At 70.1% G+C, this 57,671-nt stretch carries 47 protein-coding genes and 1 pseudogene (1 of these 48 running past the window's edge); 13 read left to right on the forward strand and 35 right to left on the reverse strand.

Features of this window, described 5'->3' with window-relative positions; translation table 11 throughout:
• Positions 1-672: 672 nt before the first annotated feature.
• Both ACQ0O7_RS43950 and ACQ0O7_RS43955 read right to left on the reverse strand, forming a co-directional pair.
• A pseudogene (locus ACQ0O7_RS43950) lies at positions 673-984 on the reverse strand (sacsin N-terminal ATP-binding-like domain-containing protein); the annotation flags it as partial.
• A gap of 233 nt (positions 985-1,217) precedes the next feature.
• Entirely contained in the window at positions 1,218-2,315 is a 1,098-nt protein-coding gene (locus ACQ0O7_RS43955; protein ID WP_430791881.1) for a DNA cytosine methyltransferase, read from the reverse strand.
• Positions 2,316-2,578: 263 nt separating this feature from the next.
• Between ACQ0O7_RS43955 and ACQ0O7_RS43960 the strand changes: the two genes are divergently transcribed.
• Entirely contained in the window at positions 2,579-3,289 is a 711-nt protein-coding gene (locus ACQ0O7_RS43960) for a DNA methylase (RefSeq protein ID WP_430791882.1), read from the forward strand.
• A gap of 256 nt (positions 3,290-3,545) precedes the next feature.
• Positions 3,546-4,031 (forward strand): very short patch repair endonuclease, encoded by a 486-nt coding sequence (locus tag ACQ0O7_RS43965; RefSeq protein WP_430791883.1) that lies wholly within the window; start codon positions 3,546-3,548, stop codon positions 4,029-4,031.
• Here the strand turns inward: ACQ0O7_RS43965 and ACQ0O7_RS43970 are convergent.
• From ACQ0O7_RS43970 to ACQ0O7_RS44000, 7 genes are all read right to left on the reverse strand, one after another.
• Positions 3,994-4,869: an NgoMIV family type II restriction endonuclease gene (locus tag ACQ0O7_RS43970; protein ID WP_430791884.1), complete on the reverse strand. Its 876-nt coding sequence runs from the start codon at positions 4,867-4,869 to the stop codon at positions 3,994-3,996. The genes ACQ0O7_RS43965 and ACQ0O7_RS43970 overlap by 38 nt on opposite strands.
• A 78-nt stretch (positions 4,870-4,947) precedes the next feature.
• The gene (locus ACQ0O7_RS43975) at positions 4,948-6,171 is read right to left on the reverse strand and encodes an MFS transporter (RefSeq protein ID WP_430791885.1); all 1,224 of its coding nucleotides are present in this window, start codon (positions 6,169-6,171) and stop codon (positions 4,948-4,950) included.
• A gap of 131 nt (positions 6,172-6,302) precedes the next feature.
• On the reverse strand, positions 6,303-7,472 hold the full coding sequence (locus tag ACQ0O7_RS43980; protein ID WP_430791886.1) for a PQQ-binding-like beta-propeller repeat protein: 1,170 nt from the start codon (positions 7,470-7,472) through the stop codon (positions 6,303-6,305).
• 53 nt (positions 7,473-7,525) lie between these two features.
• Positions 7,526-8,122, reverse strand: a complete 597-nt coding sequence (locus ACQ0O7_RS43985; RefSeq protein ID WP_430791887.1) for a DUF305 domain-containing protein — start codon at positions 8,120-8,122, stop codon at positions 7,526-7,528.
• The gene (locus tag ACQ0O7_RS43990; RefSeq protein WP_430791888.1) at positions 8,119-8,934 is read right to left on the reverse strand and encodes a lytic polysaccharide monooxygenase; all 816 of its coding nucleotides are present in this window, start codon (positions 8,932-8,934) and stop codon (positions 8,119-8,121) included. Before ACQ0O7_RS43990 ends, ACQ0O7_RS43985 begins: the two co-directional genes overlap by 4 nt.
• 87 nt (positions 8,935-9,021) lie before the next feature.
• Positions 9,022-10,296, reverse strand: coding sequence for a HAMP domain-containing protein (locus ACQ0O7_RS43995; protein WP_430791889.1), 1,275 nt, complete (start codon positions 10,294-10,296; stop codon positions 9,022-9,024).
• Positions 10,293-10,979, reverse strand: coding sequence for a response regulator transcription factor (locus tag ACQ0O7_RS44000; protein WP_430791890.1), 687 nt, complete (start codon positions 10,977-10,979; stop codon positions 10,293-10,295). The genes ACQ0O7_RS43995 and ACQ0O7_RS44000 overlap by 4 nt, the downstream gene beginning before the upstream one ends.
• Positions 10,980-11,015: 36 nt before the next feature.
• Here ACQ0O7_RS44000 and ACQ0O7_RS44005 point away from each other — a divergent pair, with 36 nt between their 5' ends.
• Positions 11,016-11,615, forward strand: coding sequence for a DNA mismatch repair protein MutL (locus ACQ0O7_RS44005; protein WP_430791891.1), 600 nt, complete (start codon positions 11,016-11,018; stop codon positions 11,613-11,615).
• On the opposite strand, the gene ACQ0O7_RS44010 is transcribed toward ACQ0O7_RS44005, so the two are convergent.
• Together ACQ0O7_RS44010 and ACQ0O7_RS44015 are read right to left on the reverse strand one after the other, a co-directional pair.
• Positions 11,596-11,910: a hypothetical protein gene (locus ACQ0O7_RS44010; RefSeq protein ID WP_430791892.1), complete on the reverse strand. Its 315-nt coding sequence runs from the start codon at positions 11,908-11,910 to the stop codon at positions 11,596-11,598. The genes ACQ0O7_RS44005 and ACQ0O7_RS44010 overlap by 20 nt on opposite strands.
• Positions 11,911-11,969: 59 nt before the next feature.
• A complete protein-coding gene (locus ACQ0O7_RS44015; RefSeq protein ID WP_203801975.1) occupies positions 11,970-12,341 on the reverse strand; it encodes a hypothetical protein in 372 nt (123 codons plus the stop codon).
• A gap of 283 nt (positions 12,342-12,624) precedes the next feature.
• Here ACQ0O7_RS44015 and ACQ0O7_RS44020 point away from each other — a divergent pair, with 283 nt between their 5' ends.
• A complete protein-coding gene (locus ACQ0O7_RS44020) occupies positions 12,625-12,963 on the forward strand; it encodes an ArsR/SmtB family transcription factor (RefSeq protein ID WP_430791893.1) in 339 nt (112 codons plus the stop codon).
• 130 nt (positions 12,964-13,093) lie between these two features.
• Here ACQ0O7_RS44020 and ACQ0O7_RS44025 read toward each other — a convergent pair whose 3' ends face one another.
• The 12 genes from ACQ0O7_RS44025 to ACQ0O7_RS44080 all read right to left on the reverse strand — a co-directional run bounded on the left by ACQ0O7_RS44025 (position 13,094) and on the right by ACQ0O7_RS44080 (position 29,657).
• Positions 13,094-14,860 (reverse strand): LamG-like jellyroll fold domain-containing protein, encoded by a 1,767-nt coding sequence (locus ACQ0O7_RS44025; protein ID WP_430791894.1) that lies wholly within the window; start codon positions 14,858-14,860, stop codon positions 13,094-13,096.
• A 334-nt stretch (positions 14,861-15,194) separates the two neighbouring features.
• Positions 15,195-16,607 carry a hypothetical protein gene (locus ACQ0O7_RS44030; RefSeq protein ID WP_430791895.1) on the reverse strand — a complete coding sequence of 471 codons (1,413 nt, stop codon included), beginning with the start codon at positions 16,605-16,607 and terminating at the stop codon, positions 15,195-15,197.
• Positions 16,608-16,696: 89 nt separating this feature from the next.
• Positions 16,697-18,061 carry a hypothetical protein gene (locus tag ACQ0O7_RS44035; RefSeq protein WP_430791896.1) on the reverse strand — a complete coding sequence of 455 codons (1,365 nt, stop codon included), beginning with the start codon at positions 18,059-18,061 and terminating at the stop codon, positions 16,697-16,699.
• A 32-nt stretch (positions 18,062-18,093) separates the two neighbouring features.
• Positions 18,094-19,035 (reverse strand): hypothetical protein, encoded by a 942-nt coding sequence (locus tag ACQ0O7_RS44040; RefSeq protein WP_430791897.1) that lies wholly within the window; start codon positions 19,033-19,035, stop codon positions 18,094-18,096.
• An 11-nt stretch (positions 19,036-19,046) separates the two neighbouring features.
• Positions 19,047-19,898, reverse strand: coding sequence for a heme ABC transporter ATP-binding protein (locus ACQ0O7_RS44045; protein ID WP_430791898.1), 852 nt, complete (start codon positions 19,896-19,898; stop codon positions 19,047-19,049).
• Complete coding sequence (locus ACQ0O7_RS44050) at positions 19,895-21,007, reverse strand: FecCD family ABC transporter permease (protein WP_430791899.1); 1,113 nt, start codon at positions 21,005-21,007, stop codon at positions 19,895-19,897. Before ACQ0O7_RS44050 ends, ACQ0O7_RS44045 begins: the two co-directional genes overlap by 4 nt.
• A complete protein-coding gene (locus ACQ0O7_RS44055; RefSeq protein ID WP_430791900.1) occupies positions 21,004-22,050 on the reverse strand; it encodes a heme/hemin ABC transporter substrate-binding protein in 1,047 nt (348 codons plus the stop codon). Before ACQ0O7_RS44055 ends, ACQ0O7_RS44050 begins: the two co-directional genes overlap by 4 nt.
• 122 nt (positions 22,051-22,172) lie before the next feature.
• Complete coding sequence (locus ACQ0O7_RS44060) at positions 22,173-25,133, reverse strand: hypothetical protein (protein WP_430791901.1); 2,961 nt, start codon at positions 25,131-25,133, stop codon at positions 22,173-22,175.
• 233 nt (positions 25,134-25,366) lie between these two features.
• Positions 25,367-26,158, reverse strand: coding sequence for a sugar phosphate isomerase/epimerase family protein (locus tag ACQ0O7_RS44065; protein ID WP_430791902.1), 792 nt, complete (start codon positions 26,156-26,158; stop codon positions 25,367-25,369).
• Positions 26,155-27,294, reverse strand: coding sequence for a dihydrodipicolinate synthase family protein (locus ACQ0O7_RS44070; protein WP_430791903.1), 1,140 nt, complete (start codon positions 27,292-27,294; stop codon positions 26,155-26,157). Before ACQ0O7_RS44070 ends, ACQ0O7_RS44065 begins: the two co-directional genes overlap by 4 nt.
• On the reverse strand, positions 27,291-28,433 hold the full coding sequence (locus tag ACQ0O7_RS44075) for a Gfo/Idh/MocA family protein (protein ID WP_430791904.1): 1,143 nt from the start codon (positions 28,431-28,433) through the stop codon (positions 27,291-27,293). Before ACQ0O7_RS44075 ends, ACQ0O7_RS44070 begins: the two co-directional genes overlap by 4 nt.
• Positions 28,434-28,562: 129 nt before the next feature.
• The gene (locus tag ACQ0O7_RS44080) at positions 28,563-29,657 is read right to left on the reverse strand and encodes a threonine aldolase family protein (RefSeq protein WP_430791905.1); all 1,095 of its coding nucleotides are present in this window, start codon (positions 29,655-29,657) and stop codon (positions 28,563-28,565) included.
• A 58-nt stretch (positions 29,658-29,715) separates the two neighbouring features.
• Between ACQ0O7_RS44080 and ACQ0O7_RS44085 the strand changes: the two genes are divergently transcribed.
• On the forward strand, positions 29,716-33,075 hold the full coding sequence (locus tag ACQ0O7_RS44085; protein WP_430791906.1) for a DUF4132 domain-containing protein: 3,360 nt from the start codon (positions 29,716-29,718) through the stop codon (positions 33,073-33,075).
• 196 nt (positions 33,076-33,271) lie between these two features.
• Here the strand turns inward: ACQ0O7_RS44085 and ACQ0O7_RS44090 are convergent, their stop codons facing one another.
• The 3 genes from ACQ0O7_RS44090 to ACQ0O7_RS44100 form a co-directional block, all read right to left on the reverse strand.
• Entirely contained in the window at positions 33,272-33,937 is a 666-nt protein-coding gene (locus ACQ0O7_RS44090) for a heme oxygenase (biliverdin-producing) (protein ID WP_430791907.1), read from the reverse strand.
• Positions 33,938-34,081: 144 nt separating this feature from the next.
• The gene (locus tag ACQ0O7_RS44095; protein ID WP_430791908.1) at positions 34,082-36,319 is read right to left on the reverse strand and encodes a DEAD/DEAH box helicase family protein; all 2,238 of its coding nucleotides are present in this window, start codon (positions 36,317-36,319) and stop codon (positions 34,082-34,084) included.
• Positions 36,320-36,322: 3 nt separating this feature from the next.
• The gene (locus ACQ0O7_RS44100; protein WP_430791909.1) at positions 36,323-38,143 is read right to left on the reverse strand and encodes a site-specific DNA-methyltransferase; all 1,821 of its coding nucleotides are present in this window, start codon (positions 38,141-38,143) and stop codon (positions 36,323-36,325) included.
• 289 nt (positions 38,144-38,432) lie between these two features.
• On the opposite strand from ACQ0O7_RS44100, the gene ACQ0O7_RS44105 reads away from it, so the two are divergent.
• On the forward strand, positions 38,433-40,028 hold the full coding sequence (locus ACQ0O7_RS44105) for a hypothetical protein (protein ID WP_430791910.1): 1,596 nt from the start codon (positions 38,433-38,435) through the stop codon (positions 40,026-40,028).
• Positions 40,029-40,068: 40 nt separating this feature from the next.
• Here the strand turns inward: ACQ0O7_RS44105 and ACQ0O7_RS44110 are convergent, their stop codons facing one another.
• From ACQ0O7_RS44110 to ACQ0O7_RS44125, 4 genes are all read right to left on the reverse strand, one after another.
• Positions 40,069-40,392, reverse strand: a complete 324-nt coding sequence (locus ACQ0O7_RS44110) for a MerR family transcriptional regulator (protein WP_430791911.1) — start codon at positions 40,390-40,392, stop codon at positions 40,069-40,071.
• 546 nt (positions 40,393-40,938) lie between these two features.
• Positions 40,939-41,133, reverse strand: coding sequence for a hypothetical protein (locus tag ACQ0O7_RS44115; protein WP_430791912.1), 195 nt, complete (start codon positions 41,131-41,133; stop codon positions 40,939-40,941).
• Between the two features lie 141 nt (positions 41,134-41,274).
• Positions 41,275-41,829 carry a hypothetical protein gene (locus tag ACQ0O7_RS44120; protein WP_430791913.1) on the reverse strand — a complete coding sequence of 185 codons (555 nt, stop codon included), beginning with the start codon at positions 41,827-41,829 and terminating at the stop codon, positions 41,275-41,277.
• A 166-nt stretch (positions 41,830-41,995) separates the two neighbouring features.
• Positions 41,996-44,065 carry a hypothetical protein gene (locus ACQ0O7_RS44125; RefSeq protein WP_430791914.1) on the reverse strand — a complete coding sequence of 690 codons (2,070 nt, stop codon included), beginning with the start codon at positions 44,063-44,065 and terminating at the stop codon, positions 41,996-41,998.
• A gap of 119 nt (positions 44,066-44,184) precedes the next feature.
• Here ACQ0O7_RS44125 and ACQ0O7_RS44130 point away from each other — a divergent pair, with 119 nt between their 5' ends.
• Positions 44,185-44,682, forward strand: coding sequence for a hypothetical protein (locus ACQ0O7_RS44130; protein ID WP_430791915.1), 498 nt, complete (start codon positions 44,185-44,187; stop codon positions 44,680-44,682).
• Here ACQ0O7_RS44130 and ACQ0O7_RS44135 read toward each other — a convergent pair.
• Genes ACQ0O7_RS44135 through ACQ0O7_RS44145 form a run of 3 tightly spaced genes read right to left on the reverse strand, consistent with a single transcriptional unit; the run spans position 44,647 to position 47,608 of the window.
• Entirely contained in the window at positions 44,647-45,219 is a 573-nt protein-coding gene (locus ACQ0O7_RS44135; protein WP_430791916.1) for an ECF transporter S component, read from the reverse strand. The two genes, ACQ0O7_RS44130 and ACQ0O7_RS44135, sit on opposite strands and share 36 nt — an antisense overlap.
• The gene (locus tag ACQ0O7_RS44140; RefSeq protein ID WP_430791917.1) at positions 45,216-45,950 is read right to left on the reverse strand and encodes an energy-coupling factor transporter transmembrane component T; all 735 of its coding nucleotides are present in this window, start codon (positions 45,948-45,950) and stop codon (positions 45,216-45,218) included. Before ACQ0O7_RS44140 ends, ACQ0O7_RS44135 begins: the two co-directional genes overlap by 4 nt.
• Complete coding sequence (locus ACQ0O7_RS44145) at positions 45,947-47,608, reverse strand: ABC transporter ATP-binding protein (RefSeq protein ID WP_430791918.1); 1,662 nt, start codon at positions 47,606-47,608, stop codon at positions 45,947-45,949. Before ACQ0O7_RS44145 ends, ACQ0O7_RS44140 begins: the two co-directional genes overlap by 4 nt.
• A 156-nt stretch (positions 47,609-47,764) precedes the next feature.
• Between ACQ0O7_RS44145 and ACQ0O7_RS44150 the strand changes: the two genes are divergently transcribed.
• From ACQ0O7_RS44150 to ACQ0O7_RS44170, 5 genes are all read left to right on the forward strand, one after another.
• A complete protein-coding gene (locus ACQ0O7_RS44150; protein ID WP_430791919.1) occupies positions 47,765-48,247 on the forward strand; it encodes a flavin reductase family protein in 483 nt (160 codons plus the stop codon).
• Complete coding sequence (gene sodN / locus ACQ0O7_RS44155; protein WP_430780964.1) at positions 48,247-48,651, forward strand: superoxide dismutase, Ni; 405 nt, start codon at positions 48,247-48,249, stop codon at positions 48,649-48,651. The genes ACQ0O7_RS44150 and sodN overlap by 1 nt, the downstream gene beginning before the upstream one ends.
• 247 nt (positions 48,652-48,898) lie before the next feature.
• Positions 48,899-50,032, forward strand: coding sequence for an LCP family protein (locus ACQ0O7_RS44160; protein WP_430791920.1), 1,134 nt, complete (start codon positions 48,899-48,901; stop codon positions 50,030-50,032).
• Positions 50,033-50,343: 311 nt separating this feature from the next.
• Positions 50,344-51,591 carry a chitinase gene (locus ACQ0O7_RS44165; protein WP_430791921.1) on the forward strand — a complete coding sequence of 416 codons (1,248 nt, stop codon included), beginning with the start codon at positions 50,344-50,346 and terminating at the stop codon, positions 51,589-51,591.
• Positions 51,592-51,635: 44 nt separating this feature from the next.
• On the forward strand, positions 51,636-52,805 hold the full coding sequence (locus tag ACQ0O7_RS44170) for a chitinase (protein WP_430791922.1): 1,170 nt from the start codon (positions 51,636-51,638) through the stop codon (positions 52,803-52,805).
• A 73-nt stretch (positions 52,806-52,878) separates the two neighbouring features.
• Here ACQ0O7_RS44170 and ACQ0O7_RS44175 read toward each other — a convergent pair whose 3' ends face one another.
• Complete coding sequence (locus ACQ0O7_RS44175; protein ID WP_430791923.1) at positions 52,879-55,350, reverse strand: hypothetical protein; 2,472 nt, start codon at positions 55,348-55,350, stop codon at positions 52,879-52,881.
• Positions 55,351-55,451: 101 nt separating this feature from the next.
• The gene (locus tag ACQ0O7_RS44180; protein WP_430791924.1) at positions 55,452-57,038 is read right to left on the reverse strand and encodes a chitinase; all 1,587 of its coding nucleotides are present in this window, start codon (positions 57,036-57,038) and stop codon (positions 55,452-55,454) included.
• 205 nt (positions 57,039-57,243) lie between these two features.
• Between ACQ0O7_RS44180 and ACQ0O7_RS44185 the strand changes: the two genes are divergently transcribed.
• On the forward strand, positions 57,244-57,671 hold the start of the coding sequence (locus ACQ0O7_RS44185) for an EAL domain-containing protein (protein ID WP_430791925.1). 2,596 nt of this gene lie beyond the right edge of the window; only the first 428 of its 3,024 coding nucleotides appear in the window; it begins with the start codon at positions 57,244-57,246; its stop codon lies beyond the right edge, outside the window.

Raw genomic sequence — 57,671 nt, forward strand, 5'->3', positions numbered from 1 at the left:
TACGCGGCGGTCGTCCACCGAGGTACTCCTGAGTCCACACAACCCAGGCGAACCCTCATCGGACGACCGCCGTTACGCATCGTCACCCAGACGCGGGACCATGAAAAACGACCGCCGCGTTCTGAATAGGGCTCCAGGATTCCAGCCCTCGGATGTCTAAATAGTAGATGCTCAGGCCGGGACAAATTGAAGAAGAAAATTTCGGTCCATCCATGAAGGTCAGCTAAGCAGCCCTGAACATCAAGGGCGACAGCGTCGATGCCCGATATTCGGGATAGCACCATGAGTTCGGCGCGAAAATTCAAGCAATCATGCTCCCGAGCGGCCTTCCGATATGGACCGCCGACGCGATGCCTGGCCTTCTGCATGACCTGACCTGTGCCAAGAAACTCGACATCGCTGCTGCCCTGAACTGGGCCGCGCCGAACTCAACCGTCACCGTCCCACCCCGGCCGACTCCGGCTACGAAGGCGCCGGTCACGGCATCAAGACCCCGGCCAGTCAACCAGCCGACGGCAGACCTCTCGCCAACGCCAACCGCAGCAGGAACCGGCTGCTCCGCGACCTTCGTCGGCAAGGAGAAACGCGGCTTCGCCTTACTGACCGGCCGCTGGAAAGCCTGCACCACAGCACGATCGGCTCCGAAAGATCGGTGACGTAATCGCGGCAGCCCTACACCTCACCTACTTCGGATACCGCTACCTCGGCGAATCTTGCTGAAATCACGTCAATGAATGAGAAGGACACCGTGCGGCTCAGCACCAGGGGCGCGTCGGGGACTCCCCGAATCGATTTGACCCCGAGCCCGAACCTACCGATGTCATCACCGCGTTTATCGCTGAGGTAGGCGTGTGTGACCGCCTCCAGCCCTTCCTGCGCGAACGGAGCCCCATCGTTCGCGCAGTACAGCGTGTCGCCGACGACCGCCGCCTTCACGCGGCCTTGTCGACCTGAGCGTCGTAGGGCGTCGGCCGTGTTCTGGACGAGTTCGAGTACCTACCTCTGCGAGTACCCGCCGGTTAGGAAGCTGTCCTCCTGCGCGGCATGTTCACGCACGAGCGCCGGGTTTGCTTCATACTCCGCCAACATCCTGGCTCGATGGGCCTCGATCCACCCCGGAGTATTGGATCCGGTTCATCCCACGAGCTGAAGGTTGCCACGGAAGCCGTTATCGCTTCGTCTGTCCCGTTGTACGTAGCCCCCGGTGTGGCCGGTATTCAGTTCAAGTAGCCCTTGAGGTGCTTGGCGATGGCGGCGGCAAGACCCGAGGGGACGGCGTTGCCGATCTGCTTGGCGATTTCCGTCTTGGAGCCGCACCACAGGTAGTCCTTCGGGAAGTCCTGCAGCAGCGAGGCTTCATAGTGGGTGATGACCCGGTTTACTCGATGATCCGGGCGGCCCTCCTCCCACTGTGGGTGCAGGTATTGGCCCTTCTCCGGCTTGAAGAACTCCGTACGGATCGTCAGAGATGGAGCGTCCCAGCGCATCCGGCCCATGACGTCGGTAGTACCGGTCTTCTTCTCCCGCCAGCACCGCGACAGCAGGTGGTCCGGAAGATTGAAACGTCCGCCGCCTGGCGGGATGTGGTCATAGCGTTCGAGAGACATAGCCGTCGGCTGGCGACCGAAGTGAATGTCGGTTCCCTTGAACTCTCCGCGAATCCGCTGGCCGAAGTATTCGGTCATCGACTCGGGCAATTCAGTCGTCGTCGGTCGGGGGTCGAGCCTCTCGATCCGGCTACGAACTGTCTCCCACGGCAGCAGGTCGCCGCTCGGCACCTTCGCATGGGTCGGATCCGGCAGTGGGATCTTGCCGATGCGCGATCCGATCACGATCGTTCGTGGCCGGCGCTGCGCCACTCCGTAGTCCGCCGCCAGGAGCACCCCATGCGAGAGCTCGTAATCCTTGATCATGCCGTGGTCGGCCTCTGCCAGGAGGAGTTCGAACTCGCTGGCGCGGGAAAAGCGCTCCACGTTCTCGATGACGAAGACCTCTGGGCGTGCCTTGACGACGAAACGCAGGTACTGCTTCCACAGCGTGTTCCGCGGGTCGTCGACGTCCTTGCTTCCGAGGTTGGAGAAACCCTGGCAGGGCGGCCCCCCGATGATCACCTGAGCCCCGGGGATCTCGCTGTCGGGTACCTTCTCGATGTCACCCCACCGGGTGTGCGACTCACCGAAGTTCGCAGCGTAGGTAGCAGCCGCCGCAAGATCCCATTCAACGGACATGACGGGATCGAAGCCCTCACGCTTGAATCCGACGGTCATGCCGCCGCATCCCGCGAACAAGTCGATCATGCTCAGGCGGTCACTCACCCGCGAAATATTAGCCGCAGATCTTCGCGAGAGGCGTGACGCCGAGCGCTCCTCAGCAGATCGAGAGCGAGATCTGCACCTCAACCCCACCAGAGGGTCTGCGCAACAAGTTCGTCACGGAGATCTCATAGTCGCCGTACCGCCCGAGGAAACCCTCCCCGCGAACGTGATCCAGGGGTTTAGATCACTGGACAGATGTTCTATCGTGTCATGACGTAAGCCGACCTTCATGTCATGACACAAAGCCACTTTGAGGTGCGATGATGCCCAAAGTTCTTGACTTGTACTGCTGCGCTGGCGGGGCAGCGCGTGGTTACCAGAGAGCCGGTTTCGAGGTGGTCGGAGTCGACATCGAGGACCGGCCGAACTACTGCGGTGACGAGTTCGCACGGCGGGACGCCCTGGCCGTACTGGAGGAACTGGTAAAGAACGACGGCGAACTTGCTCATTACGGTCGGTTCGACTTGGTCCACGCCTCGCCTCCCTGCCAGGCGGGCTGCACCATCACCAACGGCACGAACAAGGCGAAGGGCTGGGGCCGCCGACACGAGCAGTTGGTCCCCGCCACCCGCGAACTGCTGGACGCCACCGGGCTCCCCTATGTCATCGAGCAACCCACGGGGCACGGGGGCCTGATCCGAACCGATCTGCGGCTGTGCATGGACATGTTCCCCATCGAGGAACCGCCCTGGGTCCAGCGTCACCGCGACTTCGAGATCCACGGCTTCGCTGTCGATCAGCCGAGGCACTCGAAACACCGCGGCTATGTACGTGGAATGCGGCATGGCGTCTACCGCGACGGCCCATACGTGGCCGCGTACGGCAACGGCGGCGGCAAGGCCAGCATCACCGAGATGCAGCATGCGCTCGGCATCGACTGGACCTCGGAGCGCGAGGAACTGACCGAGGCCATTCCGCCCGCATATACCGAATGGATCGGCGTGCACCTGCGCACGAGTGTCGGCGTGTCATGACACCTGTCATACTGACTTCGTGCCGAATGCGCCAAGAACCCCCCGGCGTACCGTTCGCATTCCCGACAGCATCTGGGATGCGGCGAAGGCCACTGCGGAACGACGGGGTGACAATCTGTCGGAGGTGATCCGCCAGGGCCTGGAACGGTATGTGAGGCGCAACCCTCCACCAGCCGCCCATGCAGACGATGACGGGTGATCCGCACGCGCTCCCCTGGTCGCGAAGCAATCCCACCCAGCGGGTGAGATGAAGCACATGTCCGACAAATCTTGGGCGTCGTCCGCAGGGGTCCGGAGGTCGATGCAGGCCAACACCGGACGTGACACCAAACCCGAGCTCGCCCTACGTCGGGCCGTCCATGCACGAGGCCTGCGATACTTCGTGAATCGGCGCCCGATCAAGGCGGTTCGCCGTACGGCGGATCTGTTGTTTCCCCGCATCAGGCTGGCGGTCTTCCTCGATGGCTGCTTCTGGCACGGCTGTCCCGAGCATCACACCATTGCGAAGACGAACGCGGCATTCTGGGCGGAGAAGGTCGCCACGAATCGTCGCCGCGACATCAACACCAATGACCACCTCGCCGGCGCCGGGTGGACCGTATTGCGCGTATGGGAGCACGAACCCATCGATGAAGCCGCTGACAAGATCGCAGAGACGGTGTCGGCGCTCCGACGGATGGATCATCGATCGGAAGGAGCCGGCCTCACGGGGAGGGCACCGGTAGCCGTTCGACCTCGCTGACCAGAGCATCGTAGTCCCGTAGACGTCGCTGCTGCACCAACCGCCGGAACGTCTGCATAGGCGACCAAGTCTCCGGATGCCGTCTGCCCCGCACTGCGAGAGCCGACATCGCATGCTCGAGCGCTGGGAGGTTGAGATGGTAGACGCAATCCACAGCCCCAGAACCGTCCCCGAGGATCTTCAACATCGAGGGTCTCGGCTCCATGGTGACAACTCCGAAGTGAGGCATCCGCCCTCTTCGCTGCGCCACCAGTTTCGCACCCTGCGATACGCAGTCCTGAGCGCGGTCCGTGCGTAAGGACCACTTGGACGAAAGAGCGATCTGCAGTCGGGCGAGGGTATCGCGCTGAGGCTCGGCGATCGTCACGTCGATCTTCAGCAACGCCTCCTGAGGCATGTGTTCCATGAGCTCGAAAGCAAGATCGTCCTGCCTCTGAAAAGCTTCTGAGGCCGCATCGAGAAGTCGCAAGAACTTCTCCCTCTCGATCGAAGAGCTCAGATCTCGGCTGGCGGCGATCAGCGGAGCCAGCGTCAGCACCGCCCCTTGGTGGCCTCGCCGGTACCGAGGGAAGACCGCTAAGTGTTCGTACTGCTCGAACGACGCCGCCGAAGCGCTTATGGCCGTCCGAAGGTCGGGGCGCAGTTCAGCCAGATGAGCCCGCACCTGCTGCTCGAGTGCAGCACCGGGATCGTCCGGCCCCCTTTGCCCGTCAGGGACACCGACGATCCGAAACAACTCCTGGCCCAGTTCCTTGGAGAGGCCGTCGTTGTTGTCGGAGGTGTTCGGATTTCCACCGGAACGGTAGCCGCAGAGCAGGGGCATGAACGGCGCAGGCATCCGATCAGCTTGCCACTACTCTGAGCCACGACGAGGATGCCGGTCAGCCTTGAGGCTGACCGGCATCCTCGTCGTGTGTCAGGCGGGTTGGGGTGTGGAACGGCCGAGCAGCAACGACCGGTTCAGGGAGTGGCCCTTGAGGCGGATCAGGGCTGCTCCGCCGATCAGGGCTGTCAGGGTGGTGATCGTGCCGGCGGTCAGTAGGGCTCCTCGGGCGCCGAGGGTGTCGCAGAGCCATCCCGTTGCGGGGGCGCCGACTATCGCGGCCAGGGAGGAGACGATTCCGACCGTGGCCAGGACTCGGCCTCGCATCTCCTCGCGCGTGTCCAGCAGGATTCGGGTGGAGACTACGGTGTCGACGATGACCGCGCCGGCCGCGATCGGGAGGATCAGGGCGGCGAAGCTCAGGACGTTCGGGGCGAAAGATGACGCCAGCTGCAAGGCGCTGATCACCACGCCGGTGCCCACCAGGACCCGCAGCGTGGAGCGGCCGGTGGAGGCCAGCAGCAGGCCGCCGGCTACCGCGCCGACCGCGAAGACCGTGGACAGCAGGCCGTAGGCGCCGGAGGTGCCGGCCAGTGGGCCGGCCACCATCGCGGCCATCGACACCTGGTAGTTGCGGCCGAGCGAGCCCAGCACGAACGACAGGGCCAGCACCACCAGGATCACCGGCTGGCCGAGGAGGTAGCGGAAACCGGCCACCACACCACCCTCAGAGGCTGAGGGGGCGGCCAGGGTGCGCATCTCGCCGAGGCGCATCGCCATCAGGGACGCGATCACCGCCACGTAGGACGCCGCGTTGATCAGGAACAGGGCGGATGGGCCGGTGACGCCGATCAGGACGCCGCCGAGGGCCATGCCGCCGATCCGGCCGGCCGAGTTGAGCACCGAGCCCAGGGCCAGGGCCGAGCCCAGGGCGGAGGTGGGGACCAGCGCCGAGCCGAAGCGGCCGAGTACCGGGCCTTCGAAGGAGCTGATCACGCCGGAGAACAGGGCGATCGCGTAGATCGTCCAGTTGCCGCCGGGGAGCAGCAGGGCCAGGGCCAGGAGGGCGCGCAGCACCTGGAAGGCGATCAGGAGGGGACGGGCCGGGAGCCGGTCGGCGATGACCCCGCCCCAGCTGCCGAGCAGCAGCACCGGCAGGGACTGCAGCATGATGACCGCGCCCATGGCGGTGGCCGATCCGGTGGTGGTGAGGATCAGCCAGTTCAACGCCAGCACCTGCATCCACGTGCCGCTGACCGAGACCAGGTCGGCGGCCGCCCACAGACGGTAGTTGCGCTCTCGGAGCGGCGCGAACATCGGAGCCAAAGTGGCGGCACCCCCACAAGGAAAGTGGCGCCGTCCGTCGGCGCCACCATCCTCGTCGGCCGGGGTGTGGGCCGCGCTTCGCCGATGGTGTCAGGTACAACCTGACCGCAACCGGGGCGACCCTAGGGTGCCCAGGTGCGCAGTACGCCGTCGTCCACCTGGTGGATCCGGCCGCCGGCCACGGTGACGGTGCCGGGCCAGGACTGGCCGAGTGGGGTGCCGTCGTCGGGGCTCAGCACCGGGCCGCCGGCGTAGAGCAGGCCGCCGGCCCGGACCGGCTGGGTTCCGGGTTCGGTCTGGGTGATCGACCAGGCTCGCCGGCCGTCGCCGGTGTTCAGGGCTTCGACGGTCTTGCCGTCGACCCGGTAGATCCGCTGCCAGTCGGCGGCGATCCGGCTGCCAGCGGACAAAGAGGCGGACAAAGAGGCGGACGAAAAGGTGGGCGAGGAGGCGGACGGGGCGGCTGCGGTCCACACGGAGTGGCCGTCGACAACGCGGATCGCACTCAATTTGCCCGATTTGTCCGTGGCATAAAAGTACTCACTACGCGGCGATGCGGCCTGGGCGGTCCACGAACCGGACCGTTTCCACAACTCCGTGCCGTCGGTGACGGAGAGGGCCACGGTGCCGTCGGGTAGACGTACCACAATCGTGCCGTTGGCAGCGACTTCCGAGGTCAGCGCGTTCTTCCGGGTCCACAGCGCCCGGCCGTCGGTGACCGCGAAGGCGGCTACCAGGTCCTCGTCGGACGGGGAGCCGCCGGAGACCACGATCACGTGTTTGTCGACGACGATCGAATGGACCGGGTTGTCCAGGCGGAGTTTCCAACGGGGCAGGCCGGTGCGGGCGTCCAGGGCCAGCAGCCGGCCGTCCGGATCGCTCTGCGAGTTGCAGTCGCCGCCGGCCACGATCAGCAGGCCGTCGCTGAGGGCCAGGGTGGGGGTCTCGTTGTCGGCGGGGTCGTCCCAGTCGTACCGCCAGAGGGTTTTTCCGGTGGCCGCGTCGTAGGCGGAGACGCCGAGTTGGTCGCTGACGTGGACCCGGCCGGCGGCGAGTACCGGGCCGCCGAAGGTGGAGCAGCTTCGGGTGCTGGTCCGTAACGGGACGTGCCATTTCTGGGTGATCCGTCCGATGGTCAGGCCGGTGATCCCGGTCTCCAGCGGATTGAAGTGGCTGTCCTCGGCGTCATAGCCGGGATGGTCCCAGAGGGCTGCGGTGGTCGCGCTCGCCGGCGCGGTGCCGGCGAGCGCGAGGGACAACACGATTGCGGTGGTACGGCGCACAAAAGGCATGGTCCGAAGTTATGCGGGCCAACCATCAGGTATCGGATGAAACGGCGAACCGATCAGCCGGCGAGCAGTTTGAGCATCTGCTGGACCTGGTCGGTGCGGGACTGCTTGACCCGTTCGGCGAACGACTTGGTCAGCTCGTTGCCGCCCTTGTCCAGTTCCAGCTGGGCGAACTCGACCGCGTTGTGCTGGTGTGCCAGGAAGAGGTTGAGGAAGGCGGTCTCGAACTGGGCCTTCTTGACCGTCTTCAGCGAGGCGATCTCCTCCTCGCCGGTGCTGGGCATGCCACCGTGGTCGGCGTGCAGGCTGACCCGCTCGTCCAGGGTGGTGGGCTTGCCCCACTCGGTGAGCCAGCCCTTCATCAGCTTGATCTCGTCAGCCTGGGTGACCTGCACGGCCTCGGCCAGTTGGACGACATCCGCCCGGCCGGCCCGCTTCGCCGCGATCCTGGCCATCTCCTGGCCCTGCTCCTGGTTGTCGATCAGCATCTGCAGGAACATCACGTCGGTGTCGTTGAACGTGGCGCCCGCCGCGTCGATCTGCGAGACGTTGGTGACGCTGGGCGGAGGCGACGACACCGGGGCCTTGTCGGTGCCGCAGGCCCCGAGCAGGAACGGCAGGGCCGCGGCGACGGCGATCAGGCGGCGCTTCACAGCGGCAGCCAGAGGGCGAGCGTCCAGATGCCGGGCTCCCAGCTGCGGATCGAGTTGTGGCCCTGGCGGCACTCGTAGGTGACGCCCTCGTAGGTCACCTTGTCGCCGGCCTGGTAGGAGACGCCCGGCGCCCAGGCCTGGCCGCCGCCACCCGAGGTGGGAGCCGTGGTGGGCGCCCCGGTGCTCGGCGGGGTGGTGGTGGGGGCAGTGGTCGGGGCCTTGGTGGGGGCCGTAGTGGGGGCCGCGGTCGGCGCGGTGGTCGTCGGCGCGGTGGTCGGGGTGGACCCTCCGCCGCCGGTGCCGCCGATGTTGACGTCCACGCAGTTGTAGAAGGCCATCGGGGTGTCGCCGATGTTCCAGACCGCGAGGACCGTCTTCTTGCCGGAGAACCGGCTGAGGTCGACGGTGTGCGAGACGCTGGCCGCCGGGATCTGGTTGTTGTCGTCGAACTTCGCGACGGACGCGCCGTCCACGAAGTACTCCCAGGTGGCGGTGCGGTGCCGGGCGGTCAGCACCCAGCTGAAGGTGGCCGACCGGCCGACCGTGGCGGCCGGCCAGTTGCGGGACTCGTCGTTCAGCTCGGTGAACGCGGCGCCGCCGCCGTTGCACTCCGTGGAGCCCTTCGGGGCCTCCACGCTCTGCGGCTCGAACTGGATGGCTCCGCAGCCGGTGACGGTGCCCGCGGCGCACAGCGCCTGCCGGCTCGGCGGCGAGGAGACGTAGCCGTGTGCCATGGCCGGCGACGCGGCGACCGCCAGGCTCGATGCGACCATCCCGAGGGTGGCCAGCGGGTAGGCGATCATCCTGCGCATGTCGGCACTCCAATTCCGTTCTGGCTGGTACTGCCGGAACGTTAGGAGCGGTTGCCATAACAGAGCCTTAAAGCGACCGGAAATGGCTCATAAACCGGGGTGCAGCAGGAATCCGATCCGGGCGCCGCCGAGCGGGCTCCGCTCGATGATCATCTGGCCGTGCACGGTCTCCGCGGCCCGGCGCACGATGTCCAGCCCCAGCCCGGTCGAACCGGCGCCGCTGAAACCCCGCCGCACCGCGGCCGCCGGATCCGGGATGCCCGGTCCGGCGTCGTCGACGAGCAGGCCGGTCGACGACACCAGAACCCGGAACGCGGTGCCGTCCGGGGTGTGCGAGAAGACGTTGCCGAGCAGGGCGTCCACCACCAGGATCACCTCGCCGGCCGGCATCGGGAGCAGCACCGGCTCGTTGCCGCCGACCACCTCCCACGGCCGCTCCTGGTCCTCGGCCAGCACCGACCAGAAGGCCAGCCGGTCGGCCAGCACGTCGACCAGGTCACACTGCTGGGAGCCGCGCTTCTCGATGCTGCCCAGACGGGCCCCGGTGATGATCGCTTCGAGTTCCTCGTCGAGCAGATCGCACGCCTGGCGCATCCGCTCGGCGATCGGACCGGGCGGCATCGCCTCCACGTCGAGACGGAGGCCGGTCAACGGCGTACGCAATCGGTGGGAGAGATCGGCGGCCAGTTCCCGCTCGCGGTCCAGCAACCGTCGCAGATCGTCGGCCATGCCGTTGAAGGCGCTCGCCGCGTCGCGCAGTTCGCGCGGGCCGACCGGGGTGATCCGCTCGTTCAGCTCGCCGCCGCCGAGCCGCCGGCTGGCCGCCGCGAGCTGCCGGGTGGCGCGCACCAGCTGGCCGCCGAGCCGGTCGGCGAACAGGGTCGAACCACCGACCAGGACGACGGCCAGGCCACCGAGGGCGAGCCAGGCGGCGACCACGCCGCGCCGGGTCTCCTCGTCCAGGACGAAGACCTCCACCACTACGGTACGGCCGTCGGTGAGCACCGTGGGCTGCAGATACGCGACCCCCTCGGTGGTGTGCGCGGTGGCCGCCCGCCGGTCCTGCGCGGCCCGCTCCACCACGCCGCCGGTCAGGTGGGAGACGCCGATCGGCTCCTCCCCGGGCAGGTGCACGGCCAGCCGCCCGGAGCTGCCGGCCGGGGTGCTGGCCACCGCGTTGATCAGGGTGACCGGGTCACTGTTGACGCCGAGCACGGTGACCATCGAGGTGGCCTGCTGCCGGGCGTCCGAGATGGCCCGGTCGTAGGCGATCTGCCGGGTGGCGACGGCGAGCGGCACCAGGAAGGCCAACGCCACCATCGAGGTGATCGCCAGGGCCAGCCGGTTGAGCGCCCACCTCACTGCGGATCGACCATCATCACGCCCACCCCGCGGACGGTGTGCAGGTAGCGCGGTTTCGCGGCGGTCTCGCCGAGTTTGCGGCGCAGCCAGGAGATGTGCACGTCGATGGTCTGTTCCTCACCGATCCGGGCCTGCTGCCACACCTGGTTCATCAGCTCGCGGCGGCTGATCACCTGGCCGACCCGCTCGGCGAGATAGGCGAGCACGTCGAACTCGCGCCGGGTCAGCTGCAGCGGCTCGCCCCGCAACTCCACCCGGCGCTGCCGGGGCCGGATCACCAGTTCGCCCACCGTGATGGCGTTGGGCTGCTGCTCGACGGTGGCCCGGGCCCGCCTCAGCACGGCCGAGATGCGGGCCAGGATGTGGCCGCCGGAGAACGGCTTGGTCACGTAGTCGTCGGCGCCGGCCGAGAGCAGGGCGATGATGTCCGCCTCGGAGCGCCGGGCAGTGGCCACGATGACCGGTACGTCCGAGACGGTACGCATCATCCGCAGCGCGTCGGTGCCGTCGATGTCGGGCAGCCCGAGGTCGAGGATGACCAGGTCGGGCCGCTCCTGCGTGACGATCTTCAACGCCAGGGCAGCCTGACCGACCGGGCGCACCACATGCCCGGCGTCGGTGAGCGCACGGGTCAGCGCGGCCGTGATGATGCGGTCGTCCTCGACCAACAGGATCATCGCCATGGCGCTAACCATAGGGGCAGGTGAGAGGATGGCCTCGTGCGATCTTCCCGGTGGGTGCCGGTCGCGGGGTGGTGTCTGGCCACCGCGACCAGCATCGTGCTCTCCTCGGTGGCCCTGACACCGGTGCTGAGCGCCGCCCGCGCCGAGTCCGGTGAGCTGCCCGACATCAGCCAGCTCCCGGCGCCGACACCGGCGGCGGTGACCGGCACGAGTGTCACCCCGCCCGCGAAGTCGACGACCCGGCCGGCGCCGTCGCGGACCCGCCCGGCACCGGCGTCGTCGTCCGCGTCGCCCGAGCCGGATCGCCCGGCGAGGTCGTCCGAACCGCCCCGGGTGACGCCCACCACCAAACCGGCGACGACCACAGAAGACGGATGGACCGTCACCACCAGTGATGGTGTCAAGACGTATCTGAAGTCGTTCGTGACCGGTGGCGGCACGGCCGTGATCCGGATGACCAGCAAGGGCACCGTCGCGCTGGTCACCGCCACTCCGGCGGACGGTTTCCAGGTGGTGAAACAGGGCTCCGACGTGAACCTGGCGGTCTACTTCAACGCGCCGAACCACAGCTTCATCGTTCACGCACAGTGGTTCAACGATGCCCCGCTCGTCGAAGTCAGCGAGATCGGCGGCTGAAGATCACGGTCCGGTCCGGCACAGGTGTCTCGCCGACGTGTGGGGGCGATCCGCCGTCCGGGACGTGCTCCTGACCGTCCGAGCAGCCGGCGCCGTCGGCCTCGCCGCGCAGATCGCCGTCCCGGCTGGCCCTGGTCACCGGCACCGATCTGACCACCGCGATCGGGGCCGGGCTGACCCCGTACCTGATCGGTGACGTGGTGAAGACGCTGCTCGCAGCCGCGCTGCTGCTCGGAGCGTGGATGCTGGTCGGCCGCCGGGCCGGAGCCGGCCGGCACTGACCCGCGATACCCACAGGCTGTGTGCACAGCCTGTGGATAACTCGAACAGATGTGCGAATCCGGTCAGCCCCGGCTAGAGGTCCAGGCCGCCCTCGATCCGCTTCAGCTGGTGGCGGGCCAGGGCCAGGTTGGCGCGGTCCTTGTTCAGGGCGATGTACAGGAACAGGCCCTGCCCGGACCGGCCGGTCAGCGGGCGGATCAGGTGATACTGCGAGTCGAGGGTGATCAGGATGTCCTCGATCTTCTCGTGCAGGCTCAGCATCTCCATCGTGCGCAGCTTCGCCCGTACCACCTCGGTGTTGGCCGCCGCCGCGACCTGCAGGTCGAAATCCCGGCTCCCGCCGGCCACCCCCAGCGCCATGCCACTGGAGCGGTCGACCAGCGCGGCGCCGATCGCGCCATCGATCTGCATCGCGTCCTTGAGAGCTACATCCATGTCCGGCATCTGATCCTCCACATCGGTCCGGGTCTGTGGCAGAGCGTGTACGACACCGGCCGGAACAGGTCGCACACGATGTCCGCCTCGACACCCTCGAACCATGGGTTTATGGAGCGTGTAACGAGGGACTTGAAGATTTCTGCAACTCCGAAACTTCTGATTGCTTCACGTCGCGGTGCGTCGTGGGCACGCTTGCGAAGAGCAACAACTTGGGTACGCCGTAACCACGCCCGTGTCGCACAGTTGTGAGGAGTGTTGGAGCCGGGAGTCTGGGCAGAGGGGACGGGACGTGTCAGTGCCGCTGTACCAGGCGAAAGCGGAGATGTTCCGAACCCTCGGTCACCCGGTTCGGATCCGGGTGCTGGAACTGTTGCAGACCGGGCCGCTGCCGGTGCGCGACCTGCTCGCCGAGATCGACGTCGAGGCGTCCAACCTGTCCCAGCAGCTCGCCGTCCTGCGCCGGGCCGGCATCGTCACCTCGTTCCGGGACGGCGCCCTGGTGATGTACAGCCTCAGCACCCCGGATGTCGCCGACCTGCTCGCCGCCGGCCGGCGCATCCTCGGAGCCGTCCTCACCGATCGGGACGGCCTGCTGGTGGAGTTACGCGCTCAGAAACTCGCGAAGTAGGACGCGGCCATGTCCTCGTCACCGTGACCCTGCCCGGCGGCGCGGCGGAACCGTTCGGCTCCGGCGGCCGGGCAGGTTCGGTGTGGCGGATCGCGCGGGAGCGAGGCATGGCGTGATCCACCCACCGAACCTAGCGGCCGTCCTGGTGGGTGGGGCGGCTGGTCTCCACGATCTCGGTGATGCCGTCCGCGGACAGCTCCGTCCGATATGCCCGGACGTCGTCGATCAGGCCGTGGAAACGGTCCGTCCAGACGCCGTCGGACCAGGACCGGGCCACCTGCACCGGGCCCGGCGCGTCCCAGGTCGCGGTGTGCTCGGCGGTGCCCTCGGCCACCCCGTCCACGAAGATGGTGATCTCACCGTGCTCGGCGTCGAAGGTGGCCGCCAGATGCGTCCAGGTGCCGACCCGGGGCCGCGACGACGCGGACGTGCCGTCCAGCTCCGGGGCGTTCCGGTCGGCCCGTGGCATGGTCAGCCGCCAGGAGTCGTTCGACTTCTCGTACTTGAGGGTGAAACCGCTGGCCGAGGCGCCCGGCTGGGAGAGCACGCCGTGCGGGCCGTCGGTGTCGGCGAGGTTCACCCAGGCCATCACCGTGAAGCTCTGGTCGGTGCGGACCGCCGGGCCGGACCCGCTCACGAACGCGTCGGTCCCCGGGTCGAACCGCATCGCGGCACCCGATGCCGACCAGCCCACGTCTGGGCTCAGCGCCGCCTCGTTCCCACTTCCGGACCGGTCGCAGAGGGTCTGCCCGGAACCCTCGTCGGCCGGCCACCAGAGGGCCGGAGCGCCGGACGGGCCGGCACTGGCCGGGGCACAGTCCGGCGGGGCCGAGGACTCCACCGCGGAGATCGGCGGCTCGGCGGCGTCACCGGCCCGGCCCGGGAACAACTGCACCACCCCGAAGCCGATCGGCAGCAGCACCAGGGCGGCGGCCAGCGCGGGCAGACGGCGGGGCCGGGCGGAGGGCGCGCCGTCCATCGGCAAGGCCCGGACGACGGCCGGCACCGCCGGGCCGAGCGCGGGTGCCGACGGGACCGGGCCGGCCGGCCCGGTCGGATCAGCCGAGCCGGGCGGATCGGGCGGATCGGTTGCATCGGTCGGATCGGGCGGCTCGGGGATCATCGGCTCGGCGACCACACTCGCCGGGACCACGCTGGTCAAGCCCACGATGTCGGCGGCCGAACTCCGCGCCAGCCGCGCACCGGCCCGCAGCCGCACCTGCCGCAGCCGGGCCGCGAACTCGGCCATCGTCTCCACCGCCGGGACCGGCGTCAGAACCTCGTCGAACAGCCCGGTCAGCCCCGGCCAGGCCCCGATGATCTGCACATCCTCCAGGCCACGACCCGGCCACGGGCCGCCGGTCACCGCGCGGAACATCAGCGCCGCCAGATCGGTGACGTCGTCGCGCTGGGTCGGCGGCGGTGTCCCCGGCGGGCGGGGCGCCGCGAAGTCGGTGATCATCGGGACGCCGTCCACGCCGATCAGCACCGACTCGGCCCGCACCCGGCCGTGGGTCATCGGCTGGGCCCAGGCCAGCGCGTCGGCCAGGGCGATCGTCAGCTCCAGGGCCACGGCCGGCGACGGTGGGTCGTCACGCAACACGTCACTGAACGGGCGGGCGTCCACCGGGTCCAGGGCCAGCCACGGGCGGCCGGTCGCGGTCACCCCACCGGCGCGCACCGGCACGATCGTCGTGTTGCGGCCGAGACCGAGAGAGGTGGCAACGTATGCGGCGAAAGCGGACTCCTCCGAGCGGTCGCCGACAAAACGGTGGAAGAGCCTGAGCACCACCCACCGCCCGGCCCGCTCATCCCAGGCTCGGTAGACACCGGCATCCGCCCCGGTGCCCGTCCGCTCCAGACGGGTGTAGCCGGCCGGGGTGTCGATCCCCGCCACGTGTCGCCCTCCCCCACAAACCTCGAAATACGGATCTCACCCGACCGGTACGGCACCGGCAACGCCCTCCCGGTCAGCAAGATCAACCGAAGATTCGTTGTGGTTCGCGGCCTCATTCCTATCCTGCCGGGACCCCGTACTGTGCATCCGCCGGGTTAACAATCCCGCTTCGGTAGTCACTTCACTAGCGGATTCACCCGAATAGCGTCCTATTTGGAGAAAGGCTTCGCATTTTGCTGATCGCGCAATGCGGGCGATAGGCGCATATTTCGGGCGCGACGGTGTGGCGAAGGCCAGAGGGATCGCCTCTGGCCTTCGGGTGCCGGGTCGGTCGTCAGGCGGGATCGGCTCCACCCGGCGGCGGGCTCGCGGGCGAAGCGGCGGGCGCGGGCGACACGGGCGCGGGCGACACGGGCGCGGGCGACACGGGCGCGGGCGACACGGGCGCGGGCGACACGGGCGCGGGCGACACGGGCGCGGGCGGCACAGGCGCCACGGGCGAAGCGGCGGCAGGCGCGGAGGCAGGCGCGGCGACGGCTTGGGCTGCGGCGGCCTGGGCAGCGGCGGCCTGGGCGGCGTCGATGTCCGGGCGGGCGGTCAGCACCGCCTGCACCGTCTCGCGCACGATCGCGGCGATCTGCACGGCCTGGTCCTGCACCGCGGTCTTGCGGCGCCGCCGGCGGCGGATGCGCCACATCACGTACAGGACAAAGCCGACCACCACCAGCAGGATGATCAGTTGCGGCCAGGGCACCGACCAGGTGGCCGCCGAGGCCGAGGCGACCGGGACGGCCGGATCGAGTTCCTCGCCCTGCCGGGACGGGGTGGGGCGCAGTTCGACGGTCGCCGTGGTGCGGAACGTCGGCCAGATCCCCGGCACCAGCATCGAGTAGTCGAGTGAGTTGCCCGGCAGGAGTTCCGGCATCGGGTCCAGCGTCGCCTCGATGCCGGGCAGGCCGAGCCCGCCCGGGACCACGATGGTCTGCTCGGCTCCGATCCGGACGTTACCGGTGTTGGTGACGGTGTAGCTCACCCGTACGTCGCCGGGCTCCAAGGGGTTGGTGTTGCCTTTGTACTCGGTCCGCACCTCGCTGACCGTGAGTTCGGGGCGCAGCGCGCCGGCCACCCGGACATACATCCGGGTGCCGAGACGGCGGTCGATGATCACCGCACGGCCCTTGTCGTCGGTGCCGGGCGCCCGGTACGACGTGACGATGCCACCGGTGTGGTCGCCGGGCTCGGCCGCGGACGGCACCACCATGGTGAACGGGACGTCGACGTGCCCGTTGGCCGGCACCTCGATGGCCGCCTTGCCGAGCACGATCCACTTGCCGACGTCGCTCGGCGGGGTGGCGGCCGGCAGCAGGTCGAGCGCGCCGGACGAGGTGTTCAGCGCGTCGCTGGAGTAGATGGTCAGCGGCAGCGGCTTGTTGCCGAAGTTGCGCACCCGGATGCTGTCCTCGATGCGCTGGCCGGGTGCCAGGTCGTGGGCGAAGTTCGGCCGCTGTGGGCTCTTCTCGGTGGGGGTGGGCCGGACCGACCAGGTCAGCGACGTGTCCGGGGCGGCGGCCGCGGGCGTGCCGGGCAGCAGCACGCCGGCGAGGGGGATCGCCGCGGCGATCAGGGCCCGTCCGATCCGCGGGAGGGCGACCGCCCAGATCGTGCTCGCGCCCGGCCGGTTCACCGTGGTCATGCCCTTGTCGGGGTCGGTGGCCGGTTGGTGATCCGGCCGGGTGCGCAGTGCCATACTCGTTCTGTCCTGTCGTGGCTGGTGTGCGGTTCGTGATGGGGCGGGCGGCCGGTATCCGGGACCATCGGATACCGGCCGCGTCTCCACTAGGAGAGGGCGGTGACCGTGAGGGTCGCGGCGTACTCTCCAGCCGCCGTGTCGGCCGGCAGGCGCAGGTCGAGGTCGGCGCCCACGCTGGCGGTGCCGCTCGCGTGCCCGTCGGCCGCGGTGGCCAGGGTCGACGAGCCGGCCAGGCCGGTGCCGCCGTTGAGGCCGGTGGCCACGGCCGAGCCGGCCACCGCGCCCGCACCGGCGGTGAGCACCTTCGGCGTCCAGCCGAGGTGGCTGCCGGAGAGGCCGCCGGTGAAGTCGGAGACCTGGCCGGAGATCGACCACTCGGGGCCGTTCTGCCGGGTGTCGGTCACCGTGATCGGGTCGATCGCGCCGGTCGCCTGCAGGTAGGTGCCCTTGGCGCTGGTCTCGCCGAGGTTCACCGCCTTGTCGCCGTCGATGTTCCAGAGGAACTCGCCGGGCTCGACCTTCTTCGGCACGGTGACGCTGATCGACTGCTGGCCGCCGTCGGAGCCGCCGGGCTCACCGGGCTCGCCCGGCTCCCCCGGAACCTCGCCGTCGCCGTACGCGATGGTCAGGGCACTCGGCGCCTTGTACGGGTCGGCCGCGCCACCACTGCTGTACCAGTAGGAGGTCAGGCCGGTCGCGTAGTGGAAGTCCACCCAGCTGTCCGGCCAGGCGCCCCAGCCCGCGTTGGTGCGGTTCTGCGGGGTGCCCCCGGAGCCGGCCGGCGGGGTGTACTCCACACCGGTGTACCCGGGTGTGGTGGTGAAGCCGACGGTGTTGCCGCTGTCCACGTCGGACAGGTCGGCGACGACGACACCGTTCACCGGGTCGAGCGGAACCTTGACGTTCGGGTTCTCCATCGACGAGCCGTAGCCGAAGAGGGTGGCCTTGACCGTGCCGCCACCGTTGGCGTCGACGGTGACGACCGGGTTCTTGATGGTGAAGGGGACCAGGCCACCGTAGAAGTTGATCGACACCTCGCCGGTGAAGGCCAGCTCGGTGACGCCGGTCGCCGGGTCGACGGTGCCGGCGCCGCCGGACCAGACGATCTGCTGGTTCATCGCCTTGGCGGGGGCGCCGGCGCACTTGCTCGCCCAGGTGGGGGCGACCCCGTCCTTGACGATGCTGACGTCGCCGACGGTGGTCCGGTAGTTGGCCTGGGTGCCGTCGGACTCACCGGCGGACAGGAAGTTGCAGCCACCGAACGGCGGTGCGGCCTGCAGCTCGGTGCTGACACCCCAGGTGAAGGTGGCGTCGTCGATCGTCTGCGGCGCGGCGAACGCGGGCGTGGCGCCCACGGCCACACCACCGGCGGCGACCGTTCCGGCCACGGCGATCGCCGCGAGCCGCCGGCCCACGCCGCGCGGCTGGGCCGCGCGATCAGGGATGGACATGGATGGGTACCTCCTACTAGTGCGGTGGATCTCTAGGAGAGTGGGGTCGTGGGGGTGGCCCGGCGTCGCCGCCGTCGCCACCAGATGCCGCCCGCGGCTAGCACCACCAGGGCGGTCAGCGCGGTCAGCGGGATGAACCAGCCGATGCCGCCGGTGCTGCGGACGGAGCGGGTGCCGGCCACCGCCCGGCCCTCGATGTCGCCGCCGGAGTCCGCCTCCTCGACCGCGACGAGGTCGGCGGATTCGGCGGTGCCGGTCGCGGTCGCGGCGTTGGTCGCGCCGGCGGCGGGTGCGGTGGTCCGGGTGGGTGCGGTCGTCGTGGCCGCGGCGGGCCGGGTGGGCGCGGTGGTGGGCTCGGCCGCCGTACCGCCGCCGGAGGGGGCTTTGAAGGTGATCCGGGTGAACTTCTCGTTGGTCTTGCTGGCCACCCCGTGTGCCCCGATGGTGTAGACCCCGCACTGGACCTTCAGGCAGTCGTACGTGCTGGACTTGCCGTTGCTCGTGGTGCTGAAGGTGGATCCGTTGATCTTCAGGGTGGCGCGCCAGTCGCCGTCGTCGTCCATGTGGAAGTCGGTGGCCTCGCCGGAGGCCCCGCCGGTGGTGAACGAGACCATCCGCATCGTCCCGCTGCCGTCGTCACGGGTGCCCGCGTCGCCGGCCTCGCCCGGGTAGGCGTAGGTGACACCGGGTGTGCCGTCGTTGTTGCCGGAGTTGCGGATGCTCGGCCCGAAGCCGCCGGGGTCCTTCACCCAGCCGAAGAAGAGGTAGACGCCGCCGAACACCTCGACTCCGGGCGCGTGCGGCGGCACCAGATAGCTCCGGCCGGTGACGGTGATCTCGGAGACCTGGTCGGACGGCAGGGTGCTCTTGGAGACGGTGAGTTTCGGCGTGGCGGCGAGGGCTCCTGCCGACGGTGTCACCGTCAGGGCCAGGGCCAGCGCGGCGACACCGGCCAGGCGGGCGGCGAGGTTCATCGGGACTCCCATCAGGTTGCGGGCGCGGTGTGGTCCCGGACCGGGACGATCAACACCGCGCCGGTACGGGGATGGCGGACGACCTCGATCGGATGCCGGTAGACCTCGGTCAGCGTCTCGGCGGTGAGCACCTCGCCGGGTGGTCCGGACGCGTGCACCCGTCCCTCGGACAGCACTGTCACGGTGTCCGCGTAGGCGGCGGCGAGCCCCAGGTCGTGCACCACGAGCAGGACCGCGTCGCCGCGTTCGGCACGCTGCCGGGCCAGCGTGAGCACCCGTTCCTGGTGTCCGATGTCGAGCGAGGCGGTGGGTTCGTCGAGCAGCAGCGCGATCGCCTCCTGGGCGAGCACCCGGGCCAGTGCCGCGCGGGCCCGCTCGCCGCCGGAGAGGGAGCTGTAGATCCGGCCGGCGAACGCGGTCACGTCGGTCTCGGCGAGCGCGGCGGCGACCACGTCGTCGTCCCAGTCCTCGGCCGGGGTGCCGGCCCACGGCGCCCGGCCCATCCGCACGATCTGCTCGACGGTGAACGGGAACGAGACGTCGATCCGCTGCAGCAGCACACCGCGCCGCTGGGCCAGCTCGGTGGCGGTCCACGAGTCGAGCGGCGCGCCGTCGACGGTGACCGTGCCGCCGTCCGGCCGGTGGTCGCCGGCCAGCACGCCGAGCAGGGTGGATTTGCCGGCGCCGTTCGGGCCGACCACGGCGAGCACCTGACCGGCCCGCACCGTGAGATCCACGCCGCGCAGCACCGGGGCGCCACCGAGCGACAGCCGGACGTCGTCGGCCCGCAGCACCACGTCGCCCACGGCCGGGCGGGCCGGGATCCGGGCCAGGCGGCGCCGCAGGGTGTCCAGCGCGGTCATGCCCAGCCTCCGGATCGGGAACGGGTGCGCATCAGCAGCCAGAAGAAGAACGGGCCGCCGATCAGCGCGGTGAGCATGCCGATCGGCAGGTCGGCGTAGTCGACGGCGGTGCGGGCCACCAGGTCGGCGACGGTGAGCACCAGGGCGCCGCCGATCGCGCTGCCGGGCAGCAGCCAGCGGTGGGCCGGGCCGATCAGCATCCGGATGACGTGCGGGACGACCAGGCCGACAAAGGCGATGATCCCGGCGAACGCCACTCCGGCCGCCACCAGCAGGGTGGTCAGGACGATCGCGGTCAGCCGCAGTCGTTCCACCCGCACGCCGAGGTGCCGGGCGGCCCGTTCGCCGAGGGCGAGCAGGTCGAGCCGGCCGGCCAGGGTCCAGGTCGCGATCAGTCCGGCGATCACCAGTGGCGTGACCACCTGGACCTGCTCCCAGCGGCTGCCGTTGAGGCTGCCCAGCTGCCAGAAGACGATCTGTTCGCGGGCCGCGGTGTCACCGAGGAAGACCAGGTAGGCGATCAGGGCTCCGGCCACCGCGTTGACCGCGATGCCCATCAGCACCAGGGTGACCACCTCGGTCCGGCCGCCGCGCCGGGCCAGCCCGTACACGATCAGGGTGGTGACCAGGGCCATCAGGAAGGCTGCTGCGGGGATGGTCATCGGCCCGGCGAAGGTCCAGCCGAAGACGATCACCGCGCAGGCGCCGACCCCGGCTCCGGCAGACACCCCGATCACGCCCGGCTCGGCCAGCGGGTTGCCGAAGATGCCCTGCATGACCGCGCCGGAGACGCCCAGCCCGGCCCCGACCAGCAGGCCCATCACCAGGCGGGGGAACCGGATGTTCCACAGCGCGGCGGCACCGTTGGGGTGGGTGGGCTCGAAGCCGTTGGGCAGGCCCAGCCGCTGCAGCACCGAGCCGAGCACCTCGGCCGGTGGCACGTGCAGCTGGCCGGCGCCGGCCGAGACCAGCGCCATCACGATCAGCGCGATCAGCAGCCCGCCGATCACCAGCGAGGACCGTCCGGCACGGCTCTTCAGCCGGGGGATCGACCGCTCGGCGGGGCCGGCGGCGGTCCGCTCGATCGACCGGGGCAGCACGCTGGTCACGAGCGGATCGCCTTGCGGTAGATCGCCTCGGCCAGCGCGTCGAGGGTGGCCGGGAACTGCGGTCCGAAGCTGAGGATCTGGTAGTCGCTCATGTCGACGACGCAGGAGTTGGCGCCGGCCGAGGTCTCGGCGATGCCGGGCACCTCGAGGAGCCCGGGCAGGCCGCCGACCGACTCCAGGCCCTTGGTCATCATCAGGAAGATGTCCGGGTCGGCGCGGGTCAGGCCCTCCGCGTTGAGCGGGCGCATCCCGCTCAGCCCGGCCTCGGCGGCGACGTCGACCCCGCCGAGGCCCTCGATCAGGTCGTCGGCGCCGGAGCCGGGGCCGAACCAGTAGTAGACCCCGGCGTTGCCGCGCATGTAGAGGAACACCATCCGGAGCCGGTCGCCGGCCTGCGCCGGGGCCAGTTCGGCCACCCGGGCCACCGCGGCCTCGGTGTCGCGTTCGACCCGTTCGGCCAGCCGGTCGCCGATCTCCGGCACCCCGAGGGCGGTGGCGACCGCCTTGATCTGCGGGCTGATCTGCTCGCGGGAGCGCTGGTCGCTCATGATGACCACCGGGATGCCGGAGTCGCGCAGCTGGAGCTGCACCTCCAGCGGGCCGATGCTGTAGTCGGTCAGCACCACCGACGGCCGCAGGTCCAGGATGGCCTCGCCGTTCAGTTCGTGCCCGTTGTGGGTGACCAGCGGCAGGTGGGCGAGCTCGGGCAGGCCGGTGGAGACGTCCCGGCCGACCAGCCGGTCACCCAGGCCGAGGGCGTGGACCGTGGTGGCCAGGGTGCCGTAGGTGTCCAGGGCCAGGATGCGGCTGGCGTCGGTGATGGTGACCGGTTTGTCGGTGAGGTCGGTGTAGGTGACCGGCAGCCGTGGCGTCGAGCCGGTCGCGATCGGCTGGACGCTCGGCTGGGAGACGGCTGTCGCCGGGCCGGTGCACCGCGGCGCGCCGGTGCGCTGCGGTGTGTCCGTGTTCTTCGGTGCGGAGCACGCCGTCACCAGCAGGAGAGCCAGTACCGAGAGTCCGGCCCGGGCGGTCGTGCCACCCACCAGATTCCACCACCTTCGATGTACGTCGATCCGGGCGCGCCATCGATGGCCTTAAAGTAAGGGTAGGCTAGCCTAACTTAAGCCATCTTGGTCACGATGTACGGCTGAGTCAAGAAGACGAATCAGCCCAGAGCGGTCAAGGTCAGGGTCACGGTGTATTCGCCGGGCTCCGTGGTGACCGGCAGCCGCAGCTCCAGCCCCGCACCCAGCACCGCGCTGCCCTTGACGTGCCCGTCGGCGGCCGACCCCAGGTTCGCCCCCGCGGTCAGCCCGGCCCCGGAGTCCAGACCGGACGGCACCACCGGACCGGCCTGCGCCCCGCCACCGGCCGTGTGCACCGATGGTGACCAGCCCAGATAACGGCCGGACAGCCCGCCGGTGAAGTCACCGACCTGACCGGAGAGCGACCACGCCGGGCCGCCGATCCGGGTGTCGGTGACCGTCACCGGCTTCAGCTCACCGGTCGACTGGAGGTAGCCGCCCCGGTCCACCGCGTCGGTCAGGGTGACCGCCCGGTCGCCGCCGTCGATGGACCAGAGGAACTCGCCCTCCCGCTCCGGAACCGTCGCGACGATCGACTGGCCGTCGGCCGAGGGCGGGGCCGGCAGGGTCAGCGGGGTCCAGGCGTCCATCGACCGGTTGTCGAAGGTGTCCTGCCAGGTCGAGATGTCGGTGAGCCGCAGGAAGGCGCCCACGCCGTACGTCCGGTCGTCCTTCAGCACCCCGGCCGGCACCCGCAGCGAGGCGGTGAACGTCCCGCCGGTGGCCTGGGTGTAGGCGCGGTAGATCTGACCGCCCGAGACGTCCGGCGAGGTGGCCACCCAGTCGCGGCTCCCGGCCCGGCCCGGCGTCCACACGGTGGAGTCGAAGAGACCGAGATCGAGCGAGTACGTCAGGGTCGGCCCGGCCCAGTCCGGCACGTCGAAACCGGCGCCGAGCACGGTCAGGCGGGTCTCCTTCGCCGGGTCCACCCGGGTGCCCGGCAGCACCACCAGCTGGGGTCCGCCGGTGGCCCGGTGCACCCGGAAGGTGAACGGCTCGGAGACCGTCCGGGCGCCCTCCACATTGGCCGCGGTCACCCGGGCCAGGGCGCCGTCCGCGCCGATCGGGATCGACGACAGCAGCAGACCGTGCTGCGCACCGCCGATGTACGAACGGGTGTACTCCGCACCGTCCCACACCGCCCAGGTCTGCCCGCCGTCCCCGCTGCGCTCCAGCTTGATCGACGCGGTGTCGACGGCCGGCCAGGCGGTCAGCCCGAACGTGGCGACGGCCCGGTTGCCCTGGATCGCGTGCACGTCGGCGGGCTGGCTGGTGAAGTGCGGCGCGTCGTAGGCGGCCGTGGTGATCCGCAGCGCGGTGGACACCGCCTGGCCGTCGGCGCTGGTCGCCACCAGACGCACGTAGGTGTTATGCCAGGACGCGTCCAGGGCCCGGATGGTCAGGGTCTCGCCGGACTCCCCGGCGATCGTGGCCCACGGCCCGGCGCCCGAGCTCGACCGCTCCCAGCGCAGGTCGGGGCTGCCGTCCACGTCCGCGCGGATGGTCAGGTCACGGCCTTCGACGTACGGCGCGGTCGGGGTGGTCGCCGGGTTCGCCAGGATGACCGGCACGATCTTGACGTCCGGCGCGGAGTCGAAACGCACCGTGAGGTCCATCGCCGGCTTCTCGGCGTCGGCGGACAGCCCGCTGGAGTGCCAGTAGCCGGCCAGTTCCGTCTCGTACTGCAGATCGACGAACGACTCCGGCCACGAACCCCAGCCCGGCCGCGCCTTGACCTGCTCCGGGATCGCCGAGGTGCTCGACCGCACCCCGTCCACCAGCGGGAAGTAGTCGACTCCGGCGAAGTCCGGCGAGATCTGTCCGCCGCCGCCCGGGCCGGCCGTGGTGTCCAGGCGCACCTGGCCGAACGTGGCCACGGTGACCGGGCGGGCCGGGACCGGTGTCTTCTGGTCCGGGGTGTCCCGGCCGGCGCCGAAACCGGCGCCGATCGCGGTCAGCGTCCCGGTGCCGTCCGCGGCGATGGTCAGCGTCGGATCGGTCAGGTTCCAGGTCACCAGGCCGCTGTACGCGTTCGCGGTGAACGCCCCGGTCCAGCGGATCGTGGCCTCGCCGGTGACCGGGTTGGCGGTGCCGGTGCCGTTGGTGAACAGGACCCGCTGGTTCAGCTGCGAGCCGACCGCCGGGATGCACTTGGTGGCGTTCGAGACCGCCTGGGCCGAGCCGTCCGGCATCCGGTGGATGATCCGGACGTTGCCATCGGTGCCGGCGAACTCGTCACGCGTACCGGCGGAGAAGAAGTTGCAGCCGTCGTTGGCCGGGTTGCCGCCCTGGTAGATCGGGTTGACGCCCCATTCGAAGCTGGCCCGGTCGACAGTCTCCAGGCTTCCGCCGCCGGTGATCACCGTGAGGGTGGCCGGGGCGGAGACGGCCGCCGGTCCGTGCCCGTTGTCGACGCGGACCCGGAACCGCGCGCCGTCGTCGGCCGGGCGCGACTTGAACGACAGCTCCGCCCCGGTCGCGCCGGCGATGTCGGTCCACTCGCCACCGTCGGTGTCCTGTCGCTGCCACCGGTGGGTGAACGGCGCGGTGCCACCGACGGCGACCGCGAACGAGGCGTTCTGGTACGCCTGCACCGAGACGTCGTGCGGGGGCTCGGTCACCCGGGCCGCGACCGGTGTCACCGTCAGCCGGGCCTCGTCGGAACGGTGCTGAACGAAGTTCGAGTCGAAGAGGCGTACCGAGTAGGTCGCGTCGTCGTCCGCGTAGGACGCGGTGAAGGTGTACGTGGCGCTGTTGCTCCCGGCCAGCGCCTGGGTGCCCCGCGCGTCGGTGCGGTACCAGGTGTAGAGCAGGGCGCCGGGGTACTCGACGGCGAACGTCACCGAACCCCCGTCGGCCACCGTCTGCGGTTGCGGCTGTTGCAGGAAGCTCGCGTCGGCGGTGGCCGCGTCGGCCGTGAACCGGTCCGTGGGCGCCGTGTCGGCGGCGTGCCCGAAGGACGGGGTCGAGTCGAGGGTGAGAAGCGTGGGCAGCAGCACCAAGGAGAGGGCGGCTCGCACCGGAAGATGGCGTGAACGCACGGGGGGTCCGCTCGTCGTAGGGTCGACGAACGAATCTTAGCCTTGCCTAACTTAGGCAAGGCTTACCTTATGATCAAGGCAACATTGCTCTGTCATGCCTTGTTTCGCCGGAGCGTGGCGGTAGCCTCACGGTCCATCCAGGAATTCGTGTGCCGATCCGCGGCTCGCATCGAGCCGCGGATCGGGACACGAATCCGGCCGGTCCGCGGGCGCCGTTGACCGCGGACCGGGGCTCAGATGCTCTGGTACCCGGCGATCGTGTCGGCCAGGATCTCCCGGCCGGGACGCCGCCAGAGGTCCTCGTTCATCACCTCGACCTCGATCGGGCCGGTGTACCCGGCCTTCTCCACCGCCGCGTGGAAGGCGCGCATGTCCACACACCCGGCACCGGGCAGGGCGCGTCCGGTGAGGACACCCGCGGGCAGCGGGGTGATCCAGTCGGCGAGCTGGTAGACGGCGATCCGCGGCCCGGCCGCCTCGATCTTCGGCAGCACCGTGTCGTCCCACCACAGGTGGTAGGTGTCCACGGTGACGCCGACCTGACCGACCGGGTGCTGCTCGGCGATCGCCAGCGCCTGGTCCCAGGTGTTGATCACGCAGCGGTCGGCGGCGTACATCGGATGCAGCGGCTCGATCGCCAGGGTAACCCCGGCGGCGGACGCGTGCGGGACCAGCCGGGCGATCGCCTCGGCGACGTGTGCCCGGGCGCCGGCGATGTCCTTCGACCCCTCCGGCAGGCCACCGGAGACCAGGACCAGCACGTTCGTGCCCAGCGCGGCGGCCTCGTCGATGGCCCGGCGGTTGTCGTCGAACCAGCCGTCGAGCTGGAAGAAACCGCTGCGGCAGAGCGTGGTCACCGACAGGCCGGCGTCCCGGACCAGGGCGGCGGAGCGCTCCAGGCCGTACTCCTGGACCGGTTCACGCCACAGCGCCACCTTGTCCACCCCGGCCTCGGTCAGCCCGGCGACCAGATCCTCCAGGTCCCAGTGCTTCGCGGTGATCTGGTTGAAGGAGAAGCGGTTCATCCGGCCATCACCTCGAAGAACCGGTTGGCCCGGTGCGCGGCCAGCTCCGGGTCGGGCAGCAGTCCAGCGGTGTCGGCCAGCTCGATCAGGGTGGCGAAGTGCGGCACCGAGCGACCGGACTGGAGACCGCCGACCATGGTGAAGTGGTTCTGGTGGCCGGCCAGCCAGGCCAGGAAGACGATGCCGGTCTTGTAGTAGAAGGTCGGCCTGGTGAAGATGTGCCGGGAGAGCGGCACCGTGGGGGCGAAGATCCGGTCGTACTCGTCCAGGTCACCGCGGTCCAGGGCGGCGAAGGCGGCGGCCGCCGCCGGGGCGATCGCCGCGAAGATGCCCAGCAGCGCGTCCGAGTAGCCCTGCTCGTCGCCGCGGATCAGCTGCGGGTAGTTGAAGTCGTCGCCGGTGTAGAGGCGGACCCCGGCCGGCAGGCGACGGCGCAGGCCGATCTCGTGGTCGGCGTCCAGCAGCGAGACCTTGATCCCGTCGACCTTGGCCGGGTCGCTGTTGATCAGTTCAAGAACGGTCTCCGTCGCTTTGTCCACGTCGGACGAGCCCCAGTAGCCTTCCAGGGCCGGGTCGAAGGCGGTGCCCAGCCAGTGCAGCACCACCGGCTTGTCCGACTTCTCCAACAGATCGCGGTAAACGGCGAGATAGTCGTCGGCGTCCCGGGCCGCCGCGGCCAGGTGACGGCTGCACATCAGCACCGGCGCGGCCTTCGCGGCGAGGACGTCCGCGAGCTGCTGCTCATAGGCGGCCCGGATCTCCGAAAGGGTCGCCGTGCCCGGCGCCAGCTGGTCCGTCGCCACCCCCGCGACGATCTTGCCGCCGACCGCCGCGGCCTCGGCCGCACTGCGCTTGATCAGCTCCTTGGTCGCCGCGTAGTCCAGGCCCATGCCCCGCTGCGCGGTGTCCATCGCCTCGGCCACCCCCAGGCCGTGCGACCACAGGTGGCGCCGGAAGGCCAGCGTCTCGTCCCAGTCCAGGACCGCCGGCGCACCGGGCGCGTTCTCCGCGCGCGGGTCGGCGACCACATGAGCGGCGGCGTACGCGATCCGGCCGCTCGGTGGCCCGGCCGGCTTGTCCCAGCTCTTGGTGGAGAGGGTCAGCCGGCGCCCGCCGGGCAGGTTCACCGTGCTCACAGCGTGATCCGCTGTCCGCTGCGGGCCGACTCCAGACCGGCTTCGGCCAGCCGTACGCCCCGGGCGCCCGAGGTGAAGTCCCAGTGGAACGCCGCACCGGCCACCACGTGCCGCAGGAACGCCTCCCACTGCACCTTGAAGCCGTTGTCGAACTCCTCGTTGTCCGGCACCTCGGTCCACTCGTCCCGGAACGACTTGCCGGTCAGCGGCAGGTCCGGGTTCCAGACCGGCTTCGGCGTGCCGGCCCGGTGCTGGATCCGGCAGCCGCGCAGACCGGCGACGGCGCTGCCGTGGGTGCCGTCGACCTGGAACTCGACCAGCTCGTCCCGGTTGACCCGGACCGTCCAGGAGGAGTTGAGCTGGGCGATCACGCCACCCTCCAGCTCGAAGATCGCGTAGGCGGCGTCGTCGGCGTCGGCCGCGTACGTCTCGCCGCGCTCGTCGACCCGCTCGGTGATGTGCGTGGCGGTGGTGGCCTGGACCGTACGGACGTTGCCGAACAGCTCTTCGAGGACGTAGTTCCAGTGCGGGAACATGTCCATCACGATGCCGCCGCCGTCGGCCAGCCGGTAGTTCCAGCTCGGGCGCTGCGCGACCTGCCAGTCACCCTCGAACACCCAGTAGCCGAACTCGCCGCGCACCGACAGGATCCGCCCGAAGAAACCGCCGTCGATCAGGCGCTTGAGCTTGCGCAGGCCGGGCAGGAACAGCTTGTCCTGGACGACACCGTTCTTGACGCCCGCGGCGGCGGCCAGCTCGGCCAGTTCGAGGGCCGCGGCCGAGCCCTCGGCCAGCGGCTTCTCGGTGTAGATGTGCTTGCCGGCGCCGATCGCCTGCCGGATCGCCTTCTCCCGCTGCGAGGTCACCTGGGCGTCGAAGTAGATCTCCACGTCCGGACGGGCCAGCGCCGCGTCCAGGTCGGTGGTCCACTCGGTGAGACCGTGCTGCTCCGCGATGGCGGCGAGCTTGTCCGGGTCGCGACCGACCAGGATCGGCTCGGGCCAGATCCGGGTGCCGTCGGCGAGCGGCACGCCGCCCTGCTCACGGATGGCCAGGAGCGAACGGACCAGGTGCTGCCGGTAGCCCATCCGGCCGGTGACGCCGTTGACGACGATGCCGATCGATCTACGCGCTGCCATACGGGATCCCTCCGGAGGTGATTAGGAAAGCGCTTTCCTGCTGCTGGCAGCGTAGGCGTCTAAACCTCATCGGACAAGGGCGTGTTCAGCCGCATTCTCCCCCGCCGACGCACGGCCGGGAGAGCTTTCTCAGTCCAGCCGCTCGCGGACCAGGGCGGCCACCGAGGCCACGTCGTCGGGGGTCCACTCCAGGGCCGGCCCGGCGACAGTGATCTCGGTCATCGCGTACCCGGGCAGGTCGGTGTCCCGCCAGCCACCGGCGAACCAGACCCGCTCCCGCTCGGCGACCGTCAGCACCGCCTCGGCCAAGGCGTCCGCCGGATAGGGCAGCCAGAACCGGAACTGGTGGGTGTGCGGCGGGTTCGGGAAGACCCGGGCGCCCGGCACCAGGGCCAGGGACTCCGCGACGGTACGGGCATGCCGCACGTACTCGGGCAGCCGCGGCAGCTCACGGTCCAGCCCGGCCAGCGCCGACACGGCCACCGGCCAGTTCTGGAAGATCGTTCCGCCGTACCGGTGACGCCACGCCCGCGCGAACGCGGCCATCTCCTCGCTGCCGGCCAGCACCGCCCCGCTGATCCCGTCCAGCGACTTGTAGAACGACACGTAGACGCTGTCGGCGAGCGCCGCGATCTCCGGCAGGGACCGGCCCAGACGCGGAACCGACTCCCAGATCCGGGCGCCGTCGAAGTGCACCCGGGCGCCGAGCGCGCGGGCCGCCTCGGTGGCGTCGGCCAGCTCGTCCCAGGTCGGCAGGACAAACCCGGCGTCACGCATCGGCAGCTCCAGGACCACCGTGCCGACCGGCTCGTCCAGGGCGGCGATCTCGGCAGCGGTGGGATTGCGCGGAGCCGTGGTGGCGGTGACCGCGCGCAGGCCGGCCAGGTGGGCGTACGCGTGCCGCTCGTGCATCTCCAGGTGGCTCAGCGGGTGCAGCGCGACCGCCGGGACACCGGTCCGCTCGGCACCGAACCGCAGCGCGACCTGCTGGGCCATCGTGCCGGTCGGGAACAGCACCGCGGCCGGTGTGCCGAGCAGCCCGGCCACCCGGTCCTCCAGCGCCGTGACCGGGCCACCGGAACCGTAGAAGTCCGTCATCCCGTCCAGGTCGGCGCCGGCCTCGAAGTCGGCGAGCCGCTCCCGCATGCTCTTCGGGCGCACCCCGGACAGGATCCGGTCGCTGGCCCGCATGGCGTTGATCCGTCGCATCGAGTCGTCGGGCATCCGCGGATGATCGCACGCCGCGGCGCTTTTGTCGGACCCGCTCGCTACTGTGCGCGCCATGCGGAGTTTCGAGGCAGTGCAGCACGGTTCCACCTTCGTCCTCCCGGCGACGTGGCTCCGCTATCGGGCACCGCGCCGGGGCAGCACCGGAGTCGCCGCGTTCGCCCCCTCGCCGAAAGCCCGGGCCACGGTGCGCAAGCGGATCGCCGACGACGCGGCCCTGATCGAGCGGGTCCTGGCGGCGCCGACCACCGAGGAGTCGACCCGGCTCGCCGCCCGGGAGTGGCTGGCCGGTGATCCGGGGGCCCGGCCGCTGGGCGCCGCGGTCATCGCGTTCATCCTCCACTCGTACCAGGCGACGTTCTGGGAGGGGGGCACCCTGGGCAACCCGTTCGCCGACCTGTGGGTCGCCGAGCACGGGCCGGCGTTCGCCGCCGAGGCCGCGGTCATCACGCAGGCGCTGATCATCATCGACGACGCGGCGCCGCCGGCCCACACGTGGCGGACGACCACGGAGGGCGCGGGCATCCGGCACCGGCAGCCCACCGAGACCAAGCCGAACATGATGGCCGGGTCGGTCCTTCAGCTGCTGCTACGGGTCCGGCACGCGCTCGCCACCACCTCCGCCGAGACGTACGCGGAGGTGATCACCGCGCTGACCCCGTACCGGCAGGCGCATCCGTACGCCCGGGCCGCCGCCTCGGTCCTCGTCCCCGACCACCGGGCCTGGTTCGAGGAGGACCTGGCGCTGCTCACCGGGCATCCCGACCCGGACCGGCAGATCGGCGCCGTGCTGCTGCTCGCGGCGAGCAGTGAGGCGGACGTGCGGGCGCTGGTCCCGGTGGCCGACGGCTACGCGACGACGCACTCGCTGCCACTGCTCGCCACCCTGCTCGACGGTGCCGGACCCGGCGCCGCCCCGGCCCTGTTCGACTGGATCGGGACCGGCAACGGCCTCGCCGACGTCACCCGGCGGCTGCTGTCCGCGCTGGCCACACTGCCCGGCGACGCGGTGGGCACCGGGCTGATCGGCCTGATCGACACGAAGTTCGCCGGGCCCGCCCTCTTGGAGCACTCCGACCGGTTCCCGGCCCGGATGCTGCGCCTGCTCGCCGAGGCGCCCGGCAAGCGGGCCGTCACCGATCTGCTGCGCGGGCATCTGCTGAAGTACCCGGAGCTGATCGAGCAGGTGCTCCCCCAGCTCGGCGCGGAGGCCGCCGAGCGGGTCACCCGGCTGCGGGCCGAGGCCGTCACGCTCACCCCGGCACCGCTCGACATGCTCCCGCCGGTGCTGGCCGCTCCGCCGTGGCTGCGGGTGCGGGTGCGTCCCGAACCTGTGGTGATCACCGGCCTGAAGTGCGCCGACCCGGTCACCGAGAGCTGGCTGCCGGGCGAGCGGGAGAGCTGGGCGGCCGCCGCGATCCAGCGCCGGCCCGGCGAGGTGACGCATGTGCAGTTCGAGCGTCTGGAGATCGCGCGGGGGGCCTCGACGACCCGGCAGGCCATGCTGTTCTTCACCGAGCAGCCCCCGGAGATCGCGCTCGCCGCCCTGGCCGAGTGGACACCACGCTTCCTCGACGGGGCCCCGCTGAAGGCGGTGATGGCCCGGTTCGGCCTCGACGCGCTCCCCGCGATCCTGCGGCTGGCCCACAAATCCGGGGTGGAGACCGCCCGGCTGATGCTGCCGTTCTCGTCGCCGGAGATCGCGCTGCTGGTGGCGGACTGGCTGGCCCGGCTCAAGAGTGTGCGCCGGGAGTCGCTGGCCTGGCTGGCCCGGCATCCGGCCGAGGCCGCCCGGGCCCTGATCCCACCGGCGCTCGGCAAAGCCGGCAAGGCCCGCAAACAGGCCGAGGGCGCGCTGCTGGCCCTGCACGCCGGCGGCGGGACCGCGGAGATCCGCCAGGCCGCCCGGGAGTACGGGCCGGAGGTCGCCGCCGCGATCGAGGCACTGCTGGACACCGACCCGGAGGTGATCGCCCCGGAGGCGGCGCCGACCGCACCGGGCTGGGCCGCCCCGGGGCTGCTGCGCCCGGTGATGCTGCGCAACGGGGCCGGGACGCTACCGCCCGAAGCGGTGACCACGCTGGTCATCCTGCTGTCGCTGAGCCGGCCGGGACGACCGCACGAGGGGCTGGAGGAGGCGCTGACCGCGTGCGAGCCGGCCAGCCTGGCCGAGTTCGTGTGGAGCGTCTTCGAGGCGTGGCAGGCCGCCGGCGCCCCGTCCCGGACGAGCTGGGTGATGGACGCGCTGGCCCGCTGCGGCGACGACGAGACGGTCCGCCGGCTGACCCCGTTCATCATGGTGTGGCCGGGGCAGAACGGGCACACCCGCGCGGTCACCGGCCTGGGCGTCCTCGCCACCATCGGCACCGACGTGGCCCTCATGCACCTGCACGGCATCGCCCAGCGCTCCAAGTTCGCCGGGTTGAAGACCGCGGCCCAGCGGCAGATGGCACACGTCGCGTCCCGGCTCGGGCTGACCGCCGAGCAGCTCGGCGACCGCCTGGTCCCCGATCTCGGGCTGGACGCGGACGGCAGCCTGACACTCGACTTCGGGCCCCGGCGGTTCCTGGTCGGGTTCGACGAGCAGCTCCGGCCATTCGTCGAGGACGCGGCCGGCAAACGCCTGAAGGCGCTGCCCAAGCCCGGCGTGAAGGACGACCCGGTGCTGGCCCCGGCGGCGGCCAAACGGTTCACCGAGCTGAAGAAGGACGTCCGGACGATCGCCGCCGACCAGGTGCGCCGTCTGGAGCAGGCGATGGTGACCAACCGGCGGTGGAGCGGCGCCGAGTTCCGCCGGTTCTTCGTCGACCACCCGCTGCTGTGGCACATCACCCGTCGCCTGGTCTGGGCCCGGTTCGGTGCCGACGGGGCGGTGCTGGACTCGTTCCGGGTGGCCGAGGACCGCTCGCTGTCCACGGTGGACGACGAACCCACCACGCTGGCCGACGACGCCGTGGTCGGGGTGGCGCACCCGCTGCACCTCGGGGCCGGGCTGGCGGGGTGGGCCGAGGTGCTCGCCGACTACGAGATCCTGCAGCCGTTCCCGCAGGTGGGGCGGCCGGTCCTGACCCTGACCGAGGACGAACGGGCGGTGAGCCGGCTGACCCGGTTCGACGGGAGCACGGCACCGACCGGCGCGCTGATCGGGCTGGAACGGCGGGGATGGCGGCGGGAGGCACCGCAGGACGCCGGGATCCAGAGCGCCGTCGAGTTCGTCATCGAGCCGGGTTTCGGGGTGGCCGTGCTGATCACGCCGGGGATCGCGGTCGGCTACCTGGACATGTTCCCGGAGCAGACGGTGACCGAGGTGGTGCTGTTCGGCGATCGGCCCGGGGCGCGCTGGGGCACCCTGGACCCGGTGCTCACCTCGGAGGTGCTGCGCGACCTGACCGACGTCACCGCGCCGCGCGGTTAGATCCGAACCGTGTGCCGAGCTGCGGCTCGAATCGAGCCGCAGCTCGGCACACTTCTCAGGCGGAAACACGATGCCCGCCCGTCCGGAGGGCAGCTCCGGGCGGACGGGCATCGAGGTTTGTGGGGCGGATCGAGGTCTGTGGGGCCGGCGCCGGACGGTCCGGCGGCCGGGACGGCTCCTCCGGCGGTTCTGGCGGTCAGGCGGCCGGGGCCAGGTCCTCCGGCGTCTCCGGGAAGATGCCGCCCAGCTCGACGAAGACGTCGCCGTTGTGCCGGAAGGCCCGCTGCGCCTCGTCCACCAGGGCGGTCGCCTGCTCCTCGGTCAGGTCCAGGGCGTCCAGCTTCGCCCGATACCCGATCTTGTACGCCCGAGCGTCCGGGATCTGCTCGAACCGGTAGAACGACGTGCCCGCCTCGCCCAGCCCGTACACCGTGGAGAGTTTCTTGCCGATCATCTGCCCGCCGCTGAGATCACCCAGGTAGCGCACGTAGTGGTGGGCGATGAAGTGGACCGGCGAGGTGGCCGCCAGCTCGTGCAGCCGGGTGGCGTACGCCGCGGTGGAGTCCAGAACGGTGATCGCCGACTCCCAGTCCGGCCCGTAGAGGTGAGCGAGGTCCGCCTCCAGCGCCGGGACCCGGGTGAGGGCCGGGTCGGCGAACCCGGCGGCGAACCCGTCCTCGGCACGCATCCGTTCGGACGCCGTCTCGAGCGCGCGATAGATCGCCAGGTACTGCGCGGTGAGCGCGGCGAAGCCGGGCAGCGGCACCGATCCGCCCATCAGCCGGGAGATGAAGCTGCGGGTCTCGGCCTCACGGTGCTCGACCATGGTGGCCCGGCGAACTCGGGTGGAGAAGTCGGTCATCTCGGCTCGTCCTTCCTGATCATCGAGGCGGTGGCGGGCACGACGACGATGTCGTTCTGATCATCCTCATGACACGGGTACCGAGTCCAGACCCGAGAGCTCGGTCCGTGTCCCGCGGGCGAGGCTTGCTTAGGGTAGCCTCACCTAATTCATAAGATCAATCAAGGGCAGCCTCCGATGTGCCCATGGTGGCACCGAAACGCTCAGGGTGACACCGATCGCCTCGGCCCAGCGGCGGGCGCACACGATCCGGGCCGGGTCGTCGTCCCCCGCGATCACCACGATCCGGTCGGTCAGCACCACCAGCCAGCCCGGGTGATGGTCGCCGAGCGGGGTGGGTACGGCGAACCCGGCGGGCAGCCGCGCGTAGACCAGCACGTCGTCGCGGGCCTCCAACTCGGCGGCGAACCCGGCCCCGGAGACGACGTGGTCGGCGACGTGTTTGGCGAGCCGCGGCCCGGCCCGGCTGGCGTCGAGCCGGGGCAGGGTTCCGGTGAAGATCTCGGTACGGCCGTCGGCCCGCTGGTAGCGCACTCTCTCGGCGATCAGCGCGGCCTTCTCCTCGTTGATCAGCTCGGCGGACGCGGTCAGGAACCGCTCGGGGTCGCCCGGGTACTGGGCGAAGGTCGGCGGGCGCAACCGGGACATGATCACGCTGATGGTTCGGCGGGTGAGACGGGTCCGCTCGGCGAGCCGACCGACAAGATCGAGCCGAAGGTCGTTTGTCACGTGATGGACCGAGATCTGGCGTTCCGTCTGGACGCGATAAGACCTCTGAGGTACGGCTAGCCGTCGCTCAAGCAGGTTCAGGCAGCGGTCGATCAATTGATCGGAGTCGAACTCGACCCGGTACACCACCCGTTGACTGATCCGGTCCAGGGCCGCCACGAACTCCGTACGGCGGAAATTGTGGTTGAACGGAATCGGCCCGACCCGCCGGCCGTCGATCACCTCGCCGGTCCACGACTCCCTCTGCAGCCCGGCGACGAACGACGCATAGGACTCGTCGGCCACCACCGTCAGCTCGTTGACGGCCGGATCGTGCAGCCGCTCCCCGGTCCGCCCGACCGCCAGCCGCAGCCCCCGCCCCACCTCCTGCCGCCGGGACACGGTGTTGTCGCTGTGTTTGAGCATGCCCATCACGAAGACGTTCGGGTTGTCCCAGCCTTCCCGCAGTGCCGAGTGCGAGAAGACGAACCGGACCGGCTCGTCGAGGGAGAGCAGTCGTTCCCGGTCGCGCAGGATGAGGTCGTAGGCGTCCGCGTCGGAGGCGTTGCCGTCGATCTGCCGCCCGGTCCGTCTGTCGATCGCGAAGTAGCCCTGGTGGGTGCGTTCGACCGGGATGCTGTCGAGATAGTGCCGGTATGCCCCGTCCGGCTCGTCCACGACCTGGGCGGCGTATTCCTCGGTGAACATCCGGGCGTACTCGCCGAGCTGGTCGGCCCTCCCATAGTCGCGGTATTTCACCACCTGGTCGATGAAGAGCAGGGACAGCACCTTGACGCCGCGGCCGTGCAGTTCCCGCTCCTTGGCCAGGTGGGCGCGGATCACCTCGCGGATCTGCAGCCGCCGTCGTTCCGGTCCGGCGTCTCCCTCGATGCCGATCACGGCGATGCGTTTGACCAGCTTCTGCCGGTAGGCCTGGGCCGCGTCCAGCCGGTGCACCAGATCGTGCCGGATCCGGTGGGTGGCCGAGTAGCGCAGCACCATCAACGCCCCGAACCGGCTCAGGGACGCCTGGGAGCGGGCCGACCCGATCCGCTGCGGCTCGTCGATCACCACGATCGGGCGGGCCGCGCTGATCACGTCGATCGGGCGGCGGGAGCGGAAGGCGTCGAGTTCCTCGTAGATGCGGCGGTTGTCCCGGGCGACCGAGTTGAACGCCTGCAAGTTGATGATCATGACTTGGACGCCGGCGCCGGAGCGGAACCGTTCCAGCTCGTGCAGAGCCGACGAGTCGTAGGTGAAATGCCGGGGCCGGGTGCCGTACGTCTGCTGGAAGTGATCGGCGGTGGCGGTGAACGCGGCGCGCACCCCCTCGCGCACCGCAACTCCGGGCACCACCACGATGAAGCGGGACCAGCCGTACCGCCGGTGCAGTTCCATGATCGTCTTGATGTAGACGTACGTCTTGCCGGTGCCGGTCTCCATCTCGACGTCCAGGTTCGGGGCGTGCGGCGCGGCCTCGCTGCGGGCCGGCCGCTCGGTGCCGGGCAGCCCGGCCCGCTCCTGCACGGCCCGCATGTTGGCCAGCAGCCGGGTCTCGTCCAGTTCGATCGGCGCGTTCCAAGTGCCGGCGTGCCGGGGCTGGCCGGTGAAGCAGTCGGCCACCGCGGCCACCGCCTCGGTCTGGAACCGCTGCACGGTGAACTGGAGCCGCACCGCTCAGACGGCTCTCACGTCGGTGCCCGGCGACAGCTCGGCGAAGATCTGCTCGGCGTTGATCCGGGCCGCGTCGTCGGCGAACGCGGAGTCCCGGAAGACCGCCCGCCGGGGCCGCCGTCCGGCGATCGCGCGCACCACGGCCGGGTCGATCGTCTCGTCGAGGCAGGCGATCAGGTCGTCACCGCCGACGGTGAACACCCCGCCGTCCGCGGTGATCGGTGAGCCGGGGTCGAGGCCGATGCCGAGCAGCACCTCGAACAGCAGGTCCTCGGCGGTCCGGCCGGGCTTGACCCGGTCGGCGTGCCCGGCGAGCATGTTCTGGTCCAGGGCGTCCGGGGCGATCCGGGTGTCGACGAGGTTGGACGAGTCCAGGCGCAGGACCCGGAAGCCGTCGCCGGAGCCGATCTCGGCGGCCACGTTGCGCACCCGGGTCAGGCCGATCTCGAAGATCGAGGCCAGACCGCGTTCGGCGACCGGCAGCGGCTCCGGGATCTGCACGCTGATGAACCGCCGGTTGCCGCCGTCGGCGTGGTTCTGTGCGAGGACGGCGTGTGCGGTGGTGGCGCTGCCGCCGAAGAAGTCGAGCACGATGTCGCCGTCGCCGGGCCGGCCGGCCAGCTGCAGGATCCGCCGCACGAGTTCGACCGGCTTGACCGAGTTGAGGACGTTGGCGGTGTGCTCGAACGGGACGTACCGCAGCAGGGTGCGTTTGGCGTCCTGGGTGTGGCCGACCTCCTCGTACGGCCAGAGGGTCTGCGGGGTGCGCCCGGCCGCGACCTCGGAGAGGAACCGTTTGACCGCCGGCACGTTGTCACCGTCGGCGCCCCACCAGATCCGGTCGTCCGCGTCGAGTTCGTCGAAGCGCTGCCGGGAGACCCGCCAGTAGCTGCCCCGCGGCGGGCCGGCGATGACCCGGCCGGACGGGGTGGTGATCGGGTAGACGCCGGCGTCGTAGCGGTTGCGGGCCGACATGTTCTCGGCCTTCCACGGGCCGCGCGGGTCGCCGTCGGGGTTGCGGTACCGCGCCTCCATCGCCGGGGTGCGGGCCAGTGGTTGCGGCTGCCAGCGCTCCCGGTTCCGGGCGAAGACCACGATGTAGTCGTGGTCTTCGGAGAACCAGCGGGCCGAGTTCTTCGGGGCGTACACCTTCTGCCAGATGATCTGGGCGACGAAGTTCTGCTCACCGAAGATCTCCGCGCCGATCTTGCGCAGGTTGTCGACCTCGTGGTCGTCGATCGAGACGAAGATGACGCCGTCGTCGGTGAGCAGGTCGCGGGCCAGGGCCAGGCGCGGGTACATCATGCTCAGCCAGCGGGAGTGGAACCGGCCACCGGACTCCGGGTTGGCGACCCCGTCCCGATGACCGGAACCGGCCAGATAGCCCGCCCGGGTCTGCGAGAAGTCGTCATCGTAGAGGAAGTCGTTGCCGGTGTTGTAGGGCGGATCGATGTAAATGATCTTGATACGCCCGAGGAAAGGCTCCTGCAGCAGCTTGAGCACATCGAGGTTGTCACCCTCGATGAACAGATTGCGCGTGGTATCGAAATCGGACGACTCGGCCCGCGACGGCCGCAGCGTCCCGGCCGCCGGCTCGCGGGCCGCCCGCTGCGCCAGCCGCTTGCCCGGCCAGTCCAGCCGGTACCGCTCCGCGACACCCTCCGCCACGAACCCGTCCAGCTGATCCCTGAGCAGCTCGAAGTCGATCGCGCGGGTCAGATTGCCGGCCGCGTCGGTCACCTCGGTCACCACCGCCGGGAACAGGTCGGCGAGCCGGTCGACATCACGTGCCGCCGGGTCGGGGGCGCTGGTCAGCTTCTCCACGGGCCGTCCTCGGTCTCCCAGGAACCCGTACCCTACCCGGCGAAACCACCTTTCCCGCCACAGAAAGACCGTAAAAACAATTTTTCGGTACGACCGGCAAAAGCCCTCTGTCGTCCCCGCGAGCCGGGCGGCACACCGGACCGTCCGGCGACCGCCGGGCCGAATGCGGTGGTCACCGAAAAAACCGCTCGGCCCATTGATGACTACGACTCCCCAGGGTGGGATGATCCTCGCGGGAACGAAACGGTCCCGTCCTCCCGAGTCACCTCCACATCACGGGGATAGGTGGATGTCCTCCTCAACTCGACGCACCCGAGCCGCGCTCACCGCGTCCGCCCTGGTCCCGACCCTGCTGCTGGGCACCACCGGACCGGCACTGGCGGCCACCGACACGCTCACCATCACCGCACTGAACCGCTCCGGCGCCAAGGTCGCGGTCACCACCACAGTGGTCAGCCACTCGACCAACAGTAGGTACACGATCCGCACCGGGACCAAGCGCAAGCTGCCGAAGGGCAGCTACGCCGTCCTCGCCTCGATCACCAGCGGCGGCAGCTCGACGCTCGGCGGCAAGACCGTCAAGGTCTCCGGCAACACCAAGCTGACCCTGGACGCCCGCCAGGGCAAGCCGGTCAAGCTGGCCCTGAGCCCCGCGGTGAGCAGCCTGAGCCACAGCATCAACGCGGAGATCTGCAACAACACCAACGGCGGCGACTACGGGGTGGAGTCCTGGGGCGGTGACGGGCAGCAGGCGCTCTATGTCATCCCGACCTCGTCCAAGAAGATCGCCCTGGCCGTGATGGGCACCTGGAGCGACGGCACCGGCCGCGGCGACTCCTACGCCGTCCTGAACCGGACCGTCGGCGTTTCCAAAACCCCGGGCCGGACCTTCGCCCGGTCGAAACTCGCCACCCTCACCGTCGACGCGCGACGCGGGCCGGCCGGGACCGACGACGCCACCATCGCCGTCCAGCCCACCCACTCCGGCTGCGGCAGCTACCTCTACCAGAGTCTGTGGGGCACGAGCAGCCCGACCAACTCGAAGATCCGTCTCTCGCCGGGCAAGTGGGACATCCGCGCCGACCTCTCGGCGACCACGAAGACCGGCGGGATCACAAGCTTCGGCGGCCCCACCGCCCAGCGCACGGTCGCCGCCGGCAAGTCGTACTACGTCCGGTTCCTCGGCTCGACCTGGGGACCCGGCTTCCACGTGCCGGTGACATACCAGGGGCGGATCAACTACCCCCTCGACGACATGTTCCAGGATCCCGCGTTCAACGGCCTGAACGGCAACTACGGCAGCGCGGCCGGGGACAAGTCGAAGGCCACCCTCCGGTTCGGTGGCAAGGTCGTCAAGACCGCGTACGACAAGGGCTACGGGCAGTACATGCCGTCGCTGACGTACAAGGTGAAGAAGGCCGGCTGGTACACCCTCACCAACAACGCACAGCGGTACGACCCGGACATCACCTTCCCGAAGGGCATGCTCTCCACCACGTCGAGCGTGACCTACCGCTTTCACGCCAAGCCGAACACCAGCGTGATGACCCAGGTCAACGCGGTTCAGCAGGTGCCGGCCGGGCTGAACGGACACAACCGGGCCAAGGCCGGCAGCACCACGAACGTCGCGCTCAAGCTGAACCGGTACATGCTCATCGGCGACATCAAGAAGGGCACCGCCCCGAAGCTGAAGTCGCTGACCACCAAGGTGTCCTTCGACAGTGGCAAGACCTGGAAGTCGATGCCGGTGAAGAAGATCGGCGGGGTCTGGAACGCGGTGGTCAAGAACCCCGCGTCCGGCAACGTCGCGCTGCGGACCCGGGCGACCTACACCAGTGGTGGGTACACCGAGGTAACGGTCTACCGGGCGTACGCCATCGGTTGATCTCTGGGAAAGCGGCCCGTACGGCGGGCCGCTTCTCATGTCAGGTTTCCGGGCCCTGGTCCAGCCGGCGCTGGTACGCCTCGTTCTGGCGAAGGGCCTCTTCGAGCTGGTCTTCGAGAATGATGATCCGGCAGGCGGATTCCAGGGCGGTGCCCTGATCCACCATCTCCCGGGCTCGCGCGGCCAGGCGCAACTGGTATCGGGAGTAACGCCGATGACCACCGCCGGACCGGATCGGGACGATCAGTTTCGCTTCACCGAGCCGCCGAAGAAAATCCGGCGTGGCACCGATGATCTCCGCGGCGCGGCCCATCGTGTAGGCCGGATAGTCGTCGTCTCCGAACATGTCGTCGGATGGGGCCATACATATACCTCTCCACGAACGAGGGCCCCGGCGCTGTCAGCGCCGGGGCCCGGGGTTTACGGGATGAAAACACCATCTACTCGTATCCGCACCTGCCGCCATCGACGGTCTGGGTGCGAGGATCGCGTAAGCGTGACCGGAGACCACCTCTCTTTCGATGGAAACTGCGGTGTCCGCACCGGACCTGCACTGCGTCTCGGTGGCGGGCGATCCAACGGTGTCCAGCCCTCCCTCTCCTCTGTTTCCAACCACTTCACGTGCTGCCGGCCGGTGGCGGAGCCCCACGCGACTTCATGGCTCCACACCCGTGCGACCGGCCCTGACGGTGATGTCTTTCCACCGCGAGACCGAGCGAGCCACGAGAATCCGGGCCCTGCTTGACGCTCGGTGATCTCTGTTCCTTACGAGAGAAAAGCTACTCCCCTCGAAGCGGAAAATCTAGTACCGGCGACACAGATTTTCTCGGTCGTGTCGTCCAGCCCCGCAATGGAGACGACGATGGGCCGTGCTCCACGAGCACGGCCCATCGTCGTCGAACGTGCGGGATCAGCCGCTACGGCGCTTGCCGTACTGCCGAGGGGTCTGCACCGGGCCGGACCGCAGCTGACGCGGGCCGTCCGTGCCGGCCGCCCGGCCGCCGGCCCCCTTGCCCTTGGCGCGACGGGCCGCCCGGTTGGCGAACGGCTGCTCCTCGGTCTCGGTCTCGGGCTCTGATCCGGTTTCCGGAGTCGGGTCGGTCAACGTTGTCTCCTTGAGCTGGTCAAGACCGGGCGAAAGCGCCGGGACCGGGCGAAGCAGGCGCCGGACCCGAAACACGACTTCCGCGATACGCCGACGGTAGCGCAGAGGCGGCACCCGTCAGGCGCACAACTCGCACCGGGATCAGGGCTGGGCGCGGCGCGGCATCAGGCCCGCGCGGATCAGCGCGCCCAGCGCGTAGCCGAGCAGCAGCACCCCGATCCCGGCGCCGACCACCTGACCCGGCGTCACCGACGAGACCAGCCCGGTGATCAGCCCGGCCAGGGCGGCCACGCTGACCAGCACGGCCAGCACCCGCAGCGCCGGATCCCGCAGCACCGGCGCGAGCGGCCAGAAGTGCACGCCGACCACGAAGCCGACGAGCACCGGGATGTACTCGCCATGCTGGGTGACGGCCAGCAGCATCGCGCCGAACCCGGCGGCGGCCAGCTCGGCCGCGAAGATCACCAGGTATCTCCGGTCCGCGACGGCGTCCCGCTGCCACGGCCCGTCGGCGCGGGAGCTGAACACCAGTGCGCCACCGGCACCGGCGGTGAGCAGGGCGGCGATGCTGGCGACGACCAGGAGTGCGCCGAGCGGTGGGTGGGTCTCCGGCACGCTCAGCCAGATCGTCGCGAAGATTCCCAGGTAGAGCGCCGTCAGCCCGGACCGCCGCCGGACATCCGCCAATGCCGTCACCAGTGTCTCCCTGTCCACACAGCCCCGATGTGACCACCACTTCGGCGGTCCAGAGATTATGACGAATGCGTCTCACGCACCGATGTCGCCTCTCTGCTGACGGACCGCGGCCGCACTTCGTGTGCCGCGCCGCGGCTCGATTCGAGCCGCGGCGCGGCACACGAGGCTAAGCCTTGCGGGGCCAGTTCTGGCCGGGCAGGAACATGCCGGGGGCGTGCCGGAGGACGTGCAGGATGTGGCGGGCGGCCCGGGAGCGGTTCACCGGTTTCAGGGCCACACCCAGGCCCAGTTCGGCGCGGAGCGTCTGCGGATGGATCTCGCCGAGGGTCTCCCGAGCACCCTGGTACGCGTCCTCGAAGTGCTCGTCGGCACCGGTCGCCCAGCCGAACAGCAGCTCGGCCCGGAACCGGATCGGCCGGGACCGGACGAAACGGTCGCGCACGTCCTCGCGTACCGCGGCAAGCTCTTGTCTCGCCTCGTCGGACCGCCCCCAGGCGACCAGCGCCTCGGCATGGACCACCGCCAGGGTCAGGGTCAGGGTGTGCCGCGGGCCGTGCGCCCTGGTGAACCGGCCGCGCAGGCGCCGTAGCTCGCGGGCGGTCTCCTCCCAGACCGCCCGGTCGATCTTCGGCTCGGTCAGCGGCAGGGCCAGCTCGGCGCCGGCCAGCATGCCGACCGCCTCGGCGACCCCGGGATGGTCGTCCTGATGCCAGCTCAGGTAGTCGGCGATCACCCGGACCAGCCGGCGACGGGCCGCCGCGTCCAGCCCGGCGGCGATCTCGGCCCGGGTCAGCTCCAGCTGGGCCGTCTGCACCTGGGGGAAGACCGCGGTGCCGGGGCCCAGCCGGTCGATCAGCGCGGCCAGACCGGTCCGGGCCGCCTCGTGGTCGCCGCGCAGCCGCCGGGACCGCAGGTGCGCGATCGTGGTGCCGGTGCCACCCTCGGCGGTGAGGATGGTCCACAGCGCGTCGGCGCGGGTGGTGTCCTCCTCGCCGAGGTCCTCCAGCGTCTCGGCGAGCAGCAGCCGGGCCCGGTGCCGCAGGCCGGGGTCGTTGGCGAGTGGCACCGCCCGGTCCGCGCAGTCGCCGGCCTCCGCCAGCTCGCCGGCGGCCCGGAGCCGGTCTGCCGCCTCGGTGAGCACGGCCGGGTCGTCGAAGTCGCTCTCGGCCAGTTCCCGGTGGTGCGGCAGGGCCATCGCGCCGTGCCCGATCACCCGGCGGTGCAGCCGGCCGACCACCGCGCCGGGCAGGTCGGGCCGGCCGGCCAGCCGGGCCGCGTGCCGGGCGACCAGGAACGACTCGATCGGGTCGGACCACGGGTGGTCGAGCACCGCGTCGGCGAACTGCCGGGCCAGCCGGGTCCAGTCGATCGGCGGCAGGTAGCGCCGGGCCGCGTCCCGGGCCAGCGAGTGCACGTACCAGACGCCGTCGACGCGTGTCGCCAGCAGATGCCGGGCCAGTTCGTCGGCGGCCTCCTCGGCGGCACCGCCCATGAACAGCCGGATCAGGCCGGGCGGGAGGGCGGCCGGCGAGGTGAGCGCGGCGACCCGCAGCAGGCGGCAGGCCGGCTCGCTGAGGGCGTCCAGCCGGGACCGGAGCAGCAGCGCGACCGGGTGCCCGTCGATCCGCTCGGTCAGCTTGAGGTAGCCGGAGCCGTCCCGCAGGGCGAGCCCGGCCAGGCGCACCGACAGGGCGTGCCCGCCGAGGCGTTCGGCCAGGTCGGCGGCCTCCTCGGCGGTGCCGTCCCGGTGGCCGTGCAGGATCTCGGCGGATTCGGTGACGCCGAGCGGTCCGATGTCGACGGTGGGTGCGGCGACTCCGGCGACGTCCCGGTTGGTGACCAGTGTGGTGCGCAGCCGGCGCCCGGCGCCCGGCACGGTGAGCCGACCGAGCAGGTCCTCGTCGATCACACCGGGGATGTCGTCGACGATCAGCAGGCTCGGCCCGGTCTCCGCGGCGACCCGCTCGGCGAACTCCCCGAGCACGTCGGCGATCTCCCCGACACCCATCTGGGCGCGCAGTCCGGCGGCGAGCATGGCGACCATCTCGTCCGGGTCGGCACTGCTGCCGGCCAGGCTGACCCGCCAGATGCCGCGGTATCCGTTGCCGGAGCGGGTGACGTACTCGGTCGCGAGCGCGGTCTTTCCGGCGCCCGGGGGCCCGGCGAGCAGGCACACCCGGCTCTCGGTGAGAGCGGTGTGCAGGGCTCGCAGTTCTGCGCCGCGTCCGATGAACACGCGCAGGAAGATACCGAGTGCACCGGTTGATCGCTCCCCAGGCGCACCGTCGGCGATGAGCAAGGTTCTGTCACAGTTGTCAGGAAACTCCCTGGCGAGCGTGTCCTAGCCTTCACCTCATGACCATCCGCCGGATCAGCTCACGCCGTGTCGTATTGACGGCGACCTTTCTCACGCTGGCCGCCGGTGGCACCGCCGCCTGTGACGACCCGTCCCCGATCGAGGAGACGCGGTACACCGGGCCCGGCGAGACCTACGTCTACGAGGAGTCGGACGAGTACGAACCCGACTACGAGCCGGTGGAAGAGGATGACGAGGTCTTCTACTGCGCCGACGAGGACGGCGAGATCGTCGCGGCGGAGAACTGCGCCGACGAGGCCAGTGCCGGCGGGCTCTTCTTCCTGTGGCACTCCACGAACTTCGCGCGCGGCCTGCGCCCCGGTGACCGGCTCGACGGCGACGGCGACCGGATCGAGCCGGGGGACAGGGCCGCGCGGAAGGCGTACAAACTGCCGGCGACCGGCCGGGTCAGCAACGGCACGGTCAAGACCAACGTGGTGGGCAGCGGTAGTTCCGGCTCGTCATTCAGCGGTAGCGGCAGCACTTCGGGCGGGTGACGCCGGCGCGATGCCCCGGGCCACCCCGGCCGCGGTCAGCCGCTTGGCGATCGCCAGGCCGATCGCGACGAAGACGATGGTGCTCACGCCCAGCAGACCGAAGAAACCGATCTTGCCGGCCGTCGCCATGTCGCCGACGTTGAAGTACGTGTACGCGGTTATCGCATACCAGGTCTGGAACAGCAGCGCGGTCAGGTAGAACAGCCAGGGCCGCCAGATCCGGTAGAGCGTGACCAGGAAGCCCAGCTCCATCGCCGCGCCGACCATCAGGTTGGTGACGATCGCGCTCGGCCCGGCCGGCGAGGCGATGTTGATGATCCCGGCGAGCAGCATGGTCAGCACCGCGGCACCCGGCCGGCGCAGCACCGCCAGTGCGATCACCGGTCCGAGGAGCCACACCCCGGCCATCGCCGCGTACGCCAGCGGGACCGTCGCCGAGATGGCGAACGACACGAAGAACGCCGGTATCAGCAGTACACCGGTGGCCGCCCCGATCGCCGCACAGGCCATCAGGAATCGGGTGGTCAGTCTCTTCATCCGAACACTCCAGGAAGGTGGGGAACCAGACAGAGCAGGAGCAGCCAGAGCGCCAGGACCGCGTCCCGGGCGCGCAGTGGGACGTGCCGCCGTTCGGTCCGGGTCGGATGAGCTCCGAAACCCCGGGCCTCCATCGCCAGCGACACCCGGTCGCCGTGCCGCATCGCCCCGGCCAGCAGCGGCACCACATAGCCGTTGTAGCGGCGCAGGGCGGCTACCGGGTTCCGGCCACCGTGCACCCCGCGTACCCGGTGCGCCAGCCGGATGATCTCCAGGTCGTGCCGGAACCGGGGCACGAACCGCATCGCGGCGAACCCGGCATAACCGATCCGGTACGGCATCCGCAGGTGCGCGATCATCGACCGGACCAGGTCGGTGCCCTCGGTGGTGAGGCCGGCGATCAGGGCGAGCAGCAGCACCGCGGCCACCCGCAGCCCGGTCGCCAGCCCGCCCTCCAGGGCGCCGGACCAGCCGCCCACCTTCGACTGGTCGATCCACACCCCGAACGACAGCGTCAGCGCCGCCACCAGCAGCGGCGGCCCGGCCAGCGTCCAGAACAGCACCCGCCCGCGCAGCCCGCCGAAGGCCAGCAGCATGCCCAGCGCGAGCACCGACAGCGCCGCGGGCGTCCACAGGTCCCGAGAGAGCCCGGCGACGATCATGGCCGGCACCGGTGCGAGCACCTTGACGACCGGGTTGTAGGAGCGCAGCGACAGGATCGAGTCGGTCATCGCGACGGCTCCAGGGCGGGCAGGTCGGCCAGCCGGGTCACGGCGTGCCAGGCCGGATGCCGGGTGAGGGCACGGGCGGCCCGGGCCAGCGGTGGCGGGCGCAACCCGGCGCGGGCCAGCAGCTCGTCGTCGGCGAAGGCCTCGGCCGGGGTGCCGTCGGCGATCACCCGGCCGGCGTCCAGCACCACCAGCCGGGTGGCGTACTCGGCGATCAGGTGCATGTCGTGGCTGACCACGACCACCGTGGTGCCGTCCCGGTGCAGGCCGTCGAGCAGGTCGAGCAGCTCGGCGGCGCGGGCCCGGTCCTGGCCGAAGGTCGGCTCGTCGAGCACCAGCACCCGGGGCCGGACGGCCAGGGCGGTGCCGACCGACAGCCGCCGTTTCTGGCCGCCGGAGAGCAGGAAGGGGTGAACCGTCCGCAGGTCCCGCAGGTCGAGGCGGTCCAGCAGCTCACCGACCCGGGCCGGATCGGCCGAGCCGTACGCCAGCTCGTCCTCCACCCGGTTGGTGAGGAACTGGTGCTCCGGGTTCTGGAAGACGAACCCGGCCGGGCCGTCGACGGTCACCGACCGGGTCGGGATCACTCCGGCCAGCGCCTGGGCCAGGGTGGTCTTGCCGGCCCCGTTGGCCCCGGCCACCGCCACGAACTCACCCGCGCCGACGGTCAGGTCGATGCCGTGCAGGACGGGTGTGCGGCCCCGGCTGACGGTCAGACCCCGTACCGCAATCGCGGTCTTGATCGTCGCTGTCGGTCGTGGTCTCCCCCGGGGTGCGGGCAGCTCCGGCAACGTGTCCAGGAGTCCGGCCAGCTCGTCCGGGGTCAGCGGCAGCGTCTCCAGTGGGACGCCGGCCGACCGCAGCCGGAGCGCGGCCAGGGTGGCGACCGGCAGCCAGACGCCCAGTTCGAGCAGCTCGTCGACGTGCCCGGTGACGATCTCGCGGACCGGTCCGTCGAACACCATCCGGCCGGTGCCGTCCAGCACGATCACCCGGTCCACGAAGTCGATCGCGGCGTCCAGGTCGTGTTCGACAAGCAGCACCGCCCGGTCCCGCCCGGCGACGACCTCGCGCAGGGTGCGGTAGACCTCCTCGACCCCGGCCGGGTCCAGGTTCGCCGTCGGCTCGTCCAGGACCAGCACCGGGGTCCGCAACGCCAGGGCGCAGGCGATCGCCAGCCGCTGCCGGCCGCCGCCGGAGAGGATGCCCGGGTCGTCGTTCCGGCGGTCCCAGAGCCCGACCAGCCGCAGCGACTCCTCGGCCCGTTCCAGCACCTCCGCCGCCGGGACCAGCAGGTTCTCCGGGCCGAAGCAGACCTCGTCGAGCACGCTGCCGGTGACGATCTGGGCGTCCGGGTCCTGGAAGACCATGGCCACGTCGCGGGCCAGCTCGGGGACGGAGGCGCCGGCCGTGTACGCGCCCGCGACGGTCACACTGCCGTCCATCTTCGCGCCGACCACGTGCGGGATCAGCCCGTTCGTGGTGAGGGTGAGTGTCGACTTGCCGCAGCCGGACGGCCCGAGCAGCAGGACCACCTCACCAGCCCGCACCTCGGCGGTCACCTCGTGCGGGCGGGGCGTCCCGTGGTCGACGTTTCCGGCATCGTCGTACACCTCGTGCCGCACGGACACGCCGGTGAGCCGCAGCAGCACATCGGACATGGCGCTAAGGATAGGCATACCTCACTATCCGTTGATCGCGTGGTGACTTCCGGGGCGCTCCGCGCCGGAAGTCACCACACGAACTGGGGTGACTTAAGTCGCGACCCGGCCGGGTATCTTGACCTCAATTCAGGTTGAAGTCTTAGCGTTGGCGTCGTGTTCAGCAGCCTCGACGCCGGGACAGGTGAGCGGTTCAAGGCCGCCTTCCGCCGCTACCCCACCGGTGTGGCGGTGATCGCCGCCGCCGGTCCGGTGGGTCTCACCGCCTCCAGCGTGGCCTCGGTCGCCGCCGACCCGCCCGCCCTGTCCTTCTCGGTGATGGGCGGCCGTTCGGCCGGGCGGATCCTGGCCGCGCCGAGTTTCACCGTCAACCTGCTGGGCGCCGCACACATCGGCCTGGCCCGCGACTTCGCCCGCTCGGACGGCCCCCGGTTCACCCCGGAACAGGGCTGGGACGTGCTGCCCACCGGCGAGCCGATCCTGCCGGGCGCGCTGGCGAGCCTGCGGGCCGCCCCTCTTCGACTGGTCCCCGTCGGTGACTCGACAGTCGTCGTCGCCGGGGTGCTCCAGGTTCTGCTCGGGCCGCCCGGCGGGCGGCTCGTCCACCATGACCGCAACTTCTTTGGAGATGACATCTGATGCGGCTTCCGCGTTTCCTCACCCCGCGCACCGTGGTCAGTGCCCACTGCGACCTGCCGTGCGGCGTCTACGACCCGGCCCAGGCCCGGATCGAGGCCGAGTCGGTCAAGGCGATCGCCGAAAAGTACGCGGCCAACACCGACCCCGAGTTCCGCACCCGCGCCATCCTGATCAAGGAGCAGCGCGCCGAACTCGTCAAGCACCACCTCTGGGTGCTCTGGACCGACTACTTCAAGGCCCCGCACTTCGAGAAGTACCCGCACCTGCACCAGCTCTTCAACGAGGCCACCAAGCTCGCCGGCGCCGCCGGAGCCAAGGGCAAGGTCGACGTCGCGGTCGCCGACGAACTGCTCGGCAAGATCGAGGAGATCTCCAAGATCTTCTGGGAGACCAAGCAGGCCTGATTCGCATTTTTTGAACCGAACCCCTCTCAGTGACGTGACTCTCAACGAACTCTTTTCAACGTGGCATCCGGCCGGAACCGCCAGGTCTGCCGAGCGGCGCCAGGTGCCACGGCCCCGCCACGTTGAAAAAAGTCCGTGGATCCGGGTGGATTTGACCACCCGGTCCATCGAGACGTTTGCCTCGCCGTGCGATAGTGCGTGGCGTTGTCGAACCGGGTGATGGGGAGAGATCGGGTTGGCGAGAACCGTGAAACGTCGCGCGCCGCTATGGGCGCGGCTCACTACCGTTGTCGGCTGTGCACTCACCGTCATCAGCGGGACCACGCTGGTCGGTGGACCGACCCTGATCGCCTCGTACACCGGCGACATCACCGACGACAGCCTGCTGGAGACCGGGGCGAACGCCAGCAAGAAGAAGATCGAGGGCCCGATCACGATGCTGCTGGTCGGCATCGACCCGCGGAAGGCGTCCACGCCGCCGCTGTCCGACTCGATCGTGGTCGCGCACATCCCGGCCGACCGCAGCACCGCCTATCTCTTCTCCATCCCGCGTGACCTGTACGTGGACATCCCGGCCGACGCCAAGTCGGGACTGCGCGCGCAGAAGGGGAAGATCAACGGGGCGATGGCCCTGGGCAGCCAGGTCAACGGCAAGATCGACGTGTCGAACGGCTTCAAGGTGCTGTCGAAGACGGTACGCAACGTCACCGGCATCAAGGAGTTCGACGCCGCCGCGATCATCAACTTCGGTGGCTTCAAGAACATCGTCGAGGCCCTCGGCGGCGTCTCCATGGTGATCGACATGGACGTGAAGTCGGAGCACCTCCAGCCCAACGGCAAACAGCGGCCGCGCCTGGCCCGCTGCCCGGCCAAGAACTCCCCGCCGGGCTGCGATCACCCGTACACCGGGCCGCAGAAGTTCTACCAGAAGAGCACCAAGCCGGTCCGGCTCGAACCGTGGGAGGCGCTGGACTACGTCCGGCAGCGCTACGAGTTCAAGGGTGGCCCGCCGATGACCGACTACGACCGGCAGCGGCACCAGCAGCAGTTCATCAAGGCCATGGCCAAAGAGGCGATGAGCAAGGATGTCATCACCGACATCGGCAAGCTGACCAAGATCCTGGACGCGGCCGGCAAGTCGCTGACCTTCGCCGGCGGCGGCAACACCCCGATCGAATGGGCCCTGGCACTGAAGGACCTGAACGTCGACGACATGACCACCGTCAAGCTGCCCGGCGGCGGCAACTTCAACGGCGACGGCGGCCGGTACCTGGGCGAGGAGTTCGGGCCGGAGGCGGACGAGTTCTTCGAGGCGGTCGCCAACGACAAGATCGCGCCGTTCCTGCTGGACAACCCGAAGCTGGTCAACAAGGACGGCTGACCCGACCATCCGAAGGGCCGTGACCGACACCTGGTCGCGGCCCTTCGCCGTTCACAGGGTGCGCAACGCCCGCCGCAGGTCCCACGGCGATGAGCAGCACCGCGGCGGCGACCAGGGAACCGATCCCCAGGAGAGGATGTTCCGGCTGCGGGTGCGGGTGGCGTTCGCCATAGGACCATCCTGTCCGGACACTCGCGCCGGCTCACCCGACGACGGTGGTTTAAGGATGTTTAAGGCCAACACTCTTTACTTTTTCTGTTAACAGTCCTAAAGATTGACGCATCTCTACATGCGCGCTCGGAGGGACTGCCATGAAGCGCTCCAGATCGGTCATCCTCGCCACCGTCACCGCCCTCGTCGCCGGTGGTGTGGCCGTCAACTTCGCGGGCAGCGCCTCGGCCGCCGCAGCCTGCGCCCCGGCATGGAGTGCGGCAGCCGTCTATGTCGGCGGCAACACGGCCTCGCAGAACGGCCACAACTACACCGCCAAGTGGTGGACGCAGAACGAGTCGCCGGCCACCAACAGCAGCCAGTGGGCGGTCTGGGCCGACAACGGCGTCTGCGGAACCACCCCACCCACCACCCCGCCGCCGACCACGCCTCCCCCCACCACACCCCCGCCCACCACTCCGCCGCCCACCCAGCCCCCGGGTGACGGATCGCTGCCGAAGCACTTCCTCACCGGGTACTGGCAGAACTTCGACAACGGGGCCGCACCGCTCAAGCTGGCCGCCGTGCCGAACACGTACGACCTGATCGCGGTCGCCTTCGCGGACGCCACCAGCACCCCGGGCGCGGTCACCTTCACCCTGGACCCGGGCCTGGCCACCGCGGTCGGCGGGTACACCGACGCGCAGTTCAAGGCGGACATCGCCACCCTGCACTCGCGCGGCAAGAAGGTGATCATCTCGGTCGGCGGGGAGAAGGGCACGGTCGCCGTCAACAGCCCGGCCGCGGCCACCGCCTTCGCCGACTCGGTGCACCGGCTGATCCAGACCTACGGCTTCGACGGTGTGGACATCGACCTGGAGAACGGGCTCAACCCCACCTACATGGCGCAGGCGCTGCGCAGTCTGCGGGCCAAGGTCGGCAGCGGCCTGATCATCACGATGGCGCCGCAGACCATCGACATGCAGAACCCGCAGTCGTCGTACTTCAAGCTGGCGCTCGACATCAAGGACATCCTGACCGTCGTCTTCACCCAGTACTACAACTCCGGCGCGATGCTGGGCTGCGACAACAACGCGGCGTACGGCCAGGGCAACGTCAACTTCCTGACCGCGCTGGCCTGCATCCCGCTGCAGAACGGGCTGCGCCCCGACCAGGTCGCCCTCGGCCTGCCGTCGAGCACCCGGGCCGCCGGTGGCGGATACGTCGCCCCGACCGTGGTCAACGCCGCCCTGGACTGCCTGGCCAAGGGCACCAACTGTGGCACGTTCAAGCCGCCGGCCACCTACCCGGGCATCCGCGGCGCGATGACCTGGTCGATCAACTGGGACGTCACCAACGGCAACGGCTGGGCCGACACCGTCGACCCGCACCTCGCCACCCTCCCCTGAGACTCGGAGTCCCCCCGATGAAACTGAGCAGAAGAATCGCCCTGGTGGCGACGGTAGGTGCGGTCGGCGCCTCCGCCGCGGTCCTCCCGATGGCCAGCTCGAACGCGGCCGTCGCGTGTGCCCCGGCCTGGAACGCGTCAGCGGTCTACGTGAAGGACAACACGGCCTCGCAGAACGGCCACAACTACACCGCCAAGTGGTGGACGCAGAACGAGTCGCCGGCCACCAACAGCAGCCAGTGGGCGGTCTGGGCCGACAACGGCGTCTGCGGCGGGGGAACCACCCCGACCACTCCGCCGACCACCACACCTCCCACGACGACGCCTCCGGCCACCGGCACCAAGATGGCGGCCGCGCCGTACATCTACCCCGGCTGGGGCAACCCGCCGGCCCCGGCCACCGTCATGAACGCGACCGGCATCAAGGCGTTCACGATGGCGTTCGTGCTGGCCGCCAACGGCTGCAACCCGGCATGGGACGGCTCGTCCGGGCTGACCGGGGGTGCGCACGCCGGCACCATCGCGGCCATCCGGGCGGCCGGCGGCGACGTGGTCCCGTCGATCGGCGGCTGGAGCGGCAACAAGCTGGGCCCGAACTGCGCCACCCCGGAGGCGCTGGCCGGCGCGTACCAGAAGGTGATCGACACCTTCCAGCTGAAAGCGATCGACGTCGACATCGAGAACACCGACGAGTTCGAGAACTACGTGGTCGCCGACCGGATCGTGGACGCGCTGCGGATCGTCAAGCAGAGGAACCCGAACGTCAAGACGATCCTCACCTTCGGCACCACCCCGACCGGCCCGAACGCCCACGGCATCCGGCTGATCCAGCAGGCCAAGGCGAAGAACGCGAACATCGACGTGTTCACCCAGATGCCGTTCGACTTCAACGGGCACGCCGACATGTACGCCTCCACCGTCGGCGCCACCGAGGGCCTGAAGAACGCGCTGAAGACCACGTTCGGATACACCGACGCCCAGGCGTACGCCAAGATCGGCATCTCCGGCATGAACGGTCTCTCCGACCAGCAGGAGCTGACCTCGGTGGAGACCTGGACCCGGATCCGGGACTACGCGAAGAACAAGGGCCTGGCCCGCTTCGCGTTCTGGGCGGTCAACCGGGACCGCGGCTGCGCCGGTGGCGGCGTGGTCAGCAACTGCTCGGGCATCGCCCAGGCCGACTGGGAGTTCACCCGGGTCAGCGCCGGGTTCTGACCTGACCGCAAACGGCCGGCCNCACCCGGCCGGCCACCCGCGCGGGTGGCCGGCCGTTTGGCGTTCGGTGGAACTACTTGGAGAAGGTGAAGTACTGGTAGGAGGTCCACACCGACGAGTTGAGGCTGTCGCCGGAGGTGCCCTTCACGTAGCCCGAACGGGCCCGCAGCCGGGCCCCGGTCAGGCCGGCACCCTCCACATAGAGCGTGAGGTCGGCGGCGAACCACACGTCGTCGACCGTCTTCCACTTGCCCTTGGTGTACTGCTGCAGCTGGACGCGCACGTCACGGGTGGACGCGTTGGCGATCGTGTTGTTGAAGTACGCGGTCCGGTTCGGCTTGTAGACCCGGTACGTCGTACCGCCGATCTTCTTGGTCTTGTAGTTGTTGAATCCGCGCAGCGACAGGTTGGCCTTGGCGCCGACCCACACCGAGACGGTCCGCGGCGCGTAGCGGGCGTCGCCGGTGAACACCGCGCTGACCGTGGTGTTGCGGGTCAGCTTGAGGCTGGCGGAGACGTCGCCCTTGCTGTTCGCGGTGGCCCGCTTGAGCAGCCGCTTCGGCTGGTCGCTACCGGCCGGGTCGGCCCAGATCTCCACCGTGCGGTTCTTGTAGGTGGAGCCGAGACGGGCGGTGAAGGACACCGCCTTGTTGTAGTCGTACACCTTGTTGTTGTTGTTCAGTGTCAGCGCCGCGGTGGACCGGGAGACCGCGACCTTCCAGGTCGTCGCCGCGGCGGTGTGGGTGGCGTCCCCGGCGTACGAGACCCGGTAGGTCACCGTGCTGCCGGCGGGCGGCGTGTCGGTGAACTTGAACGTGCCGTTCGCCGCGACCGTGGCGGTGCCCACCGACTTGCCGGACGGGCTGTCCAGGTCGGCCCGGGTGAGCGACACCTTGACACCGGACGGCAGCGGGCGCGGCGCGGTCAGTGTGCCGGTCAGGGTGAGCGCCTTGCCGCGGGTCGCCGAGGACGGCCCGGCCAGCGTCACGATCGACACCACCCGGGACACCTCGACCGTGTGTTCCGTGGTGGTCGGCAGGGTGACGGCACCACCGGCGTACGAGACCCGGTAGGTCACCGGGCCCTCTCCGGGCGGGGTGTCGGTGAACGAGAAGTCATAGCCGTCGACGGGGAACGAACCCAGCGAGGTGGCGCCACGGGTGACGGTGACCGACCGCACGTCGACGGGGACACCCTGGGCGGTCAGCAGGCCGGTGACGGTGATCTGGTCGCCGGGGACCGCGGTGGTCGGACCGTAGAGCATGATCGTCGCGCTGGCCTTGACGACCCGGACCGTGGCGGTCGCCGAGGACGGCACGTGGCTGTCGTCACCGGCGTACTCGACCCGGTAGGTGGCGTCACCCGGCGGCGTGTCGGTGAAGGAGAACGCGCCGGTCGAGCTGATCGTGGCCTCACCCAGTGAGGTCTCGCCCCGGGAGATCGCGACGGTGGTGCCGGCGGGCAGTGACAGGGTGGTCGCCAGGCGGCCACTGAGCTGGGCCTTCGCACCCGGGACCACCGACGACGGACCGGTGAGGGTCAGCGTGGTCGGCGACTTCCTGGTGTCGGTGTAGGAGACCAGTGAGTGGACGTTTCCGGCGGCCGAGACGCCGAACAGCCGGTCGGTGCCCGGTTCCCAGGCCACGCCCTTCTCCAGGCCACGCCCACTCGGGTAGGAGAACGTCTTGATCAGGTCGCCGGACGGGGCGAAGACGTGCAGGTTCGGGCCGCCGACGGTGTGGGTGGCGCCGACGATCCGGCCGTCCGCGGCGATGTCCACCGCGGTCAGCTGGTGCGGCAGCACCGGCAGCAGTTTCCGGTCGGTCAGGTCGGCGGCGTCGCGCACGTCGATGTTCTGGCCGGCCCGGGTGACCGCGGCGATCCGCTCGCCGTCGGGCGAGAGCGCCAGGTCGACGGCCTCGACGCCGCCGTCGCGGGAGGCCACCGTGGTGATCTCGTCGCCGGACACGTCGAGGATCGCGGTCCGGCCGGTGGAGATCACCGCGATCCGGCCCGGTCTGGCGGCGGCGCTGGCCAGCTCGGCGGTGGCGAGATAGCCGGTGTCGAAGACGTCCAGGCGCACCGTCCCGGTGGCCGGGTCGATGGTGCCGAGTCCGGACTGCTGACCGGGGTAGGAGAACCAGATCCGGTCACCGGCGAAGGTCATGTCCGCTGGAACGACGCCGGTGGTGGAGTACGAGCCGATCCGGTCCAGGGTGGTGGTGTCCAGCGCCACCACCGCCGAGCCGGCCGGTGAGTTCACGTAGAGCCGGGACGAGTCCGGTGTGAGGGCCAGGTCGGTCGCGCCGGCCACGTCGGCCGAGCCGATCTGCTCGCCGTCGTAGTCGGTGGCGATGATCTTGCCGGTCCCCGGGTCGCTGAGGAAGACCCGCTGATGTTCGGCGTCGACGAGCACGTCACCGAGCGTCGTGACGCCGATCTTCGTGCTGGTGGCGGCCACCGCCGGGAGGGCGGGCCCGGCCACCAGCACGGTGCTGCCGGTCAGCGCGGCGACAGCGGCCGCGCTGATCCTTCTGATGCGCATGGTTCCCCCGTGGATGTCATGGTTCCGGGGAAGACGCTATATCGAAGATCACCGACAGCGGATCGCCCGAAAGGACGAGTCGCAACGGCACCGTCCCATCGTCAGTTCGGCTCGCCCGGGACGGTGAAGAGGGGCTTCCACGGGTCGTCGGCGTCGATCGGGAACTCGGTCGACGGCGCCTCGTCCTTGGTGACCCAGCGGGCCTGGTACGGCAGCCCGTTGTAGATCACCCGGGCGCCGCGCCGGTAGACGGTTCCGGCGTTCCACACCCGTTTGACCCCGGTGACGTCGGGGACCGGGACGGGCGCCTTCTCGACCGGGCTGACCGGGCCGATCACCGCCCACGCGCTCGGGGTCCCGGCGGCCGGCGCGGCCGACGGGTCGATGCCCGAGTTGGCCCACTTGGCCTCGTAGACGACTCCGCGCCAGACCACCTTGTAGCCGGTGACGTACATCGCGGTGAGACGCCAGATCGGGTACGGGCTGGTCTTCGGGTCGTCCACGGTGACCGCCTGGTCCGGGATCTTCACCGAGTCCGCGGTGTCGCCGGCGATCGCCTCGCCGGGCAGGCCGGCGAACATCTTGGAGAACGCGAGCGCCCCCTGGTCGACGCCACTGCAGGTGTTGGAGTGCACGACCACGTTGGCGAAGGTGCCGGTGCAGGGCGCGTCCCGGTTCAGCGACCACATCGAGACCCGGCCGAGGCCGTTGTCGATCGCGAAGTTCGCCAGGCCCTGGGCGTCGGACAGGGTGAAGCGCTCGGCGTCGATGTCGTTCTGGCCGATCATCGGGGTGGCGCCGATCCGGGACCAGACCTGCGGCGAGGTGAGCTTCTGCCCGAGGCGCAGGTAGAGGTCGGTGAGCTGGCGGTGGGTGCCGTTCAGGGCGCCGAGGCTGAGCGCCAGCATGTCCGGGTTCTTGTCGCCGTTGTTGTAGTCCATCGTCATCACGTTGACGCCGCGCAGGTCGACGCCGCCGTCGAGCATGCCGCGGACCACGCCGACGCCGTCCTCGGTGAGCCCGGTCGGGGACACCGGCAGGGTCAGCCAGACGGCGAGGTCGTCGTGTTCCTTCTGCATCGCCGCGACGGCTTTCACCCGGCGCTGGAGGGAGGCCTGGTCGGCGGTGGCGGTGCCCTCGATGTCGAGGTCGAGGGTCTTCACCTCGTACCGCTCGATCAGGGTCCGGTACGCCTCTTCGAGCTTGTCCTGGTCGGTGCAGGCGACGGCGAGTTCGGAGTTGTTCAGGCCGCCGAGGCTCAGGGTGACGTCGCCGCCGGACTGCCGCAGCTGGGAGATCCGGCGGTCCAGATCAAGATCGGACGAGGCTTCGCCGAGTGTGTACGCCCCACCCCAGCTAGGCGTGCACCCGTCGTTCGGGTCGGCGACGACGAAGCCGAGGGCCACCTCTTTGGCGGGGTTCACCGCGGGGTCCTGGAACTGGAAGGTCGGCGTCAGTGTGACGTCGACGTAGGGCACCGCCCAGGATTTCGCGGTCGGTCCGGCGGTGTCCCGCAGGTGCATCACTCCGAAGGTGCCGCCGGCGCCGACCATGCCCAGGACCAGCACCAGGGCGCCCAGCCTCGTCCACGACAGCCGTTTGGCGGGCTGTTCGGGCTCCTGCCAGTTCGGGTCGGCGAGGGGATCGTGCTCCGGCCGCACGGCTACGGGTGTGGCGCGGTCCGTCATGAAAGCCCTTTCGTTTTCGAGTCGTCAAACGCTTGCGCACTGTGACGACTTTTGCGATCGGGCGAACGGGGGACGAGTGATCGTTCGCGGGCACCGCCGGTCCAATCCGGACACCGGAGCGACTAATAGTGATCTTGCGATGACAATTCCGCCGGACCCCGCCTCCGGGTCTCTACGCAAAACGTATCGAAGGGCCCTGAAACGCATGCCAGGCACACCGGCGGACCCGCGCAAGCGGGACACCAAGCGCCAATGGGGATCCGACAAGCGGACCGACCCTCATCCGATCGTCCCGCCTCCGGTCTCCGAAGGCAGGATCACCCGTGGCCGGCTCGCGATCGTGGTGACGATCACAGTCTGGGCCTGCTATGTGATCTACACGATCATCCAGCAATTCATCGCGGGTCACGCCCACACCGTGAAGCTCGCGATCGAGGCGATCGTGTACATGCTCGTCGTCACCGGTCTGGCCGCCTCCGCCATCGCCTATCTGATCACCCGGATCGGGTACTTCTACCGGGCCCGCGGCCACCAGCGGGCGCCGCGGATCATGCTCGACGAGTTCATCGGCGGGAAAACCCCGTCCGTTACGGTTCTGGTCCCGTCATATCAGGAAGACGAGCGGACCAACCG

Source organism: Actinoplanes sp. G11-F43 (genome assembly GCF_050589265.1).
Taxonomy (GTDB): Bacteria; Actinomycetota; Actinomycetes; order Mycobacteriales; family Micromonosporaceae; genus Actinoplanes.

Coding starts and splice junctions, on each gene's coding strand:
- ACQ0O7_RS44130 (WP_430791915.1), top strand. CDS start 44,185: ATGACCATCCGCCGGATCAGCTCACGCCGTGTCGTATTGACGGCGACC.
- ACQ0O7_RS44000 (WP_430791890.1), bottom strand. CDS start 10,979: ATGGCGATGATCCTGTTGGTCGAGGACGACCGCATCATCACGGCCGCG.
- ACQ0O7_RS43970 (WP_430791884.1), bottom strand. CDS start 4,869: ATGCCTGCGCCGTTCATGCCCCTGCTCTGCGGCTACCGTTCCGGTGGA.
- ACQ0O7_RS44040 (WP_430791897.1), bottom strand. CDS start 19,035: ATGAACCTCGCCGCCCGCCTGGCCGGTGTCGCCGCGCTGGCCCTGGCC.
- ACQ0O7_RS44175 (WP_430791923.1), bottom strand. CDS start 55,350: ATGCGCATCAGAAGGATCAGCGCGGCCGCTGTCGCCGCGCTGACCGGC.
- ACQ0O7_RS43965 (WP_430791883.1), top strand. CDS start 3,546: ATGTCCGACAAATCTTGGGCGTCGTCCGCAGGGGTCCGGAGGTCGATG.
- ACQ0O7_RS44180 (WP_430791924.1), bottom strand. CDS start 57,038: ATGACGGACCGCGCCACACCCGTAGCCGTGCGGCCGGAGCACGATCCC.
- sodN (WP_430780964.1), top strand. CDS start 48,247: ATGCGGCTTCCGCGTTTCCTCACCCCGCGCACCGTGGTCAGTGCCCAC.
- ACQ0O7_RS43990 (WP_430791888.1), bottom strand. CDS start 8,934: ATGCGCAGGATGATCGCCTACCCGCTGGCCACCCTCGGGATGGTCGCA.
- ACQ0O7_RS44080 (WP_430791905.1), bottom strand. CDS start 29,657: ATGCCCGACGACTCGATGCGACGGATCAACGCCATGCGGGCCAGCGAC.
- ACQ0O7_RS44065 (WP_430791902.1), bottom strand. CDS start 26,158: ATGAACCGCTTCTCCTTCAACCAGATCACCGCGAAGCACTGGGACCTG.
- ACQ0O7_RS43975 (WP_430791885.1), bottom strand. CDS start 6,171: ATGTTCGCGCCGCTCCGAGAGCGCAACTACCGTCTGTGGGCGGCCGCC.
- ACQ0O7_RS44140 (WP_430791917.1), bottom strand. CDS start 45,950: ATGACCGACTCGATCCTGTCGCTGCGCTCCTACAACCCGGTCGTCAAG.
- ACQ0O7_RS43980 (WP_430791886.1), bottom strand. CDS start 7,472: ATGCCTTTTGTGCGCCGTACCACCGCAATCGTGTTGTCCCTCGCGCTC.
- ACQ0O7_RS44145 (WP_430791918.1), bottom strand. CDS start 47,608: ATGTCCGATGTGCTGCTGCGGCTCACCGGCGTGTCCGTGCGGCACGAG.
- ACQ0O7_RS44165 (WP_430791921.1), top strand. CDS start 50,344: ATGAAGCGCTCCAGATCGGTCATCCTCGCCACCGTCACCGCCCTCGTC.
- ACQ0O7_RS44090 (WP_430791907.1), bottom strand. CDS start 33,937: ATGACCGACTTCTCCACCCGAGTTCGCCGGGCCACCATGGTCGAGCAC.
- ACQ0O7_RS43960 (WP_430791882.1), top strand. CDS start 2,579: ATGCCCAAAGTTCTTGACTTGTACTGCTGCGCTGGCGGGGCAGCGCGT.
- ACQ0O7_RS44045 (WP_430791898.1), bottom strand. CDS start 19,898: ATGACCGCGCTGGACACCCTGCGGCGCCGCCTGGCCCGGATCCCGGCC.
- ACQ0O7_RS44105 (WP_430791910.1), top strand. CDS start 38,433: ATGTCCTCCTCAACTCGACGCACCCGAGCCGCGCTCACCGCGTCCGCC.
- ACQ0O7_RS44015 (WP_203801975.1), bottom strand. CDS start 12,341: ATGCCGGACATGGATGTAGCTCTCAAGGACGCGATGCAGATCGATGGC.
- ACQ0O7_RS44075 (WP_430791904.1), bottom strand. CDS start 28,433: ATGGCAGCGCGTAGATCGATCGGCATCGTCGTCAACGGCGTCACCGGC.
- ACQ0O7_RS44110 (WP_430791911.1), bottom strand. CDS start 40,392: ATGGCCCCATCCGACGACATGTTCGGAGACGACGACTATCCGGCCTAC.
- ACQ0O7_RS44085 (WP_430791906.1), top strand. CDS start 29,716: ATGCGGAGTTTCGAGGCAGTGCAGCACGGTTCCACCTTCGTCCTCCCG.
- ACQ0O7_RS44030 (WP_430791895.1), bottom strand. CDS start 16,607: ATGGCACTGCGCACCCGGCCGGATCACCAACCGGCCACCGACCCCGAC.
- ACQ0O7_RS44035 (WP_430791896.1), bottom strand. CDS start 18,061: ATGTCCATCCCTGATCGCGCGGCCCAGCCGCGCGGCGTGGGCCGGCGG.
- ACQ0O7_RS44135 (WP_430791916.1), bottom strand. CDS start 45,219: ATGAAGAGACTGACCACCCGATTCCTGATGGCCTGTGCGGCGATCGGG.